At 68.3% G+C, this 55,876-nt stretch carries 52 protein-coding genes and 1 pseudogene (1 of these 53 cut by a window edge); 41 read left to right on the forward strand and 12 right to left on the reverse strand.

Annotated features, from left to right (window positions below):
• The 3 genes and pseudogenes from AC1RL8_RS17005 to AC1RL8_RS17015 all read right to left on the reverse strand — a co-directional run.
• Window positions 1-149 (reverse strand): annotated as a pseudogene (locus tag AC1RL8_RS17005) (phosphonoacetaldehyde dehydrogenase); the annotation flags it as partial.
• 17 nt (window positions 150-166) lie between these two features.
• A complete protein-coding gene (gene phnA / locus AC1RL8_RS17010; RefSeq protein WP_492686117.1) occupies window positions 167-1,393 on the reverse strand; it encodes a phosphonoacetate hydrolase in 1,227 nt (408 codons plus the stop codon).
• Window position 1,394: 1 nt separating this feature from the next.
• The gene (locus tag AC1RL8_RS17015) at window positions 1,395-2,141 is read right to left on the reverse strand and encodes a phosphonate utilization associated transcriptional regulator (protein ID WP_070061830.1); all 747 of its coding nucleotides are present in this window, start codon (window positions 2,139-2,141) and stop codon (window positions 1,395-1,397) included.
• 160 nt (window positions 2,142-2,301) lie between these two features.
• Here AC1RL8_RS17015 and AC1RL8_RS17020 point away from each other — a divergent pair, with 160 nt between their 5' ends.
• The 5 genes from AC1RL8_RS17020 (at window position 2,302) to AC1RL8_RS17040 (ending at window position 8,982) form a co-directional block, all read left to right on the forward strand.
• Window positions 2,302-3,339, forward strand: coding sequence for a putative 2-aminoethylphosphonate ABC transporter substrate-binding protein (locus tag AC1RL8_RS17020; protein WP_139701869.1), 1,038 nt, complete (start codon window positions 2,302-2,304; stop codon window positions 3,337-3,339).
• 77 nt (window positions 3,340-3,416) lie between these two features.
• Window positions 3,417-4,559: a putative 2-aminoethylphosphonate ABC transporter ATP-binding protein gene (locus tag AC1RL8_RS17025; RefSeq protein ID WP_095744307.1), complete on the forward strand. Its 1,143-nt coding sequence runs from the start codon at window positions 3,417-3,419 to the stop codon at window positions 4,557-4,559.
• Window positions 4,556-6,280, forward strand: coding sequence for a putative 2-aminoethylphosphonate ABC transporter permease subunit (locus tag AC1RL8_RS17030; protein WP_492686116.1), 1,725 nt, complete (start codon window positions 4,556-4,558; stop codon window positions 6,278-6,280). The genes AC1RL8_RS17025 and AC1RL8_RS17030 overlap by 4 nt, the downstream gene beginning before the upstream one ends.
• Before the next feature lie 51 nt (window positions 6,281-6,331).
• Complete coding sequence (locus AC1RL8_RS17035; protein ID WP_070061826.1) at window positions 6,332-7,462, forward strand: 2-aminoethylphosphonate--pyruvate transaminase; 1,131 nt, start codon at window positions 6,332-6,334, stop codon at window positions 7,460-7,462.
• Window positions 7,463-7,539: 77 nt separating this feature from the next.
• Window positions 7,540-8,982: an MFS transporter gene (locus tag AC1RL8_RS17040; protein WP_492686115.1), complete on the forward strand. Its 1,443-nt coding sequence runs from the start codon at window positions 7,540-7,542 to the stop codon at window positions 8,980-8,982.
• 6 nt (window positions 8,983-8,988) lie between these two features.
• Here the strand turns inward: AC1RL8_RS17040 and AC1RL8_RS17045 are convergent, their stop codons facing one another.
• Window positions 8,989-10,281 (reverse strand): SUMF1/EgtB/PvdO family nonheme iron enzyme, encoded by a 1,293-nt coding sequence (locus AC1RL8_RS17045; RefSeq protein WP_487850172.1) that lies wholly within the window; start codon window positions 10,279-10,281, stop codon window positions 8,989-8,991.
• Between the two features lie 167 nt (window positions 10,282-10,448).
• Between AC1RL8_RS17045 and AC1RL8_RS17050 the strand changes: the two genes are divergently transcribed.
• The 3 genes from AC1RL8_RS17050 to AC1RL8_RS17060 all read left to right on the forward strand — a co-directional run bounded on the left by AC1RL8_RS17050 (window position 10,449) and on the right by AC1RL8_RS17060 (window position 13,109).
• Complete coding sequence (locus AC1RL8_RS17050; protein WP_070061823.1) at window positions 10,449-10,988, forward strand: TRAP transporter small permease subunit; 540 nt, start codon at window positions 10,449-10,451, stop codon at window positions 10,986-10,988.
• A 64-nt stretch (window positions 10,989-11,052) separates the two neighbouring features.
• Entirely contained in the window at window positions 11,053-12,591 is a 1,539-nt protein-coding gene (locus tag AC1RL8_RS17055) for a TRAP transporter large permease (protein WP_070061822.1), read from the forward strand.
• Window positions 12,588-13,109, forward strand: a complete 522-nt coding sequence (locus tag AC1RL8_RS17060) for a hypothetical protein (RefSeq protein ID WP_369631961.1) — start codon at window positions 12,588-12,590, stop codon at window positions 13,107-13,109. The genes AC1RL8_RS17055 and AC1RL8_RS17060 overlap by 4 nt, the downstream gene beginning before the upstream one ends.
• A 73-nt stretch (window positions 13,110-13,182) precedes the next feature.
• Here the strand turns inward: AC1RL8_RS17060 and AC1RL8_RS17065 are convergent, their stop codons facing one another.
• From AC1RL8_RS17065 to xseB, 4 genes are all read right to left on the reverse strand, one after another.
• Window positions 13,183-14,262, reverse strand: a complete 1,080-nt coding sequence (locus AC1RL8_RS17065) for a TRAP transporter substrate-binding protein (protein WP_354347505.1) — start codon at window positions 14,260-14,262, stop codon at window positions 13,183-13,185.
• A 130-nt stretch (window positions 14,263-14,392) separates the two neighbouring features.
• Window positions 14,393-16,237, reverse strand: a complete 1,845-nt coding sequence (gene dxs / locus AC1RL8_RS17070) for a 1-deoxy-D-xylulose-5-phosphate synthase (RefSeq protein ID WP_159277877.1) — start codon at window positions 16,235-16,237, stop codon at window positions 14,393-14,395.
• Between the two features lie 22 nt (window positions 16,238-16,259).
• Complete coding sequence (locus AC1RL8_RS17075) at window positions 16,260-17,174, reverse strand: polyprenyl synthetase family protein (protein WP_492686113.1); 915 nt, start codon at window positions 17,172-17,174, stop codon at window positions 16,260-16,262.
• An 11-nt stretch (window positions 17,175-17,185) separates the two neighbouring features.
• Entirely contained in the window at window positions 17,186-17,452 is a 267-nt protein-coding gene (gene xseB, locus AC1RL8_RS17080; RefSeq protein ID WP_062468817.1) for an exodeoxyribonuclease VII small subunit, read from the reverse strand.
• A gap of 271 nt (window positions 17,453-17,723) precedes the next feature.
• Here xseB and AC1RL8_RS17085 point away from each other — a divergent pair, with 271 nt between their 5' ends.
• The 8 genes from AC1RL8_RS17085 (at window position 17,724) to AC1RL8_RS17120 (ending at window position 26,375) form a co-directional block, all read left to right on the forward strand.
• Window positions 17,724-18,869, forward strand: coding sequence for an aromatic ring-hydroxylating oxygenase subunit alpha (locus tag AC1RL8_RS17085; RefSeq protein ID WP_070061819.1), 1,146 nt, complete (start codon window positions 17,724-17,726; stop codon window positions 18,867-18,869).
• 58 nt (window positions 18,870-18,927) lie between these two features.
• Entirely contained in the window at window positions 18,928-19,860 is a 933-nt protein-coding gene (locus tag AC1RL8_RS17090) for a DMT family transporter (protein ID WP_062468822.1), read from the forward strand.
• A 53-nt stretch (window positions 19,861-19,913) separates the two neighbouring features.
• Window positions 19,914-20,822 carry a sulfurtransferase gene (locus AC1RL8_RS17095; RefSeq protein WP_062468825.1) on the forward strand — a complete coding sequence of 303 codons (909 nt, stop codon included), beginning with the start codon at window positions 19,914-19,916 and terminating at the stop codon, window positions 20,820-20,822.
• The gene (locus AC1RL8_RS17100; RefSeq protein ID WP_260684992.1) at window positions 20,819-21,409 is read left to right on the forward strand and encodes a DUF2796 domain-containing protein; all 591 of its coding nucleotides are present in this window, start codon (window positions 20,819-20,821) and stop codon (window positions 21,407-21,409) included. Before AC1RL8_RS17095 ends, AC1RL8_RS17100 begins: the two co-directional genes overlap by 4 nt.
• 4 nt (window positions 21,410-21,413) lie before the next feature.
• On the forward strand, window positions 21,414-22,160 hold the full coding sequence (locus AC1RL8_RS17105; protein ID WP_144004452.1) for an ABC transporter ATP-binding protein: 747 nt from the start codon (window positions 21,414-21,416) through the stop codon (window positions 22,158-22,160).
• Window positions 22,157-23,419, forward strand: coding sequence for an ABC transporter permease (locus AC1RL8_RS17110; RefSeq protein ID WP_492686111.1), 1,263 nt, complete (start codon window positions 22,157-22,159; stop codon window positions 23,417-23,419). The genes AC1RL8_RS17105 and AC1RL8_RS17110 overlap by 4 nt, the downstream gene beginning before the upstream one ends.
• 2 nt (window positions 23,420-23,421) lie before the next feature.
• Window positions 23,422-24,048, forward strand: coding sequence for a DUF3299 domain-containing protein (locus tag AC1RL8_RS17115; RefSeq protein ID WP_070061814.1), 627 nt, complete (start codon window positions 23,422-23,424; stop codon window positions 24,046-24,048).
• A 230-nt stretch (window positions 24,049-24,278) separates the two neighbouring features.
• Window positions 24,279-26,375: a DUF3300 domain-containing protein gene (locus AC1RL8_RS17120; RefSeq protein ID WP_493196576.1), complete on the forward strand. Its 2,097-nt coding sequence runs from the start codon at window positions 24,279-24,281 to the stop codon at window positions 26,373-26,375.
• Between the two features lie 40 nt (window positions 26,376-26,415).
• On the opposite strand, the gene AC1RL8_RS17125 is transcribed toward AC1RL8_RS17120, so the two are convergent.
• Complete coding sequence (locus tag AC1RL8_RS17125; RefSeq protein ID WP_492686109.1) at window positions 26,416-27,687, reverse strand: M20/M25/M40 family metallo-hydrolase; 1,272 nt, start codon at window positions 27,685-27,687, stop codon at window positions 26,416-26,418.
• A gap of 136 nt (window positions 27,688-27,823) precedes the next feature.
• On the opposite strand from AC1RL8_RS17125, the gene AC1RL8_RS17130 reads away from it, so the two are divergent.
• From AC1RL8_RS17130 to AC1RL8_RS17145, 4 genes are all read left to right on the forward strand, one after another.
• A complete protein-coding gene (locus tag AC1RL8_RS17130) occupies window positions 27,824-28,462 on the forward strand; it encodes a class I SAM-dependent methyltransferase (RefSeq protein WP_492686108.1) in 639 nt (212 codons plus the stop codon).
• 176 nt (window positions 28,463-28,638) lie between these two features.
• Window positions 28,639-30,297, forward strand: a complete 1,659-nt coding sequence (locus AC1RL8_RS17135) for an ankyrin repeat domain-containing protein (RefSeq protein WP_492686106.1) — start codon at window positions 28,639-28,641, stop codon at window positions 30,295-30,297.
• 11 nt (window positions 30,298-30,308) lie between these two features.
• A complete protein-coding gene (locus tag AC1RL8_RS17140; RefSeq protein WP_492686105.1) occupies window positions 30,309-30,836 on the forward strand; it encodes a CC0125/CC1285 family lipoprotein in 528 nt (175 codons plus the stop codon).
• Between the two features lie 23 nt (window positions 30,837-30,859).
• On the forward strand, window positions 30,860-31,288 hold the full coding sequence (locus tag AC1RL8_RS17145; protein WP_492686104.1) for a hypothetical protein: 429 nt from the start codon (window positions 30,860-30,862) through the stop codon (window positions 31,286-31,288).
• Window positions 31,289-31,381: 93 nt separating this feature from the next.
• On the opposite strand, the gene AC1RL8_RS17150 is transcribed toward AC1RL8_RS17145, so the two are convergent.
• Window positions 31,382-32,998 carry an ankyrin repeat domain-containing protein gene (locus AC1RL8_RS17150; protein ID WP_492686102.1) on the reverse strand — a complete coding sequence of 539 codons (1,617 nt, stop codon included), beginning with the start codon at window positions 32,996-32,998 and terminating at the stop codon, window positions 31,382-31,384.
• Between the two features lie 338 nt (window positions 32,999-33,336).
• On the opposite strand from AC1RL8_RS17150, the gene AC1RL8_RS17155 reads away from it, so the two are divergent.
• From AC1RL8_RS17155 to AC1RL8_RS17185, 7 genes are all read left to right on the forward strand, one after another.
• Window positions 33,337-33,777, forward strand: a complete 441-nt coding sequence (locus tag AC1RL8_RS17155; RefSeq protein ID WP_492686101.1) for a surface-adhesin E family protein — start codon at window positions 33,337-33,339, stop codon at window positions 33,775-33,777.
• A 170-nt stretch (window positions 33,778-33,947) separates the two neighbouring features.
• On the forward strand, window positions 33,948-35,321 hold the full coding sequence (gene chrA, locus AC1RL8_RS17160; protein ID WP_492686100.1) for a chromate efflux transporter: 1,374 nt from the start codon (window positions 33,948-33,950) through the stop codon (window positions 35,319-35,321).
• A gap of 10 nt (window positions 35,322-35,331) precedes the next feature.
• The gene (locus AC1RL8_RS17165; protein ID WP_492686099.1) at window positions 35,332-36,255 is read left to right on the forward strand and encodes a Fe-Mn family superoxide dismutase; all 924 of its coding nucleotides are present in this window, start codon (window positions 35,332-35,334) and stop codon (window positions 36,253-36,255) included.
• The gene (locus AC1RL8_RS17170; protein WP_492686098.1) at window positions 36,252-36,710 is read left to right on the forward strand and encodes a chromate resistance protein ChrB domain-containing protein; all 459 of its coding nucleotides are present in this window, start codon (window positions 36,252-36,254) and stop codon (window positions 36,708-36,710) included. The genes AC1RL8_RS17165 and AC1RL8_RS17170 overlap by 4 nt, the downstream gene beginning before the upstream one ends.
• Window positions 36,711-36,842: 132 nt before the next feature.
• Window positions 36,843-37,139, forward strand: coding sequence for a hypothetical protein (locus AC1RL8_RS17175; protein ID WP_354347518.1), 297 nt, complete (start codon window positions 36,843-36,845; stop codon window positions 37,137-37,139).
• A gap of 35 nt (window positions 37,140-37,174) precedes the next feature.
• The gene (locus tag AC1RL8_RS17180; protein WP_492686096.1) at window positions 37,175-37,549 is read left to right on the forward strand and encodes a DUF2845 domain-containing protein; all 375 of its coding nucleotides are present in this window, start codon (window positions 37,175-37,177) and stop codon (window positions 37,547-37,549) included.
• A gap of 208 nt (window positions 37,550-37,757) precedes the next feature.
• A complete protein-coding gene (locus AC1RL8_RS17185; RefSeq protein WP_492686094.1) occupies window positions 37,758-38,573 on the forward strand; it encodes a class I SAM-dependent methyltransferase in 816 nt (271 codons plus the stop codon).
• A 16-nt stretch (window positions 38,574-38,589) separates the two neighbouring features.
• Here AC1RL8_RS17185 and AC1RL8_RS17190 read toward each other — a convergent pair whose 3' ends face one another.
• A complete protein-coding gene (locus AC1RL8_RS17190) occupies window positions 38,590-38,940 on the reverse strand; it encodes a DUF2200 domain-containing protein (RefSeq protein WP_492686093.1) in 351 nt (116 codons plus the stop codon).
• 43 nt (window positions 38,941-38,983) lie between these two features.
• Window positions 38,984-39,697 (reverse strand): helix-turn-helix domain-containing protein, encoded by a 714-nt coding sequence (locus AC1RL8_RS17195; protein WP_095946835.1) that lies wholly within the window; start codon window positions 39,695-39,697, stop codon window positions 38,984-38,986.
• Between the two features lie 204 nt (window positions 39,698-39,901).
• Here AC1RL8_RS17195 and AC1RL8_RS17200 point away from each other — a divergent pair, with 204 nt between their 5' ends.
• The 14 genes from AC1RL8_RS17200 to AC1RL8_RS17265 form a co-directional block, all read left to right on the forward strand.
• Window positions 39,902-41,056: an NAD(P)/FAD-dependent oxidoreductase gene (locus tag AC1RL8_RS17200; RefSeq protein WP_492686092.1), complete on the forward strand. Its 1,155-nt coding sequence runs from the start codon at window positions 39,902-39,904 to the stop codon at window positions 41,054-41,056.
• A gap of 41 nt (window positions 41,057-41,097) precedes the next feature.
• Window positions 41,098-42,549, forward strand: a complete 1,452-nt coding sequence (locus AC1RL8_RS17205) for a M81 family metallopeptidase (RefSeq protein ID WP_492686091.1) — start codon at window positions 41,098-41,100, stop codon at window positions 42,547-42,549.
• Window positions 42,550-42,598: 49 nt separating this feature from the next.
• A complete protein-coding gene (locus AC1RL8_RS17210) occupies window positions 42,599-44,176 on the forward strand; it encodes an ABC transporter substrate-binding protein (protein WP_492686089.1) in 1,578 nt (525 codons plus the stop codon).
• A gap of 15 nt (window positions 44,177-44,191) precedes the next feature.
• Window positions 44,192-45,127, forward strand: coding sequence for an ABC transporter permease (locus tag AC1RL8_RS17215; protein WP_492686088.1), 936 nt, complete (start codon window positions 44,192-44,194; stop codon window positions 45,125-45,127).
• A gap of 25 nt (window positions 45,128-45,152) precedes the next feature.
• Window positions 45,153-46,070 carry an ABC transporter permease gene (locus tag AC1RL8_RS17220; RefSeq protein ID WP_235944270.1) on the forward strand — a complete coding sequence of 306 codons (918 nt, stop codon included), beginning with the start codon at window positions 45,153-45,155 and terminating at the stop codon, window positions 46,068-46,070.
• 13 nt (window positions 46,071-46,083) lie between these two features.
• Complete coding sequence (locus tag AC1RL8_RS17225) at window positions 46,084-47,118, forward strand: ABC transporter ATP-binding protein (protein WP_492686086.1); 1,035 nt, start codon at window positions 46,084-46,086, stop codon at window positions 47,116-47,118.
• A complete protein-coding gene (locus AC1RL8_RS17230; RefSeq protein WP_492686084.1) occupies window positions 47,115-48,116 on the forward strand; it encodes an ABC transporter ATP-binding protein in 1,002 nt (333 codons plus the stop codon). The genes AC1RL8_RS17225 and AC1RL8_RS17230 overlap by 4 nt, the downstream gene beginning before the upstream one ends.
• 13 nt (window positions 48,117-48,129) lie before the next feature.
• A complete protein-coding gene (locus AC1RL8_RS17235; RefSeq protein ID WP_492686083.1) occupies window positions 48,130-49,587 on the forward strand; it encodes an N-acyl-D-amino-acid deacylase family protein in 1,458 nt (485 codons plus the stop codon).
• Window positions 49,588-49,821: 234 nt separating this feature from the next.
• Window positions 49,822-50,358: a MarR family winged helix-turn-helix transcriptional regulator gene (locus AC1RL8_RS17240; RefSeq protein WP_095946830.1), complete on the forward strand. Its 537-nt coding sequence runs from the start codon at window positions 49,822-49,824 to the stop codon at window positions 50,356-50,358.
• A gap of 6 nt (window positions 50,359-50,364) precedes the next feature.
• The gene (locus AC1RL8_RS17245; RefSeq protein ID WP_492686082.1) at window positions 50,365-51,963 is read left to right on the forward strand and encodes an ABC transporter substrate-binding protein; all 1,599 of its coding nucleotides are present in this window, start codon (window positions 50,365-50,367) and stop codon (window positions 51,961-51,963) included.
• A gap of 141 nt (window positions 51,964-52,104) precedes the next feature.
• A complete protein-coding gene (locus AC1RL8_RS17250; RefSeq protein WP_307694464.1) occupies window positions 52,105-53,046 on the forward strand; it encodes an ABC transporter permease in 942 nt (313 codons plus the stop codon).
• Between the two features lie 21 nt (window positions 53,047-53,067).
• The gene (locus tag AC1RL8_RS17255; RefSeq protein WP_492686080.1) at window positions 53,068-54,018 is read left to right on the forward strand and encodes an ABC transporter permease; all 951 of its coding nucleotides are present in this window, start codon (window positions 53,068-53,070) and stop codon (window positions 54,016-54,018) included.
• A 2-nt stretch (window positions 54,019-54,020) separates the two neighbouring features.
• Window positions 54,021-55,652 (forward strand): dipeptide ABC transporter ATP-binding protein, encoded by a 1,632-nt coding sequence (locus tag AC1RL8_RS17260; RefSeq protein WP_095744274.1) that lies wholly within the window; start codon window positions 54,021-54,023, stop codon window positions 55,650-55,652.
• A gap of 63 nt (window positions 55,653-55,715) precedes the next feature.
• Window positions 55,716-55,876: the beginning of an amidase gene (locus AC1RL8_RS17265; protein WP_492686078.1), read on the forward strand. 1,225 nt of this gene lie beyond the right edge of the window; 161 of the gene's 1,386 nt are visible here — the first part of the coding sequence; it begins with the start codon at window positions 55,716-55,718; its stop codon lies off the right edge, out of view.

The following is a 55,876-nucleotide window of genomic DNA, read 5'->3' on the forward strand; positions in this document are numbered from 1 at the left end:
TCGTCCAGCGTGGCCTTGGGCACGGTGGCGATCACCTCGCCGGTGTACGGGTAGGTGACCTCGATGGTGCGGTCGCGGTGGACTTTCTCGCCGGCGATGCGCAGCGCTTCGCGGTGGACGGTGCCTGGCTTCAGGATGGCTTGGCTCATGGGTGCTCCGTGCGGTGTCAGCGTGCGTGGTTCAGGGCGAGGTCGAGCGCATCGAAGTTGCGCAGCCGGCGGCCGGGGGCAATGCCTTCGACCGGGCGGTTGCAGATCAAGGGCACCTTCTGCTCCGAGACACCGCCGTGCGAGCGCAGCGGCACTTCGAGCGCCGACAGGTCATGGCGGCTGGCGGCGGTGCCGATGACGGTGCTCTGCTCGCTCACCACCACGATGTCGCCGATGCGGTCTGGCGGCAGCTCGAAGCGCTTGGCGGCTTCGGTGCGCGAGAGCACGAGTTCCATGCCCGGGATGCCCTTGATGCGTTCGATCCAGCCCGGCACGCTGGCTTCATCGGGCGCGTACACGGTGGCGAAGGAACCGAGCGCGCCGTGGTGCACGACGTAAGGGTCGGTGATCGGTAGGATCACGCGGGCCTTTTCGGCGCCGTACCAGCCGTCGAGCACGTCCTGCAGGTAGATGACGTTCGGCGAACCGTCGGCACCGTGCTTGTCGTTCATGCCGTGGTCGGCCGTGAGCACGATGGTGGCGCCCAGTGCATCGAGTTGCGCGAGGTAGCCGTCCATCATTTGGTAGAAGGCATTCGCCGCGGGGCTGCCCGGCGCGGCCTTGTGCTGCACGTAGTCGGTGGTCGACAGGTACATCAGGTCGGGACGCTGCGATTCCATCAGCTTCACGCCGGCGGCGAACACGAACTCCGAGAGTTCGGCGCTGTAGACCGAAGGCACCGGCATGCCGACCATGTCGAGCACGTTGTCGATGCCGTTCTCTTCCATCGTCACCTGGTCCGACTTCTCCGATGAGAAGCAGATGCCTTTCATCTTGTGGCCCAGCAGCTTGCGCAGCTTGTCCTTGGCCGTGACCACCGCAAGCTTGGCGCCCGCGTCGGCGAAGGCCGCGAGCACAGTGCCGGCGCGCAGGTACTTGGGGTCGTTCATCATCACTTCCTGGCCCAGCTCGCGGTCGAAGAAGTAGTTGCCGCAGATGCCATGCACCGCCGGCGGCGCGCCGGTCACGATCGACAGGTTGTTGGGGTTGGTGAACGAGGGCACGACGCAATTGGCGAGCAGGTCGGCACCATCCTTGCGCATGCGGGCGATGTAGGGCGCCACGCCGGCTTCGATGGCCGCGTCGAGGTACGCCGGCTCGCAGCCGTCCACGCACACGACCACGATCGGACGCGCCATCCAGCGATAGCTCCTGGCATTGACTTCAAGTGTCTCCGGTGTCATTTCAGACTTCCTTTTGGGGTGGGTGGTTCGGGGTAGCGGTGGTGTTGCTGGAAGTGGCCGCATCGGCGTCGATGCGGCCGAAGGCTTTGTGCATGCGTGCGCGGCTGCCGGCCACGTGTTCGCGCAATGCGCGCCCTGCCGTGTCGGGGTTGCCGCTGGCAATGGCGTCGACGATGTGGCTGTGCTCGTCGGCCGAGACCCGCAGGCCGCCGCCGCTGTCGAGCGCGCGCATTCTGAAAAGGTGCAGCTCCTTGACGAGCCGCTTGTAGGTCTCGGTGAGCTTCTTGCTGCCGGCGGTGTCGAGCAGGATCTCGTGGAACTGCAGGTTGAGCTGCGCGTACTGCTCCACGTCCTGCGCCTGGGCCGCCGAGCGCATGGCGTCGACCATGGCGCGCAGGCGCTCCACGGCGTCGGGCTGGATGGCCAGGGCCACGCGCCGGCCGATGATTTCTTCCAGCGCCTCGCGCAGCTCGTAGATCTCGTCGGCCTCCTCGAACGCGATCTCGCGCACGAAGACGCCGCGGTTCTTCTCGTTGCGCACGAGACCCGCCTCTTCCAGCGCGCGCAACGCCTCGCGGATCGGGCCGCGGCTGGTGTTGAAGCGCTGCGAGAGCTCGCTCTCGTTGATGCGGCTGCCCACGGGGAGCTCGCCCGTCATGATCAAACGCTCGATTTCTTCCTGCATCAGCATCGGCAGCGAGCTGGATTGGAGGAACGCGAGGGCGGCGGAGTGATTGCTGGTGACCATGGGGCGTATTTTCCCGAAGGATCGTCAACTGTCAACAATTTTTTATTGACAGTCATCAATCAGCAACCTACATTGCAAACACCGGATGGCGTTGCCCACCCTCGCGCCGGCGCCAGCCCTCACCCTTCTTCAGTGACAGCCAGCCTTTCAGGAGAAACAGATGACGATGAAACAAAGCACGCGCCGTCTCACGGCCGCCCTGTGTGTTGCGGCCCTCGGCCTCGTGTCCGGCAGTGCGTGGGCGCAAAAGACGCCGCTCCTGGTCTACACGGCGCTCGAGACCGACGCCATGAAGCTCTACAAGGACGCGTTCGAGAAGGCCAACCCCGACATCGAGGTGAAGTGGGTGCGCGACTCCACCGGCATCGTCACCGCCAAGCTGCTGGCCGAAAAGGCCAACCCGCAGGCCGACGTGGTGGCCGGCCTGGCCGCCAGCAGCCTGGCGCTGCTGCAGCAGGAAGGCATGCTGCTTCCTTATGAGCCCAAGGGCTTCAAGGAGCTGAACCCCGCGTACTCCGACGCCGCCCGCCCGCCCGCCTGGGTCGGCATGGACGTGTGGGCCGCCACCATCTGCTTCAACACGGTCGAGGCCAAGAAGCTCGGCCTGCCCAAGCCCGAGAGCTGGAAGGACCTGACCAAGCCCATCTACAAGGGCACGATCTCGATGCCGCACCCCGCCTCCAGCGGCACCGGCTACCTCGACGTGTCGTACTGGCTGCAGAACATGGGCGACGCCGAAGGCTGGAAGTACATGGACGCGCTGCACCAGAACATCGCGCAGTACGTGCACTCGGGCTCCAAGCCCTGCAAGCAGGCGGGCGCGGGCGAGTTCCCCATCGGCATCTCGTTCGAGTTCCGCGCGCACCAGGTGAAGAAGTCGGGCGCGCCGGTCGACCTGATCTTTCCGAAGGAAGGCCTGGGCTGGGACATCGAGGCCACCAGCCTCATGAAGACCAGCACGAAGCTGGCGCAAGGCAAGCGCTTTGCCGACTGGATGGCGAGCAAGGAAGCCAACCAGATCAGCGCGCGCTGGTGGGCCGTGGTCGCCTACCCCGGCGTGGTCTCCAAGCTGGAAGGCATTCCGGACAACTACGAGAAGCTGCTGGCCAAGAACGACCTGAACTGGGCCGCCAAGAACCGCGAACGCATCCTCGCTGAATGGAGCAAGCGCTACGAAGGCAAGGCCGAACCCAAGTAAGCCCGACGGCATCCCCCGGTTTTCAATTCAAGGGTGCCGCCACAGCTGGTGACGCCCTCCAACGACGAGTGCGAAAAATGGACATGACCGACACCCGCTTCATCGCCAGCCAGTTGACTCCCACCTCGGCCCCGCCCGCGGCCCTCGAGATCGTCGGCGTTCGCAAGGACTTCGAGACCTTCAGCGCGCTGCGCGACGTGCACCTGCGCGTGAACCCGGGCGAGATGCTGTGCTTTCTCGGCCCCTCGGGCTGCGGCAAGACCACGCTGCTGCGCATCATCGCGGGCCTGGAGACGCAGACCGCCGGGCAGATCCTGCAGAACGGCAAGGACGTCTCGTGGCTCTCGCCGGACAAGCGCGACTACGGCATCGTGTTCCAGTCGTACGCGCTCTTTCCCAACCTGTCGATCGCCGAGAACGTGGGCTACGGCCTCGTCAACAGCCGTGCGAAGCGGGGCGAGATCAAGGCGCGCGTCGACGAGCTGCTGAAGCTGGTCGGCCTGCCGACCTCGGGCGCCAAGTACCCGAGCCAGCTCTCGGGCGGCCAGCAACAGCGCGTGGCCCTGGCCCGCGCGCTGGCCACGCGGCCCGGCCTGCTGCTGCTGGACGAGCCGCTGTCGGCGCTCGACGCGCTGGAGCGCATCCGCCTGCGCGGCGAGATCCGCCGGCTGCAGAAGCAGGTCGGCATCACGACCATCATGGTCACGCACGACCAGGAAGAAGCGCTCTCGATGGCCGACCGCATCGTGGTGATGAACCACGGCGTGATCGAGCAGGTCGGCACGCCGATGGAAATCTACGAACAGCCGGCCACGCCCTTCGTGGCCGACTTCGTGGGCAAGGTCAACGTGCTGCGCGCGATGGCGCTGGGCAACCAGCGCTTCCAGGTCGGCGACATGGAGCTGCAGTGCGACGCCTGCGACGGCGCCTTCGAGCCCGGCGACGCGGTCAACCTGTACCTGCGGCCCGAAGACCGCGCGGTGGAGCACCTGCGCGAGGACACGCCGAACCGCCTGCAGGCCAAGGTCACGAAGGTCGAGTTCCTGGGCGGCCTGTGCATTGCCGAAGTGACGGCCGACGCGCTGCACGGCCAGACGCTGGGCCTGCACTTCTCGCTGAACCAGCTGCACGACCTGGACATCCGCGAAGGCAACACGATCGACATCGCGCTGCGCGCCAACCGCATCCGCGCCTTTGCCGCGCGCACATCGAAGCCATGAACACGCTGGCACATCCCCGGCTCGCGCCCGCTGCACGCCCCGCCCTGCGCTGGAGCCGCGACGAGACCATCGCGCGCGCCATCCTGTTCGTGGTGATGGCGATGCTGTTCGTGTTCCTCATCGCGCCGCTCTTGACCATCCTGGCCCACGCGGTGCAGGACAAGAACGGCCGCTTCGTCGGCCTGGCCCACTTCATCACCTACTTCCAGACGCCGAGCCTGCTGCGCGCGGCCTGGAACTCGGTGTGGGTGTCGGCCGCGGTGGTGATGATCTCGGTGCCCACGGCCTTCGTGTTCGCCTACGCGCTCACACGCAGCCGCATGCCGGCGCCGCTGAAGGCGGTGTTCCGGCTCATCGCGCTCATTCCACTGCTCGCGCCCTCGCTGCTGTCGGCCATTTCGTTCGTGCAGTGGTTCGGCAACCAGGGCGCACTCAAGTTCCTGCTGGGCGGCGCCTCGATCTACGGCGCGCCCGGCATCATCCTGGCCGAGGTCTACAACACCTTCCCGCACGCGCTGATGATCCTGGTCACCGCGCTGTCGCTGGCCGACGGCCGGCTGTACGAGGCGGCCACGGCCCTGCGCACGCGGCCCCTGCGCCAGTTCATGACGATCACCCTGCCCTCGTGCAAGTACGGCCTGATCAGCGCGGCCACCGTGGTCTTCACTTACGTGGTGAGCGACTTCGGCGCGCCCAAGGTCATCGGCGGCAACTTCAACGTGCTGTCGGTCGACGTGTTCAAGCAGGTGGTCGGCCAGCACAACTTCTCCATCGGCGCGGTGGTGGGCATGCTGCTGCTCATTCCGTCGATCATTTCCTTCGTGATCGACTACGTGGTGCGGCGCAAGCTGAAGGCGCAGCTCACGGCGCGCTCGGTGCCCTACACCCCCAAGCCCCGCAAGGTGGCCGATGCGCTGCTCACGCTGTTCTGCACCGTGGTCTGCAGCCTGCTGCTGGCCACCATCGGCATGGCGATCTACACCTCGGCGATCTCGCTGTGGCCGTACGACCTGTCGTTCACGCTCAAGCACTACCATTTCGTGCTGGTGGAAAGCGACATGGCGGCCGCCTACGGCAACAGCCTGCTGGTGGCCATGGTCACCGCGGTGGCGGGCTCGCTCATCGTGTTCGTGGGCGCCTACCTGATCGAGAAGACGCGCAACCTGGGCCTCATGCGCAAGGGCATGCACCTGATGGCGGTGCTGTCGATGGCGGTGCCGGGCCTGGTGCTCGGCCTGGGCTACGTGATGTTCTTCAACCATCCGGCCAACCCGCTGAACTTCCTGTACCAGACGATGGCGATCCTGGTCATCTCGATGGTGGTGCACTACTACACCTCGAGCCACCTCACGGCGGTGACGGCGCTCAAGCAGATCGACAACGAGTTCGAGGCCGTGTCGGCGTCGCTCAAGGTGCCGTTCTTCAAGACCTTCCTGCGCGTGACGGTGCCGGTGTGCCTGCCGGCCATCCTGGACATCGGGCGCTACTTCTTCGTGGTGTCGATGGCCAGCCTGTCGTGCGCCATCTTCCTGTACACGCCGGAGACCATCCTCGCGTCGGTCGCGATCATGCACCTGGACGACGCCGGCGACATCGGCCCGGCCGCCGCGCTGGCCAGCCTGATCGTCGTCACCTCGACGCTGGTGTGCATCGCCTACGCACTGCTCACCCGCGTGCTGCTCGCACGCACGCAGGCCTGGCGCAACCTCGCCCGTGGCTGAACGAACACCCCACCTCTCGCCCCTCATTCCCTTTCCCTGCCTGGAGACACCATGAGTCAAGCCGCCCACCCCATCCTGCTCACGCCCGGCCCCCTGACCACCTCGGACCGCACCCGCCAAGCGATGCTGCGCGACTGGGGCTCATGGGACGCCGACTTCAACCAGATCACGGCGCGCATCCGCAAGGAGGTGCTCAACATCGTGCACGGCACGGGCACGCACGAATGCGTGCCCCTGCAAGGCAGCGGCACCTTCTCGGTCGAAGCGGCCATCGGCACGATCGTGCCGCGCAACGGCCATGTGCTGGTGCCGAGCAACGGCGCCTACTGCCAGCGCCTGGCCAAGATCTGCAAGGTGCTCGGCCGCAAGCTCACCACCATCGACTACACCGAAGAAAAGCAGGTCTCGCCCGCCGACGTCGACCGTGCGCTCGCAGCCGACCCCAGCATCACCCACGTCGCGGTGGTGCACTGCGAAACCGGCGCCGGCGTGCTCAACCCGCTGCATGAGATCGCGCTGGTGGTCGCCAAGCACGGGCGCGGCCTGATCATCGATGCGATGAGCTCCTTCGGCGCGCTGGAGATCGACGCGCGCAAGACGCCCTTCGACGCCGTGGTCGCTGCCTCGGGCAAGTGCCTCGAAGGCGTGCCGGGCATGGGCTTCGTGGTCATCAAGCGCAGCACGCTCGAAAAGTGCGAAGGCAACTGCCACTCGCTGAGCATGGACCTGTACGACCAATGGGTCTACATGGAGAAGACCACGCAGTGGCGCTTCACGCCGCCCACGCACGTGGTGGCCGCGCTCGACACCGCCATTGCGCAGTACATCGAGGAAGGCGGCCTGCCCGCGCGTGGCGGGCGCTACACGCGCAACTGCAAGGCGCTGGTCGACGGCCTCGCCACGCTGGGCTTCCGGCCCTTTCTCGACCCGGCCATCCAGGCGCCGATCATCGTCACCTTCCATGCGCCGGACGATGCCAACTACGACTTCAAGACCTTCTACCAGGAGGTGAAGAAGCGCGGCTACATCCTCTACCCCGGCAAGCTGACGCAGGTCGAGACCTTCCGCGTGGGCTGCATGGGGCACTTCGGCGACGCGGGCATCCCGGGCGCGGTGGCGGCCATTGCCGACACGCTGAAAGCCATGGGCATCCGGCAGGTGACCGCGGCCGTCGCGGCCTGAAGCACCTGTGAGCAGACCGGCGCATTGCAGCGCCGGTCCTACAACGCGGGGGTGATGCGCTTCGCATAATGCCCCGCATGACGGTTCTGCGCAGCGACATCCCTGCCCGCCTGGACCGCCTGCCGTGGTCGCGCTGGCACTGGCGCGTGGTGATCGCGCTGGGCGTGGCCTGGATCCTCGACGGCCTCGAGGTCACGCTGGTGGGCTCCATCGGCGCGGTGCTGGAGCGGCCCGACACGCTCGGACTCACGGCCGCAGAGATCGGCTGGTCGGGCTCGATCTACATCGCAGGCGCGGTGATCGGCGCGCTGGTGTTCGGGCGGCTCACCGACCGGCTGGGGCGCAAGAAGCTCTTCCTGCTCACGCTGGTGGTCTACACGCTGGGCACGCTGGCCACGGCCTTCTCCCCCAACTTCGCCTTCTTTGCGCTGTGCCGCTTCGTCACCGGGCTGGGCATCGGCGGCGAGTACGCGGCCATCAACTCGGCCATCGACGAACTCATTCCGGCGCGCGTGCGCGGGCGCGTCAACCTCGCGATCAACGGCAGCTTCTGGATCGGTGCGGCGCTCGGCGCGGCGCTGAGCCTGGTGCTGCTCGACGCGCGCGTGATCGGCCCGGTGTGGGGCTGGCGCGCGGGCTTTGCGCTGGGCGCGGTGCTGGCGGTGGCCATCCTGCTGGTGCGGCGCCATGTGCCCGAGAGCCCGCGCTGGCTCATCGCGCACGGACGCGCGGATGAGGCCGAGCGCATCGTCGCGGACATTGAGCGCGAAGTCGAAGTGCAGCACGGCCCGCTGCCCACCGCGCAAGGCCACGTCGTGTACACCGCCGCGCGCCAGAACAGCCCGCCGATGCGCGAGGTGGCGCGCGTGCTGCTGCGGCGCTACCCGGCGCGCAGCGTGGTGGCGACGGCGCTGATGGTGTCGCAGGCCTTTTTCTACAACGCGATCTTCTTCACCTACGCGCTGGTGCTCACGCGCTTCTACGGCGTGGCCGAAGGCCGCGTGGCGCTGTACATCTTTCCGTTCGCGCTGGGCAACGTGCTCGGGCCGCTGCTGCTGGGTCCGCTGTTCGACAGCGTGGGCCGACGCAAGATGATCGCGCTGACCTATGTGCTGGCCGGCGTGGGCCTGGCGCTCACGGGCTGGGCCTTCATGCAGGGCTGGCTCGACGCGCGCAGCCAGGCGCTGTGCTGGTCGGCAGTTTTCTTTCTTGCGTCGGCCGCGGCCAGCTCGGCCTACCTGACGGTGAGCGAGGTGTTCCCGCTGGAGATGCGCGCCATGGCCATCGCGATCTTCTACGCCATCGGCATGGGCGCGGGCGGCTTCGCGGCGCCGGTGCTGTTCGGGATGCTGATCGAGACCGGCAGCCGCGGCGCGGTGATGGTGGGCTACCTGATCGGCGCCGTGCTGGTCATCGTCGCGGGGCTGCTGGCGTTGCGCCATGCGGCCGATGCGGAGCGCAAGCCGCTGGAGGAAGTGGCGCCGCCGCTGTCGTCGGAAGCCGGCGGCGAGCGGCCCTGAAGGCGGCTACAGCGCGCAGGTGCGGAAGCCGAAGAAGCCGTCGTCGCTGTCGGGCAGCGCAAAGCCGCGGCGGCGCGGCGAACGCAGGCGCGCACGGGTCGCGAACGAGGCGCCGCGCAGCACGCGCGCGCGGCCGAAGGCGGCCACCGGATCGAACTCGCCACCGGCGCTCCACGGATCGGCCCGGAAGCCCGGCCAGGGCTGCAGCGTGCCTGCCGTCCACTCGTGCACGTCGGCCCAGCGAAAGCCCCGCCGCGCGGCCGTGTGGGCGGCGATTTCCCATTCGATCTCGGTCGCGATGCGCCGGCCGGCCCAGCGCGCCCAGGCGTCGGCCTCCCACCAGCTCAGGTGCACGGCGCTGTGGTGCCCGGCCGCGCGCACGGTGACGCCGAAGCGCTGCTGCAGCACCGAGCCACCCGTGCCGTTGCGCGACACGCCGATCTGCTCCACATGGCGCGGCCCGCGCCGGCCTTCGGTCTGCGCGGCGAGCCAGCGCCAGCCGTCGCTGTGCCACAGTTCCTCGCGGTCGTAGCCGCCGTCGTCGACGAACTCGATGTACTGGTCCCAGGTGACGGGCTGGGCGTCGATCTCGAACTCGGGCACGTCGACCCGGTGCGCTGCGCCCTCTTGCGCGAACAGGAAGCCGCTGTGCTCGGGCAGGCCGAGCTCCCAGCGCGTGGCCGGCAGCAGCAGCGGCTCGCGCGTGACGGCGGTGGGCGGCTGCTCGATGTTCAGCGGCAGGCCCAGCGTCTGCGCCAGCACCACGAGCTGTTCGCCGCGCAGGTCTTCATGGAAGAGCGCGAGCCGGTAGAAGTACAGGCCGGCATCGGTCTCGGCGGCGTTCTCGAGCAGCTCGAGCGTGCTCTCGAGGGTTTCGAGCAGGTAGGCCTTGGTCTGGCCCAGGCCCGGCAGGTCGGGCGACCAGCAGCGATCGGCCGCGCCCTGGGCAGGGTTCCACCAGTCGTCGGCGTCGGGGTCGATGGCGGCCAGCCGCGTGGGCCGCACGGGGCAGTCGATGCCGAAGGCGCGCTGGGTGTTGCGCCCGATCCACCATTCGGCGAACCAGCCGATGTGGCCCGCCAGCCAGACCGGCGGCACCACGCCCGGCTGCGGCGGCACGCGCATGGCTTCGCCCAGCGCCTGTTCGAACAGGGACAGCAGGTGCAGCGTGTGGTTGCGGGCGTCGATGAGGGCCAGCGAGAGCAGGTCGCGGCCGGCGCGGCGCATGTCGGGGGAGTCGATCGACAGGGGCGGGCTCGCCGCACCAAAGGGCGTCGAAGGCGGCGGGCTCGAAGACATGGGCCATTATGGCGACCGCCCGACAGGCCCTCTGACGACGCGGATTCCGGGTAAACCCGAGTTTGTGTCAAGGCAATACTAAGGTTCACCGAGATACCATTGCGGGCTTTGCGCGCAGCCCCCACCAGGGGCCGGCGCTTCACCTTGGGCTTCGCGGGAGACACCCCTTGTCTGTATTCCTCAAATTCGCGGCCGTCATGGACTGGGTCAGCGAAAAACTCGGCAAATTTGCCGGCTATGCCGTTCTGGCCGCGTCGCTCATCTCGGCCGCCAATGCCTTCGTCCGGTACGGCTTCGACTTCAGCAACAACGCCTTCCTCGAGATTCAGTGGTATCTGTTCGCCGCCACCGTGATGCTCGGTGCGCCGGTGGTGCTGCGCTTCAACGAGCACGTGCGCGTGGACATCATCTACGGCAAGCTCAAGGGCCACGGACCGGTGTATGTCGACCTGTTCGGCCTGACCTTCTTCCTGCTGCCGGTGATGGGCCTGCTGACCTATCTCACCTGGCCGTTCTTCTGGAACACCTGGGTGTCGGGCGAGATGTCGGGCAACATCGGCGGGCTGATCCGCTGGCCCGCCGCGCTGCTGATGCCCGTGGGTTTCTGCACGATGTTCCTGCAAGGTGTCGCCGAGATCATCAAGCGCATCGCCTACCTGCGCGGACTGATCGAGATGAACACGCACTACGAGAAGCCGGTGCAGTGATGGCGTTCGTCGCGCTTCGCCAGACCGCCCCGACACCGCCCGCACCGCAGGACAAGTAGACATCATGCACATGGAAAATTTCGCCCCGATCATGTTCGCGGGGCTCGTGGTGATCATGCTGATCGGGTTTCCGGTCGCGTTTTCGCTCTCGGCCCTCGGCCTGATCTGCGGCTTCTTCGCCATCGAGATGGGCTGGTTCCCGGCCGGCTTCATGGCCAACCTGCCGCTCAACGTGTTCGGCATCCTGTCGAACGAGACGCTGCTGGCCATTCCGTTCTTCACGCTCATGGGAGCGGTGTTAGAAAAATGCGGGCTCGCCGAGGACATGCTCGACTCGATGGGCCAGCTCTTCGGCCCGATCCGCGGCGGCCTGGGCTACTCGGTGATCATCGTGGGCTTCATCCTCGGCGCCATCACCGGCACGGTGGCCGGCCAGGTGATCGCGATGGCGATGATCTCGCTGCCAGTCATGATGCGCTACGGCTACAACATGCGCTACTCGACCGGCGTGCTCGCCGCCTCGGGAACCATCACGCAGCTGGTGCCGCCCTCGCTGGTGCTGATCGTCATGGCCGACCAGCTCGGCACCGACGTCGGCCAGATGTACAAGGGCGCCTGGGGTCCGTCGATCCTGCAGGTGGTGATCTTCGCGATCTACACCTTCCTGGTCTCGCGCATCCGCCCGCACTACGTGCCCGGCCTGCCCGCCACGGCGCGCACGCTGCACGGCTGGGCGCTGTGGGGCAAGTGCCTGCGCGGCATCATTCCCTCGGCCATCCTGATCTTCGCGGTGCTCGGCTCGATGGGCGGCCTGCCCTTCATGGACAAGGCCATCGCCACGCCGACCGAGGCCGGCGCCATGGGCGCGGTGGGAGCGCTGGTGCTGGCGCTCATTCACCGCCGACTGAACTGGGCGCTGATGAAGGACGCGATGGAAGGCACCATGCGCCTCACGGCGATGGTGGTGTTCATCCTGATCGGCTCGCGCGTGTTCTCGCTGGTGTTCCAGGGCGTGGACGGCGCCAAGTGGATCGAGCACATGCTCTCGGGCCTGCCGGGCGGCCAGATCGGCTTCCTGATCGCGGTCAACATCTTCGTGTTCTTCCTGGCGTTCTTCCTCGACTTCTTCGAGATCGCCTTCATCATCCTGCCGCTGCTGGGCCCCGTGGCCCACAAGCTGGGCATCGACATGGTCTGGTTCGGCGTGCTGCTGTGCGTGAACATGCAGACCTCGTTCATGCACCCGCCCTTCGGCTTCGCGCTGTTCTATTTACGGGGCATCGCCGACACCCTGTTCAAGAACGGGGCGCTGCCCAAGAAGGTGGAGTCGCGCGACATCTACCTGGGCGCCGTGCCCTGGGTGGTGATGCAGCTGCTGCTGGTGGCCATCGTGATCTTCTTCCCGCAGACGGTGACCGTGTTCCTCGAGAAGGAAAAGGTCGTCGACATCGAGAAGGTCAACCTCGACATGCCGGTCGACCCGAACGCGCCGCCCGCCACCGACAACGGCGTGAACATGGAAGACCCGTTCGGCAACCAGAAGACGCCCGAGGAAACGCCGGCGCCGGCAGCCCCGGCGGCGGGCGAAGCCTCCAAGCCGTGAGCGACGCCCGCCCCGGCGACGCCCCGAACGACCACCCCGCAACGACAGAAGGCGGCCCGCTCGAAAGCGCCGCCTTCCCGCCGCTGCTGCGCACGCTGGCGGTGGTGCTGGTGGTCGATCTCTTCGCCTTCGCGCTGTGGAGCCTGCCGTCGCTGCGCACCACCAGCTGGTCGGCCACCAGCCTGTTCGTCTTCGGCGTGGCGGGCCTGTGCGTGATCTGGGTCGGCTACTGGATCGTCTACAGCCGCACCCGCCTCGAAGGCGACGTGCTGACGCAGACCTGGCTGTGGAACAAGCGCGTGAGCGCGCAGGACGTGGCGCAGCTCAAGCTGGTGCACATCCGCATGCTCGAGCGCGTGATCGCGCCGCGCCTGCTGGTGCGCCGGCGCTTCGGCGGCATCACCTGGTTCCATGCCTACGATCCGCAGGTGCTGATCGCGTTCGGCGAACAGGTGGCGATGCGCACGCTGCCCTCCGCGCCACCGCCCTCCCCCGAGCCCGACCCCGCGTCCAAATGAAAAAAGCCCCGCCGAAACCGGCGGGGCTTTTTTCTTGTGAGGTGCGAGGCGCCGGGTTGCGGCGCCGCGTGCCTTACAGCTTCTGCTGTTGCATGAAGCGGTCGAAGGTGCCTTCGGTGTAGCGGAACCAGGCGTTCTGGTCGGCCAGGAACTTGGACCAGTCGCTGTAGATCTTCTTCCACTCGGGGTTGCTGTTGTTCAGGTCCGAGTAGATCTGCTGGGCCGACTTGAAGGCGGCGTTCATCACGTCCTGCGAGAACGGACGCAGCTTGGTGCCCGAGCCCACGAGCTGCTTGAGCGCGATCGGGTTCTTGGCGTCGTACTTGGCCGTCATCGTGATGTTGGCGTGCGCGGCAGCCGCTTCGACCACGGCCTTGAAATCGGCCGACAGGCCTTCCCATGCCTTGGTGTTGATGTAGAAGTCGAGCTCGGGGCCGCCTTCCCACCAGCCGGGGTAGTAGTAGAACGGGGCGATCTTGTTGAAGCCCAGCTTCTGGTCGTCGTACGGGCCGACCCATTCGAGACCGTCGAGCGTGCCCTTTTCGAGCGCGGGGTACAGGTCGGCGCCGGGGATCGATTGCGGGATCACGCCGAAGGGCTCGAGCACCTTGCCGGCGAACGGGTTGGTGCGGAACTTCAGGCCCTTCAGGTCGGCGACCGACTTGATTTCCTTGCGGAACCAGCCGCCCATCTGCGCGCCCGTGTTGCCGCCCGGCAGGTTGATGATGTTGTACTTGGCGTAGAAGGCGCGCATCAGCTTCAGGCCGTTGCCTTCGTACATCCAGGCGTTCTGCTGGCGGGTGTTCATGCCGAAGGGCACGGCGCAACCCAGGCAGAAGGTCGGGTCCTTGCCGTAGAAGTAGTAAGGCGCCGTGTGCGCCATTTCGACCGCGCCGCTCTGGATGCCGTCGACCACGCCGAAGGCGGGCATCAGCTCGCCGCCCGCATGCACGGAGATCTGGAACTTGCCGCCCGTCATGTCGCTCACGCTCTTCGAGAACACCTCGGCGGTGCCGAAGATGGTGTCCAGCGACTTGGGAAAGCTCGATGCGAGACGCCAGCGAACGGTGGCTTGCGCGTGAACCGCGGGCGCGATGCCGGCAGCCAGAACGCCCGCGATGCCGGCGTTTTTGATGAGGGAACGACGATCCATTGAATTCACTCCGAGTGCTTTGGAAAAAACAAAACGCGGCTTGTGACCGCGTCAGGGACTTTTGTGAGTCCTTTTGATTGTAAAAACGCGCTTACAGGTGGCCGGCGGGGGTTTACCCTGCGACCTCTTGTCAAACGAAGCGTTTCTTGATCGCGGCGGCGATGCCGTCGGCATCGAGGCCGATCGATGCGAGCAGCTTGGCCGGATCGCCGTGCTCGATGAAGCGGTCGGGCAGGCCCAGCTGCAGCACCGGCTTCTGGACGCCCGCGGCCTGCAGGGCCTCGACCACCGCACTGCCCGCGCCGCCCATGATGGCGCCCTCTTCGAGCGTGACGAGCGCGTCGTGCGTGCCCGCCACCTGCAGCAGCAACTCGACGTCCAGCGGCTTGGCCCAGCGCATGTTGACCACGGTGGCATCGAGCGACTCGGCCGCGGTGAGCGCCGGGTACAGCAAGGTGCCGAACGCGAGGATGGCGATGCGCTGGCCTTCGCGGCGGACTTCGCCCTTGCCGAAGGGCAGCGCGTCGAGCGTGAGGTGCGGCGTGGTGCCGGCGCCCGCGCCGCGCGGGTAGCGCACGGCCACGGGGTGGTTCTGCTCGTAGGCGCTCGTCAGCAGCTGGCGGCACTCGCGCTCGTCGGCCGGGCAGGCGATGCTCATGTTGGGAATGCAGCGCAGGAACGGGATGTCGTACGCGCCTGCATGCGTCGCGCCGTCGGCGCCCACGAGGCCCGCGCGGTCGAGCGCGAACACCACGGGCAGGTTCTGGATCGCCACATCGTGGATCAGCTGGTCGTAGGCGCGCTGCAGGAAGGTCGAGTAGATCGCCACCACGGGCTTCAGGCCCTCGCAGGCCAGGCCGGCCGCGAACGTGACCGCGTGCTGCTCGGCGATGCCGACGTCGTAGTAGCGGTCGGGAAAACGCTTTTCGAACTCCACGAGCCCCGAGCCTTCGCGCATCGCGGGCGTGATGCCCACGAGGCGGCCGTCGTGCGCGGCCGTGTCGCACAGCCACTGGCCGAAAACCTGCGTGAAGGTCTGCTTGGCCGCCGTGGTCGACTTGACCAGCCCCACCTGCGGATCGAACTTGCCCGGGCCGTGGTAGGCCACCGGGTCGGCCTCAGCGAGCTTGTAGCCCTGCCCCTTCTTCGTGACCACGTGCAGGAACTGCGGGCCGTCCAGGTGCTTGAGGTTCTCGAGCGTGGGCACCAGCGAGTCGATGTCGTGGCCGTCGATGGGGCCGACGTAGTTGAAGCCGAACTGCTCGAACAGCGTGGCCGGCACGACCATGCCCTTGGCATGCTGCTCCAGCCGCTTGGCCAGCTCGAACAGCGGCGGCGCATTGCGCAGCACGCTCTTGCCGACGCTCTTGGCGGCGGCGTAGAAGTTGCCGCTCATGAGCTGCGCGAGGTAGCGGTTGAGCGCGCCCACCGGCGGGCTGATCGACATGTCGTTGTCGTTCAGGATGACCAGCAGCTTGCAGTCGCACACGCCCGCGTTGTTGAGCGCCTCGAAGGCCATGCCGGCCGTGAGCGCGCCGTCGCCGATGATGGCCACTGCATGGCGCTTCTCGCCCTTCTGCTTGGCGGCCATGGCCATGCCGAGCGCGGCCGAGATGCTGGTCGACGAGTGGGCGGTGCCGAAGGTGTCGTACTCGCTCTCGGTGCGCTGCGGAAAGCCCGAGATGCCGCCGAGCTGGCGCAGCGTGGGCATGCGCTCGCGCCGGCCCGTGAGGATCTTGTGCGGGTAGGTCTGGTGGCCCACGTCCCACACCAGCCGGTCGTGCGGCGTGTTGAACACATGGTGCAGCGCCACCGTCAGCTCGACCGTGCCGAGGTTGGAGCTCAGGTGGCCGCCGGTGCGCGAGACGTTGTCGAGCACGCAGGCGCGCACCTCGTCGGACAGCTGCTTGAGCTGGGCCCGGTCGTACTGGCGGATCGGCGAAGGGTCGTGGAGAGTGGGAAGCAGCGGAGCCATGGAGGTGGGTTCTTTTTTCTTCTCAGCGGTCGCGGTCGACCACCATATGGGCCAGGGCGCGCAGTGCCGAGGTGTCGGCCAGGCCGCTCTTGTTCAGTGCGGCGATGGCGTCGGCAAGAAGCTGGCTCGCCTGCGCGCGCGCACCGTCCAGGCCGAGCAGCGACACGTAGGTGGGCTTGTCGGCCGCGGCGTCCTTGCCGGCGGTCTTGCCCAGGGTTTGCGAGTCGGCGGTGACGTCGAGGATGTCGTCGACCACCTGGAACGCCAGGCCGATGGCGGCGCCGTAGTCGCGCAGCGCCGCCAGCGCGGCCGGCGACACGGTGCCGCAGGCGGCGCCCATCTCGACGCTGCCCTGCAGCAGCGCGCCGGTCTTCAGGCGGTGCATTTCGCGCAGCTGGGTTTCGTTCAGTGCGATGCCGACGCTGGCCAGGTCGATGGCCTGGCCGCCGGCCATGCCCTGGCTGCCGGCGGCGCGCGCCAGCAGGCGGCACAGCAGGGCCTGCATGGCCGCGGGCACCTCGTCGCCCTCGGGCGCGAGCAGCTCGAAGGCCAGCGCCTGCAGCGCGTCGCCCGCGAGCAATGCGTCGGCTTCGCCGAACTTCACGTGCACGGTGGGCTTGCCGCGGCGCAGCACGTCGTTGTCCATGCACGGCAGGTCGTCGTGCACCAGCGAATAGGCGTGGATGAGTTCGGTGGCGCAGGCCGCTCGCAGCGCGGCGTGGGCGTTGCCGCCGACCGCTTCATTGGCCGCGAGCACCAGCAACGGCCGCAGCCGCTTGCCGCCGTCGAGCACGGCATAGCGCATGGCGTCGCCCAGCAGCACCGGCGCATCGACGCCGACCCAGCGCGACAGCGCCGCTTCGACCGTGGCCAGATGGGGCTCGGCCCAGCCGGCCAGCGTCTTCGCGTCCCAGGGGGTGGTGGCGGTGGAAGTCATCGGGACGGCGCTCATTCGGCCGTCCAGGGCTTGAGGCTGCCTGCGTCGAGCACCTTGATCTGGTCCTCGACCGCCTGCAGCTTGTCGCGGCAGAAGCCGAGCAGTGCGGCGCCGCGCTGGTAGCTGCCCAGCAGCTGGTCCAGCGGCAGCTGGCCCGATTCGAGTTCTGCAACCAGTTGTTCCAGTTCCTGGAGCCCGGCTTCGTAGCTGGCGGGCAACGGCCCGGTGTCGGGCGTGGCCGCCGGGCTGGTCGTGGAAGGAGAAGGCACCTTGGGCATGCAACGAATCGTGGATGAAACGGAACATTTTAGGGCGGGGCGCAACGAACCGCCGGGCAGCCCGCGCACGTGCGCGCAGCCCTTTGCAACACCCTGTATGACGCCCGGGGATGCGAGGCAAAAACCCGGCGGGCGCAAAAATGCCCCCCGGGTACAATCCCCGCTTCCCCCGCCGGTCGCACCGGCACACCTCTTCGGGCCGTCACCCTTGCAGACGGCGCCTTCCGTTTTTTCTTTTTTTCTCCCTGTGGGGAGCTTGGTCAGGTCCTCCATGTCTGATTTAAGTCTTCAACTGCAGCAGGCCGCGAGCCAACTTCCAGTTACCGCGTATTTCGACGAGGCCCTGTACGCCCGCGAAATGCAGAACCTTTTCGCGCGAGGGCCCCGCTACGTCGGGCACCGACTGGCCGTGCCCGAGCCGGGTGACTTCCACACCCTGCCGCAGGAACACCAGGGCCGCGCGCTGGTCCACACGCCCAAGGGCGTGGAGCTCATCTCGAACGTCTGCCGCCACCGCCAGGCCCTGATCCTGCAGGGCCGGGGCCAGCTCGACGCCCAGACCGGCGGCAACATCGTCTGCCCGCTGCACCGCTGGACCTACGCAGCGAAAGACGCCCGCACCACCGGCACGCTGATCGGCGCCCCGCATTTCGACCAGGACCCGTGCCTCAACCTGCACAACTACCCGCTCACCGAATGGAACGGTCTTCTGTTCGAGAAGAACGCCGACGGCAGCGGCCGTGACGTGGCGGCCGACATGGCGGGCCTGGGCCCGCAGGCCGACCTCGACTTCTCGGGCTACGCGCTCGACCGCGTCGAGCTGCACGAGTGCAACTACAACTGGAAGACCTTCATCGAGGTCTACCTCGAGGACTACCACGTCGGCCCGTTCCATCCCGGCCTGGGCAGCTTCGTCACCTGCGACGACCTGCGCTGGGAGTTCAAGCCCGAGTTCTCGGTGCAGACGGTGGGCGTGGCCAACCGCCTGGGCCGCGCGGGCAGCCCGGTCTACCAGAAGTGGCAGGAGCAGCTGCTCAAGTACCGCGACGGCAAGCCGCCGAAGTACGGCGCGATCTGGCTCACCTACTACCCGCACGTGATGATCGAGTGGTACCCGCACGTGCTCACCGTGTCGACGCTGCACCCGGTGAGCCCGACCAGGACGCTCAACATGGTCGAGTTCTTCTACCCCGAGGAAATCGTCGCCTTCGAGCGCGAGTTCGTCGAGGCCCAGCAGGCCGCCTACATGGAAACCTGCGTGGAAGACGACGAGATCGCCGAGCGCATGGATGCCGGGCGCCGCGCGCTCATGCTGCGCGGCGACAACGAGACCGGCCCCTACCAGAGCCCCATGGAAGACGGCATGCAGCAGTTCCACGAGTGGTACCGCAACGCGATGCAACAACCACGCGCCTGAACGCCGCCCCGCCCCGCACCCGCCGGGGCTTTCTTTTTTCTGATCTGGATGTCAATCGATGCAAGCGCTGTGGATGGTGCTCGGGGCCTTTCTGTTCGCCACCATGAGCGTGGTCGTGAAGGTGGCCTCCGAATGGTTCAACAGCGGTGAGATGGTCCTGGGGCGCGGCCTCATCGGCATCGTGTTTCTCTGGCTGCTGGCGCGCAACCGCGGCACCTCGCTCGCCACCAAGTACCCCGGCATGCACGCCTGGCGCAGCACCATCGGCGTGGTGTCGCTGGGCGCATGGTTCTACGCCATCGCCCACATGCCGCTGGCCACGGCCGTCACGCTCAACTACATGAGCAGCGTGTGGGTCGCGGCCTTCCTGGTCGGCGGCGCGCTGCTGGCCTGGGTGCCGGTGCCCGGGCGCGACGGCCGCATCGAGCGCCCGCCGCTGCAGGGCCCGCTGGTGATGACGGTGCTCGCGGGCTTTGCCGGCGTGGTGCTCATGCTCAAGCCCACGGTGGGCGGTGGCGACGGTTTCGCGGGCATGCTGGGCCTGCTGTCGGGCGTCACGGCCGCCTTTGCCTACATGCAGGTGGTGGCGCTGTCGCGCATCGGCGAGCCCGAGCTGCGCACGGTCTTCTATTTCGCGGTCGGCTCGGCCGTGGCCGGCGCCTTCGCCACGGCCGCGACCGGGTTTTCGGGCGGCAGCTCGTGGACGTGGCAGCATGCGCTGTGGCTGCTGCCGATCGGCCTGCTGGCCGCCCTCGGACAGCTGTGCATGACCCGCGCCTACGCCACCGCCAAGACCCAGGCCGGCACACTGGTGGTGGCGAATCTGCAATATTCGGGCATCGTGTTCGCGGCCTTCTACAGCGTGGTGCTGTTCGACGACCGCATCGACGCCGCCGGCTGGGCCGGCATGGCGCTGATCATCGCCAGCGGCATCGCGGCCACCGTGCTGCGCCAGCGGGCCGTGCCGAAGGCGCCGGCCGAGGAACACTGAACGCAGCAGCCACGGCACCCATCGCCGAACCATTTTTCGAAGGAGCTCCCGCCATGTACACCACCCTCATCTCCGTCGAACAACTCAGGCAGCTGCGCGAGGGCGACTCGCCCCTCATGGTGTTCGACTGCAGCTTCGACCTCATGAAGCCCGAGGCCGGCGCACAGCTGTACGCCGCCGCGCACATCCCGGGCGCGCAGTACGCCAACCTGGACACCGACCTCAGCGCCAAGCACGGCCTGCCCGGCGCGCGCGGCGACGTGGTGGTGGCGCAGGACGACGGCGTGCCCGCCTCGGGCGGGCGCCATCCGCTGCCCAGCCGCGAGAAGTTCGCGGCCTGGCTCTCGTCCGTGGGCTTCTCCAACACGATGCAGGCCGTGGTGTACGACCGCAACGGCGCCAACTACTGCGGGCGCCTGTGGTGGATGCTCAAGTGGATGGGCCACGACGCCGTGGCCGTGCTCGACGGCGGCCTGCAGGCCTGGCAGGCCGCGGGCGGCGAAGTGACCGACCGCGAAGAGCCCGCGCGCTTCCAGTCGAATTTCGTACAGGGCGAGCCGATCGCCAGGCTCGTGACCACCGACACCGTGGTGCGCCGGCTCGGCCAGCCTGACCAGAACCTGATCGACGCGCGTGCCGGTGCACGTTACCGCGGCGAGGTGGAACCTCTGGACCCGATCGCGGGTCACATCCCCGGGGCCCTGAACCGGCCCTTCGCCGACAACATCGGTCCCGACGGCAAGTTCAAGCCCGCCGCGCAACTGCGCGCCGAGTTCGAAGCGCTGCTCGCGGGGCGCGACGCGGCGACCGTCGTCCACCAGTGCGGCAGCGGCGTGAGCGCCGTGCCCAACCTGCTCGCGATGCAGATCGCGGGGTTCGGGACGACCGCGCTCTATGCCGGCAGCTGGAGCGAATGGAGCAACACGCCGGGGCTGCCGACCCGGCAAGGCGCAGAACCATGATGCACACCCTGCACACCCGACTTCGACGCACGTCCTCCGGCTTCGCACTGACCGCCGCCGCGCTGTTCGCGGCCGCAGCCCTTCCCGCACAGGCCCAGCAACAGCACGCGCATGTGCACGGCCAGCTCAAGCTCGACGTGGCCATCGACGGGCCCACCATCGTGATCGCCATGGAATCGCCGCTGGACAACATCGTCGGCTTCGAACGCGCGCCCAAGACCGACGCCGAGAAGAAGACCGTCGAAGCCGCCATCGCCCAGCTGCGCGCGGCCGACAAGCTCTTCACCATCGACCCCGCCGCCAACTGCAAGCTCGGCCCCGTCGACCTGCGCTCCGGCGCGCTCGGCCTGGGCAACCCCGACCCCGCCGAATCGAGCGGGCACGCCGACCTCGACGCCTCTTTCTCCTTCAACTGCACCCAGGCCGCCGCCGCGAAGTTCATCGACCTGAACCTGTTCTCGGCCTTCAAGGGCGCACGCCAGATCGACGTGCAGATCGCCACTGCGCAAGGCCAGTTCAAGCGCCAGCTGAAGCGCCCGAGCGGCGCGCAGGCGGCGCAGCCTTCCCGCCTGACGCTGGGCAAGTGACAGCGTGAGCACCCTCCCGCAGGCCGAGACCACGCACTTGCGCGTCGTGCTCGCCGCCGACGCCCTGCGCTTCACCTGGCCCGGCGTGAAGACACCCTGCATCGACATCGAGGCCCTGCGCATCACGGCGGGTGAATCCGTGTTCCTGCACGGCCCGAGCGGCTGCGGCAAGAGCACGCTGCTGTCGCTGCTGGCCGGCGTGCTGGTGGCCGACGAAGGCCGCGTCACGCTGCTGGGCCACGACTGGGCCAAGCTCTCGGGCACGCAGCGCGACCGCGCCCGCGTGGCGCACGTGGGCTACATCTTTCAGCAGTTCAACCTGCTGCCCTACCTGAGCGTGCTCGACAACGTGCTGCTGCCCTGCCGTTTCTCGGCTCGGCGCGAGGCTCAGGCTGCGCGCAACGGCAGCTCGCGCGACGAGGCCGAGCACCTGCTCGACCAGATGGGCCTGGACCGCGCGCTGTGGAAGCGCCAGGCGCTGCAGCTCTCGGTGGGCCAGCAGCAGCGCGTGGCCGCGGCGCGCGCGCTCATCGGCCAGCCCGAGGTCGTCATCGCCGACGAGCCCACCTCCGCGCTCGACGAAGACCGGCGCGAAGCCTTCCTCGACGTGCTGCTCACGGCCTGCGCCGTGAACCACAGCGCGCTCGTGTTCGTGAGCCACGACCAGCGCATCGCGCAGCGCTTTGCGCGGCACGTGCTGCTGCCGGAGATCAACCGTGCGGCATCGAGCGCGATGGCGGTGGACGCATGAAAGCGTTGTTCTCCATTGCCTGGCGCAGCGCCTGGAACCGCCGCTTCACGCTCGCGCTCACCGTGTTCTCGATCGCGCTGTCGACCTTCCTGCTGCTCGGCGTCGAGCGCATCCGCACCGAGCTGCGCGAGAACTTCGCGTCGTCGGTCTCGGGCACCGACCTCATCGTGGGCGCGCGCACCGGCTCCACGCAGCTCTTGCTGTACTCGGTGTTCCGCATCGGCGCGGCCACCAACAACATCTCGTGGAAGAGCGTGCAGGCCTTGCAGGCGCACCCCGGTGTCGACTGGGTGGTGCCGCTGTCGCTCGGCGATTCGCACCGCGGCTTCTCGGTGCTCGCGACCACGCCCGAGTACTTCACGCACTTCCGCTACGGCGACCGCCAGACCTTGAAGCTGCGCGAAGGCCAGCCCTTCGACGCGCTGTTCGATGCCGTGGTCGGCGCCGAGGTGGCCGACAAGCTGGGCTACCACGTGGGCCAGAAGATCACGCTGGCGCACGGCAGCGGCGAGCTCAACGTGGCCGAGCATGCCGACAAGCCTTTCACCGTGGTGGGCGTGCTCGCGCGCACCGGCACGCCGGTCGACCGCACGGTGCACATCGGCCTGGCGGCCATGGAAGCCATCCACCTCGAATGGGTGGGCGGCGCGCCGATGCCGGGCGTGAAGATTCCCGCCGAGCAGGTGCGCAAGTTCGACCTCACGCCCAAGAACGTGACGGCCGCGCTCGTGGGCCTGAAGAACCGCGCCGCCGTGTTCGGCGTGCAGCGCTGGATTTCCACCTACACCGGCGAACCGCTGATGGCCATCCTGCCCGGCGTGGCGCTCGACGAGCTGTGGAGCGTGATCGGCATCGGCGAGAACGCGCTGCTGCTGATGTCGGCCCTGGTCGCGCTCGTGAGCCTCGCGGGGCTGGTGTCGGTGGTGATGGCGGGCCTGAACGAACGCCGCCGCGAGCTCGCCGTGCTGCGCGCCGTGGGCGCGGGCCTGCGCCACGTGCTGGCGCTGCTGGCGCTCGAAGGCGCACTGGTCACCGTGCTAGGCGTGCTGCTGGGCGTGACGATGGCGGTGCTCGGCATCGCCCTGCTCTCGCCATGGCTGCAGGCGCAGTTCGGGCTGACGCTGAGCCTGTCCGAACCTACACTGAACGAATGGCTGCTGACGGCGAGCCTGCTGGTCGCCGGCTGGCTCGCGAGCCTGCTGCCCGGCATCCGGGCCTACCGCCTGTCGCTGGCCGACGGCCTTTCTCCGAGAATCTGACCATGACGAAGACCTCCACACCCCGCGTGCTCACCGCCCTGTCCATGCTGCTGGCCGGCGCCGGCCTCGCAGCCGCCGCCTGGGCCGCCGAGCCCGCACCGAAGGACACCACCGCGACCAACCCGCTGGGCGGCAAGCCGGCCGCCACCGCGCCCCAGGCCGCGGCGGGCCAGCCGCGCCAGATCAGCTGGGAAGAGCTGGTGCCCAAGGACTGGGACCCGGCCAAGGCCTTCAAGGGCATCGACCTGAGCACGCTCGACGACGGCGACCCGCGCGCCAACGAGCTGCTGATGAAGATGCAGGAGGTGTCGAACAACGCGCCCACCAACCCCGCGCTCAACGGCGTGGAGGTGAAGATCCCCGGCTTCATCGTGCCGCTCGAAGAGGCCAAGGGCGAGGTCACCGAGTTCCTGCTCGTGCCCTACTTCGGCGCCTGCATCCACACGCCGCCGCCGCCGGCCAACCAGATCCTGCACGTCATTCCGCAAAAGGGCGCCAAGTTCCGCGCCATGGACACCGTGTGGGTCACCGGCAAGCTGCAGACGCTGCGCAACGACTCGATGATGGGCGTGAGCGGCTACCACGTGAAGGCCAGCAGCGTCACCAAGTACTCGGGCGGCGCCAAGTAACGACAAAGAGGTCTTTCCCCGGGTGATCGCCACGTCGCCCGGTGGTCTCGTGGTCCTGCGCCGACAGCACAGGCGGCGCACCGCCGACACAGACCGTTGCATCCGGGGCGCAGGCTGTGTCATCGCCTGCTCTGGCCCGCCGTTGAAGGAGTTCCGGGCACCCTGCCGGCGTCTTCAGGACATGCCAGATGACACCCTCTCCCCACCGCCCCCTCCTTCAGCGGCGCCTCATGGCTTCGCTGTGCGTCGCAGCGTTGTTCGTTGCAGGCTGCGACAAGCCCGCACCGCCGCCTCCCGCCGCTGAAGCACCGGCCACCCAGGCCCCCGCGCCCGTCGCCGCACCGGTGCCGGCCGCCTACACGCCGCCCTCGGCCGAGCAGCTCTACCAGTTGGTCGCGCCGATTGCGCTGTACCCCGACAAGCTCGTCGCACAGATCCTGGCCGGTGCCACCTACCCCGATCAGATCACCGCGGCCCACGGCTGGCTGCAGCAGAACCCCACGCTCAAGGCCGGCCCGCTCGCCGATGCGGCCAACCAGCAGCCGTGGGACCCGAGCGTGAAGTCGCTCACCGCGTTCCGGCCCGTGATGGACCAGATGGCCGGCAACATCGCGTGGACCACCTCGCTGGGCAAGGCCTACTACAACGACCCGGCCGACGTGATGAACGCGATCCAGGTGATGCGCCAGCGCGCAGCGAAGGCCGGCCGCCTCAAGAACAACGACAAGCTGCGCGTGGCGCGCGCCGCAACGCCGCCCAACTACACGCCCGCGCCCGACATGCAGCCGATGTACGCGGGCCCCCTGGTGATCGAGCCGCCCGAGGAACTCATCACCATCGAGCCCGTGCAGCCCGACGTGGTGTACGTGCCGCGCTACGACCCGCAGGTGGTGTACGACACGCCCGTGGCCGTCTACCCCGGCTATGCCTATGCACCGCCGCCGGTGGTGGTCGAGCCCGGCTACAGCCGCGGCCAGGTGGCCGCAGTGGGCGCACTGGCCTTCGGCAGCGGCGTGATCGTCGGCTCGGCACTGGAGCGCCACGGCTGGGGCTGGAACGCCTGGAACATGAACTGGGGCGCACCGCGCTGGCGCGACCGCGCGGCACCGCCGCCCCCGGCCTACCGGCCCGCGGTGGTCTACAACAACAGCACGTATGTGTCGCGCTCGACCACGGTGGTCAACAACGTGCGCAACGTCTACAACAACAACTACGCAGGCGATCGCAACGGCGCGCCGACCGGTGCGGCGGCATGGCAGGCGGCGCAGCAGCAAGAGCAGCTGCAACAACAGGCGCGTGCCCAGCAGCAGCAGCAACAACAAGCGCTGATGCAGCAGCAGGCAGCCCAGAACCAGGTGCGCGAGCAACAGCAGGCGCAACAGGAACAAGCTCGGCGCCAGCAACAGGTGCAGCAGGAACAGGCCTTGCGCCAGCGCCAGGACCAGCAGGAGCAGGCACGGCGTCAGCAGCAGATGCAGCAGGACCAGGCCCTGCGCCAACGCCAGGATCAGCAGGAACAGGCCCGTCGCCAGCAGATGCAGCAACAGCAGGCCACGCAGGCCCCGCAGCGTCAACAACAGGCGCAGCAGGAACAGGCACGGCGTCAGCAGCAAGCGCAACAGGAGCAGGCACTGCGTCAACGCCAGGACCCGCAGGACCAAGCCCGTCGCCAGCAGATGCAGCAGCAACAACAGCAGCAGGCCCAGCAAGAGCAGGCGCGTCGCCAGCAGCAAGCGCAGCAACAGGAACAGGCATTGCGCCAACAACGCCAGGACCAGCAGGAGCAGGGCCGCCGCCAACAGATGCAGCAGCAACAGGCGCAACAGGAACAGCTACGTCGCCAGCAGGAACAGCAGCAGGCCCAGGCCGCCCAGCAACAGCAACGGCAGGCGCAGCAGGAACAGGCCCGGCGCGCGCAACAGATGCAGCAGCAGGCTCAACAGGAACAGGCCCAGCGAGCGCAGCAGATGCAGCAACAGGTTCAACAGGAGCAGGCCCGTCGCCAGCAGCAGTTGCAACAGCAACAACAGGCGCAAGCCCAGGCCGCGCAACAGCAACGCCAGGCCCAGATGGAACAGGCGCGCCAGATGCAGATGCAACAGCAGCAAGCCGCCCAGGCCCAGCAACGCCAGCAACAGGAGCAGATGCAGCGCCAGCAGATGCAGCAACAACAGCAGGCCGCGCAGAACCAGGCCCGCCAGCAGCAGCACCAGCAGGAACAGATGCAACGCCAGCAGGCGCAACAGCAGCAAGCCCAGGCTCAGGCCGCAGCGGCGGCGGCTGCCGCCCATCGCCGCCGTCCGGGCGATCCCAACGCACCGCAGTGAACCCGCGGCCCCTGCCGCGGGCGCACTGCGCGCTACAAACTCAGTTCTTGCCGATTTCGGTCAGCAGCCGCGTCACGAGGTACAGGCGCGGCACGATCGAGTCGACCTCGATGTACTCGTCGCGCGCGTGGTAGCCGAAGCCCGCGAGGCCGAAGCTCTCGACCACCGTGGCCTTGCCCGAGCGGCCCGCGAAGCCCGCGTCGGTGCCGCCGCCGGTCATCGGCGTCAGCGCCAGTTCGCGGTCGAGCTCCTTGTAGATCGCCTGCGCCTTCTCGGCCAGCGCGCGGCCCTTGGCGCCCGCGACGAAGGCCGGGCGGCCCACCTCGACCTTCACCGTGGTCTCGGTGTCGGGAATCAGCTTGCCGCTGGCGATCTTGGCCTGCAGCGCCTCGGTGAGTTTCTTCTCGGCGCCGGGCTGCGTGATGCGGATGTCGCCCAGCGCCTGCGCCTTCTCGGTGATCTGGTTGATCGGGCCGGTGGCGCGCGCCACGGTCCAGTTCAGCGTCACGCCGGGGATGTCCTTGGCGAGGTCCTTGGTCTGCAGCATCTGGTACGACAGCTCGTACAGCGCATTGCGGCCCAGCTCGGGCGCGGCGCCGGCGTGCGCCGCACGGCCCTTCACCTCGAGCGTGGCCTGCGCGATGCCGGCCGCGCCGAGCAGCAGCGACTCGCCCTTGGCCACCGCCTTGGCGGCCGTCGGCTCGAAGGACAGCACGGTGTCGTGCAGGTCGGCCGTGGTGGCGATGAGTTCGCCCGAGCCCACCGAGCCCACCTCTTCGTCGGGGTTCACGAGCACGGTGAGCGTGTCGTAGTCGCGCCAGCCTGCGTCGGCCAGGATCTTGAGCGACGCCATCATCACCGCGAGGCCGCCCTTGTCGTCGGCGATGCCGGGGCCGTAGATGCGGTTGCCGTCCACCTTGTAGGGCTGGCTGTTCAGGATGCCCGCCGCGTACACCGTGTCCATGTGGCCCTGCAGCATGATCTTGCGCTTGCCCGTGCCCTTGATCGTGCCGATGACGATGTCGGCGCCCGCGCCGGCCGAGGCCTTGCGGCGCTCCGTCTTGAAGCCGGCCGCCTTCAGGCGCCCTTCGATCACGTCGGCCATCTTCATCAGGCCCTCGACGTTCAGGCTGCCCGATTCGATGGACACCATCTCCTTCAGGTTGTCGATGACGGCGGGCTGTGCCTTCTCGGCAGCGGCGAGCAGCTTCGCATCGGGCGCCGCCTGCGCGGTGGCCACGGCGCCGAGCGCCAGGCCGCAGGCTAGGGCGACGGAACGCAGGGAGAAGAAAGACGAGGTACGCATGGTCATGAGAGTCTCTTTTCCTGGAGTGATTGGCGGGCGCCAGCATAGCGACATGGCGGGCGAAGCGGTGCAAATCGGCGACAGCGCCCGGGCGGCGGTTTACAGTGCGCCGCATCCTTCCACACGCCGCCTGTCCAAGACCATGAGCCTCGCGAACGACGCCAGATTCTGGGACCGCAGCTCGCGCCGCTACGCGAAGAGCGCCATCGCGGACGAGGCCGGCTACGCGCGCACGCTCGAGCGGACCCGCGCGCTCTTCAAGCCCGACGCGCGCGTGCTCGAGCTGGGCTGCGGCACCGGCACGACGGCCCTGCGCCTGGCGGGCCACGTTCGCGTGTACCTGGCGACGGACATCGCCGAAGGCATGATCGCCATCGCCGAAGAGAAGCACGCCGCCGCCCCGGTCCCCGGCCTGGCGTTCCGCGTGGCGACCGCCGAGACGCTGGCTCCGGGCGAAGGCCCCTTCGACGCCGTGCTGGGCTTCAACTACCTCCACCTGGTGCGCGACCTGCCCGGCACGCTGCACCACATCCACGCCCTGCTCGCACCGCAGGGCCTGTTCGTCTCCAAGACGCCCTGCCTCGGCGACATGACCCCGCTGCTGCGGCTGGCCTTGCTGCCCGCGATGCGCGCGATCGGGCTGGCGCCGCATGCCGGGGTGTTCCGGGCGGCAGAACTCGGGGCGCATCTGCAGGCTGCCGGCTTCGAGGTGCTTGCGAGCGAGAACCACGCGACGAAGGGTGGCGAGAACCGCCCCTTCATCGTGGCGCGCAAGCGGTGATGCGGGCTTCGGCGCGCGGCGTCGCCCTGCCCCGATCCGCTACCATCCGAGCCGCGGTGCAAGCCGCGCCCGGGCCCGCGGGAAGGGTTGAACCCACTTGCCTTCTTCATGACGATCCACAGCCTTTTGTGCAGCCGGATTTGCGGGTCATCGGCGCCTGATGCACGGAGGTTTCCATGAAGCGCATTCCCGCCCGGCCCGACATCGGCCACCTGAAGAAGCAAGCCAAGGAACTGCTGGCGCTCTACCGCGGCAACGACCCCACGGCCTTTCACCGATTTCGCAGTGCCTTGCCGGCCGCATCGGGCAAGACCGATGGCGCCCTGGCCGCCCAGGCGTTGCGCCTGCACGATGCCCAGTCGTGCGTGGCGCGCGAGTACGGCTTCGCCTCGTGGGCCGACCTGCAGGGCTTTGTCCTGGCCCGCAGGGCACAGGCCGATGACCCGGCCAAAGCGGTGCTCCATTGGCTGCGCCTCGTGTACGCGGGCGACATCGCCGGCGGCACGAACCGCGCACGGCCTGCGGCGGCCTTGCGCATGCGCGACGAGAACCCCGCCCTGGTGGCGGGTGGCGACCCTTGGGTGGCCTGCGCCATCGGCGATGAAGCCGCGCTGCGCCACGCCACCGCGCAAGACCCGGCATGGGTCCATCGCGCGGGCGGCCCGCTGCAACTGCCGCCGCTGGTCGCCGTCACGCATTCCGGCCTGATGCGACTGCCGGGCCATCGCGAACGCCTGCACGCCTGCGCGAAGTTCCTGCTCGACGCCGGCGCGTCCCCCGATCAATCGGCCGGCAACCGCTGGCCTCCCGCATCGCTCGAAGCGCCTGCCGACACCGAGCGGCTTTCCGCGCTGTACGGCGCGGCCGGCCAGAACCACGACCCTGAGCTGACGAAGCTGCTGCTCGACGCCGGGGCCGACCCGAACGACGGCGAATCGCTGTACCACTCGCTGGACCAGCCCGCCTGCACGAAGCTGCTGCTGGAAGCGGGCGCGCACGTGACGGGCTCGAACGCGCTGTACCGGGTACTCGACCTGGACGACGTCGGGACGTTGCGCCTCCTGCTCGCACACGGCGGCGACGCGAACGAGCCGCCGCAGGGCCCGCCGATCTCGGACTGGGGTTCGCCGCTGCTGTGGGCCCTTCGCCGCCGCCGCTCGCCCGCACACATCGAGGCCTTGCTGGCCGCCGGCGCGCACCCCAACGTGTTCACGCAAGACGGCACGCCCGCGCACACCGTCGCCCTGCGCTTCGGGCTGACCGAGGTCGCGCAGCTGCTGCAGGCCGCGAGCGGCGACCCGGCACCGCTCCCCACCAGCGAAGCCTTCATCGCCGCATGCGCGCGCGGCGACGAAGTCACGGCGCGAGCGCTGCAGGCGCGGCACCCTGGCCTCATCGGCTCGCTCGACCCCACGCAGCTTCGCCTGCTGCCCGAACTCGCCGCCCAGGGCTGCAGCGACGCGGTGAAGGCGATGGTGACGCTCGGCTGGCCGCTCGAAGTCCGTGGCGGCGACTGGGACGCCTCGGCGCTCAACCACGCGGTGTTCTGCGGCGATGCGGCGCTCACCCGGTTCCTGCTCGCACACGGTGCCGACTGGCAGGCGCTGCACGGTTTCGGCGACAACGCTTGCGGCTCCTTGTCGTGGGCCTCGCTCAACGAGCCCGTCGAAGGCGGCGACTGGGTCGGCTGCGCGCAGGCCCTGGTGGCCCACGGCATGCCTCCTGCGCGGCCCGACCCGCAGGACGCGGACGGCGTGCTCCTCGGTGCGCGGCGCAGCGTGTTCTCGGACGAAGTCACGGAATTTCTGCTCGCGGCATCGATCGCCGGAGGCTAGTCGATACACGCATGGCGGCGGTCGAGGTCGTCATTGACGGCCCGTACCGCATTGCTGGAAACTTCTGCCCAAAGAAAATTCTGCGAGGTTGGAGAAGAATGAAAAAAGGCAAACGATTCGGCCGCGCAGCGCTCGCTGCGGGCGTGCTACTCGCGCTCGGAGGGTGCGGAACACCCTACAAGAGCCTTGGCCTTGGCGGCGGCTACCAGGACAGCAACGGACCCGGTCATCTCGAGCGCGTGGATTTCGCTGGCAACGGCTACTCCGAGCCCGAAAAGATGAAAGTCTTTGCGCTCTACCGCGCCGCCGAGACAGCACAGGCAAAGAAGAAAGAGTTCTTCGTGATGTACGACAGCCTCCTCAATGCGGCACGCAACCGACCCTCGGAGATGCCCCGGGTCGGCACCATTGGTGGATTCCCATGGGCATTCGCCTTCGTCCGATTCAGCGATCAAAACATCGCCGGCGCAAACAGCGCGGCCGAGATACTGAAGCGCTACGCCGAGGCTGTGAAGAGCCCGGTCCCGAGCCAGAAGTAAAGCGCTCAGAGATGAAACCGACGATGAAACTCAAACTCTTTGCGCTGCTTCCACTCCTGGCCATGACCGGGTGTACGGTCTTTCCGATCTATCAGCCAGCCGCCAACGAAGTCACAACGCCGCTAAAGGTGTCTGGCTGGGGGATCATCACCTTCCGCCTGTGCACCCAGCTCGACAAGGACCGCCGTCAACTCGACATCGACCCGAAGACGTTGACAACCCGCATCCCGGCGGGCCAATGCCTGATGGTGAATGCCTACCGTTCTGCGAGCGGGTACCAGGTGGTGCACTACTGCAATGCCAGGCTGGCGTTCGACCCGCTACCCGGCACCACTTACGTCCTGAACTCCGGGATGGTGGACCAGGGCAAGTGCTTCATCGAACTCGTGAAGGAAGACCTGTCGACCGACACCGGCTTGGTGCTGGAGCCTTCCGTCAGGCGGGCCTGGTAGTCAACGGCATCAGGAGTCGATGCGGGGACAGGGGCGGCGCCCCTGTACGCGCCGCCCGCACTGTCGCGCGTCGTTAGACCCGATGTTTCGGCGTCACCGGAACGTCAGCGTGAATCTTGCCGCCTTGTAGAAATCGGCCGCCGTCCCCAGCGGCGGCACGATACCGGCCACCACCGTCAGGGAACTCCCCTCGAACTTGCTGATGGCGCTCCTTGTCTTCTCTCCGATCAGCTCCTTCACGTCATAGACGTCCAGCTGTCCCTTTCCACCCGCTTGCACCCGCTTGACGCCCACGTTCATCTTCGGATCGGTCGTGAACGAGAGGTCGTGGGTTGAACCATCGAAATTCCACTCGCCCTCCCTCAGAGTCATCGTTCCAATGCTCAGGAAGCTGCCGTCCGGGCCAGATGCACCGACCTTGCCAGGACCGAGCAGGCTTCGCCGGAACACCGACGACCGCGCTTTCTCGGTGAGGCTTTCGTCCTCGGACGCAGCCATCCGAAACGAAACGTCGTCCGGCATGCGCAAGACGATCTTGAAGGGCTGTCGCTTCAAGGCGATCGATGCACCATCGGTCACGGGCCGTCGCGTGCCACCTTGCTCGATCCACGCGCTCCATTCATATTTGCCGGTTCTTTCCAATGCGGTCTGGGTGATATCCAACAGCCAATCCAGGTAGGACGGATCAGACGAGGGTGCGTAGAAGGCCACCGAGCGCTTGAGCTCGAATGAACCCACCTTTTCGGTGTACGTCGCCAAAGGGCTGGCGCCGGCTTGCAAGAGGAGTTCGGCCGCTTCGCGATCGGCCATGGAAGATGCTGCCATCAATGGCGTGACGTTGTCACCGCTGCCTTCGGGGTTGGCACCATTCGAAAGCAACCAGCGCATGCCGGCACGATCATTCAGATAGATGGTTTGCGTCAACGGACAACTGTCGACGCCGCATTTGTCGACACTCGCTCCCTCGGAGCGCAGCGCCTCGAGGAGCTCCAGGTTCTTGAGGTGGATCGCCTTGAGCAGCAACGTACTGCCGTTGGACAGGTAGGCATCGAGGTGGGCCTTGTCCATCTGCTGCGTGGCCAGTGCATCGCGCAGTTCGTTCGCGTTCTTGATGCGGTTCATCACGCGACGCATCTTCAACTCGGGGTCGTTGCGCAGCGCTTGCGCCGAAGGCAGCGAGAGCGCCGCATGCAACGCAACCCACTCCTTCGGATTGACTTCACCCGCGAAGGTCGATGGCTTCGCATCGATGATGCGGATCACCGTCCACTTGCCAGTGGTCAGATCGGGCATCGGCCTGCTGAATTCGTGCCGCGAAGTTCTGAGGATCACCTCGCGAAGCCGCACCGGCAGTTCATTGCTGCGCTCGGCCCGATGTTGAATGGGCCTGAAGCTCGTTCTTCTGCATCTGGCGTTGAAGTTCCCCGCGCAATCGTCTGCTTCGATTTTTGTATCGAACACATATTCGTTGTAGTCATAAGCCAAGCCGTTGAATGTGGCAATGGCTTCATCCCACAGCAACGCGCCATCCAGGTCCGAATAGTTCGTACGCACAAGGGGCGGCGGCTTCGGCATCGGAGGTGGTGCGACGGACATGCCGAATCCGCCGGCCGGTGCGCGCAAGCCATCGCTCAATGGCGACAGGGTGGACTGGGCCATGACCTGTGCGGTTGCCGCCACAGCCACCGTCGCCATCAGACGGCGAGCCATCGTTGCAATTCTTCTGTTCAAGACTTCTCCTCATTTTTTTGAAAGCCGTTCGCCTCACAGGCCCGAGACCCTTTGGGCCGAAGCACGTCGACATGCCCCACTGCACTGGGAAATGAAGTCTTTTCGACTCAGACGTCTGGCGCTCGATTCGTGGCTGGCCCCGCCCCGGCGGAATTCTGCCGCAGTGCCCGGCCTCCACGGCGCCTTCGTCGCAGGCCTGTGGCATTCTTTGCCTGGCTGCCTGTAGCCAAACGTCACCTGAACCCGCTGTGCCCGGCGCATCACCACAGAAGATGGACGCGCCAGGGATGCCCACCAACCCACAGGGAGTGAACAGAATGAAGCCTCATCCACTCAAGCACCGCGCAGTGCGGGCCTTCCACCTCGTCGCATCCGCCTGCACAGCAGCGACCTTGCTGGCTGCAGTCCCCACACACGCCGCCGACACCTGGACCGAGATCGCCACCACCCCGCGCAAGCAGGTCCTGCTGCAGCGCGATTCGATCAAGCCGCATGGCGATGCCGTGGAAGCATGGACGCTCTACCGCTACGACGAGCTGCAGACCGACGTGGGCAAGACCCCGTTTCGCACCTCGCGCTATCTCTACGACTACGACTGCAAGGGCCGGCGCGAAAAGATGCGCCGCGTCGTCAGCCACAACGGGCCGCTGGAAGTGCACGACATCGACCTCGCCCGTCGCAGCGAATGGAAGGCCGTGGGCGGCCCGACCACGGTGAGCGGCATCGTGTTCAAGCGCGTGTGCGCGCAGGTGCGCTGACCAAAAAAACGCACAGGTGCTTTCCAGCAATGTGAAGAGGGCCTGAGGGCCCTGCGTTGCCAGCAGGAACGGCCACTGCTACGATGCCCTTCCGCGGGAAAACAGCCTCCCGCGCTGCAAAGCAAGACGGTGTCCCGTCCAAGCGCTGGTGACCCTCAACGGAGTTTTCCGTGGACACCGCCTTGCCTGACGCCCCCTCTGCGCTTCCTGCGCCCCCCACGCCCATTTCCTTTGCCGAAGCGCTTCGCTTCTGGCTCAAGCTCGGCTTCATCAGTTTCGGCGGGCCCGCCGGGCAAATCGCGATCATGCATGCGGAGCTGGTCGAGCGACGGCGCTGGATCAGCGAGAAGCGCTTCCTGCATGCGCTGAACTTCTGCATGCTGCTGCCCGGCCCCGAGGCGCAGCAGCTGGCCACCTACATCGGCTGGCTCATGCACCGCACGCGCGGCGGCCTCGTGGCCGGCGCCCTGTTCGTGCTGCCCTCGCTGTTCATCCTCATCGCGCTGTCGTGGGTCTACCTGCGCTTCGGCAACGTGCCGGTGGTGGCCGGCGTCTTCTACGGCATCAAGCCGGCGGTCACCGCGCTGGTGCTGCATGCGGCGCACCGCATCGGCAGCCGCGCGCTGAAGAACCGGTGGATGTGGGGCATCGCCGCCGCGGCCTTCGTCGCCATCTTCGCGTTCGACGCGCCGTTTCCGGCGATCGTGCTGGCCGCCGGCCTCATCGGGCACTTCGGCGCGCGACGTGCGCCCGAGGTGTTCGCGCTCGGCGGCGGCCATGGCAGCGCGCAGCAGCACTACGGCCCGGCGCTGATCGACGATGACACGCCCACGCCGGCGCACGCGCGCTTTTCCCGCGCGCACCTGCTGAAGATCCTGGGCATCGGCCTGGGCCTGTGGCTGCTGGCCATGGGCGTGCTCATCGCGACCCAGGGCCTGCACGGCACGCTCACGCAGATGGGCGGGTTCTTCACCAAGGCCGCGCTGTTGACCTTCGGTGGCGCCTATGCCGTGCTGCCCTACGTCTACCAGGGGGCCGTCGAGCAGTACCACTGGCTCTCCGGCGCGCAGATGATCGACGGGCTGGCGCTGGGAGAAACCACGCCGGGGCCGCTCATCATGGTGGTGGCCTTCGTCGGCTTTGTCGGCGGCTGGCTGACGCAGGTGCTGGGGCCCGACTCGCTGTTCCTCGGCGGCGCGCTGGCCGCGACGGTCGTCACCTTCTTCACCTTCCTGCCCTCGTTCATCTTCATCCTGGCCGGCGGGCCCGCCATCGAGGCCACGCACGGCCGGCTGGGCTTCACGGCACCGCTGTCGGCGATCACCGCGGCGGTGGTGGGCGTGATCCTGAACCTGGCGCTGTTCTTCGCGTACCACGTACTCTGGCCTCACGGTTTCGCGGGCCGCTTCGACGCGATCTCGGCGGTGATGGCCGTGGCCGCGGCCATCGCCCTGTTCCGCTTCAAGGTCGGCGTGATGACGTTGCTCGGTGCCTGCGCGGCCATCGGGCTGGCGCTCACGTGGCTGCCTGCCCTGCCGCGCTGAAGGAGTTCCCATGGACGCCCGACCCCACCCGCTGCCCTTCGACCCCGCCACGCTGCGCGGGCTGTCGCAGAAGCTTCTGAACAGCCATCACCAGAACAACTATGGCGGCGCCGTCAAGCGCCTCAACGCCATCCGCGCGCAGCTCGCTGCGGCATCGTTCACCGCCATGCCCGGCTTCGCGCTCAACGGCCTCAAGCGCGAAGAGCTCATCGCCACCAACTCGATGCTGCTGCACGAGCTGTACTTCGCCTCGCTCGGCGGCGACGGTCGGACGATGGAGCCCGCCATGGCGCTCGCCCTGGCGGCCAGCTTCGGTAGCGTCGACCGATGGCGCGAAGAGTTCGCCGCCATGGGCAAGGCGCTTGGCGGCGGTTCGGGCTGGGTGCTGCTCAGCTTCCAGCCGCGCGAGGGCACGCTGGTCAACCAATGGGCTGCTGACCACACCCATGCGCTGGCAGGCGGCACACCGCTGCTGGCGCTGGACATGTACGAGCACGCCTACCACCTGGACCACGGCGCCGCCGGCGCGTATGTCGATGCCTTCATGGCCAACATCGACTGGGCCCCGGTGTACGCGCGCTACCAGCAGGCGGTGCACGCCGCCAGCGAACCTTTCGGAGCGACAGCAGACGACGTGGCCGACTCGGTGCTGCTCGACGTGCGCCGCGCCGGCGTGTTCGCGCAGGCCGCGTCGATGCTCCCCGGTGCCCGCTGGCGCGACCCGGCGGCGGTCGATCGCTGGGCCGCCGAACTGCCGGCCGACCGCGCGCTCGTCGTCTACTGCGTGTACGGCCACGAGGTGGGGCGCAGCACGGCCCTGCGGCTGCGCGCCGCGGGCCTGGATGCACGTTATCTGCGCGGTGGCATCGACGGCTGGCAGGCCGCCGGCCGTCCGCTCGAACCCAAGCCTGCCGACCCAGGAGCCACGCCATGAAATGGATCACCCGCGAACGCCCGAAGATCGACCGCATCGCCTGCCCGTGGCTGATCCTGCGCTTCATCGACCGCGAGGCCGAGTTTCTCTACGTGCCGCCGGCCGACGTGCTGGGCATGGCGCAAAGCACCGGCGCCACGCCCTACGACATTCCGGGCGTGGAGATGAGCCACGTCGGCGAGCGCTGCAGCTTCGACGCCTTCCTCGCGAAGTACCGGCTCGCCGAGCCTGCGCTGCACCAGCTGGCCGACATCGTGCGCGGTGCGGACACCGCGCGGCTCGACCTCACGCCGCAGTCGGCAGGGCTCTACGCGATCTCGCTGGGCCTGTCGCGCGTGTTCGCCGACGACCACGCCATGCTGCAGCACGGGCTGGTGATGTACGACGCGCTGTATGCGTGGTGCAGCGAGGGCCGCGGCGAGACGCACAACTGGCCGCCGAAGATGCCGGGTTGAAGCGGGTCGGAGGAGGATGGCCTGCCTTGCCGGAAGCACGCTAACATTTCGCCCGGCTCCGCCGCACCACCCGGGTCGGACCCTCAAGCGCACAGCGACAACCCAGGGTGTCACCGCAAATGGAGCGTCCCGATGTGGAGCATCCTGGCCGACCTTGTCGTCGGCATCTTCGATTTCGTTCTCGATGTCCTGCTGTTCCGCGGCCTGCGCCGCAAGCACGGCCAGCGCAACCGCAGCGTGGCGGAAGACACCGTCGAGGTCGCGCGCTTCGATTTCGTCACGTTGACTTTCATCGCGCTGGTCAGCGTCGGCTTGATGCTGATCCTGGCGATCGGATTCGATGTGCCGGCGGGCTGGAGCGTGGGCATCGGCATCACCGTCGGCGCGATCTGGGGCCTCTGGCGGTACGCCCAGCTGGTTCGTGAGTGAGTGATGCCCACATGAAGCATTCAAGAGGGTCAACGATGCCGCGCGCGGCTCGTTTTGCACGCCTGGCCACCGGGGCTTCGATCGCAGCGGCCGCCTTGCTGATCGCCAGTTCCGCGGCCGCGCAGTCCCTGGCCTGCAACGGCTACCTCGTCGGAAAAGGCGCATCGCCCGCGACCTTGCTCCAGACCTGCGGCGAGCCGGTCTACCGGCAGATGGTCTGCGTGCCGATGGTGCAACTGGGCTGGATCCTCACGCCCTATCGGCCGGGCAGCCCCGAGGCGGTGCTGGCCAATCAATGCGTGCCGATGGAAGAGTGGACCTACGACCGCGGGCCGGGCACCTTCTTCGGCATCGTGCGCATCTACAACGGCACGATCGAATCGGTGCGCGATGGGGACCGCGGCCGTTAGGGAGGGATCGACCGATCAGCGCGCCCGAAACGCCCGGCAACATCTCCGGTACCCACTACAGGGGAGGACGCCCGCGCAACGGCGTTGACGACGATGCCTGGCAGGGCCACCATGGCCCATCGTCCCCGTCACGCATGCCCAAACAGGCAACGGACTCGTTGGAGCAAGGGAGCAGGCCCGCTCTGTTCAGAGCTTTCAAGGAGTTCCCATGGCCGACGAAAGCGACAAGGTGTTCGCGGGCTCGATCCCGACGTTCTACGACACGCTGATGGTCCCCCTGATCTTCGAGGGCTACGCCGTCGACGCGGCCGCCCTGGTCGCTGCGTTCTCGCCCGGCGCGGTGCTGGAAACGGCGGCCGGCAGCGGCGCGGTCACGCGGATGCTGGCACCCCAGCTCGGTGCCGGTGCACGCTACGTGGTGACCGACCTCAACCCCGCGATGCTCGACTACGCCGTCACCCGGCAGGCGAGGGACAACCTCATCGAATGGCGGCAGGCCGACGCGCTCGCTTTGCCGTTCGAGAATGCGTCGTTCGATGTGGTCCTGTGCCAGTTCGGCGCCATGTTCTTCCCTGACAGAGTTGCCGGCTACAGCGAGGCGCGTCGCGTGCTGAAACCCGGCGGGCGCTTCGTGTTCAGCGTCTGGGACCGCATCGAAGACAACGCCTTCGCCGACGACGTCACCCGCGCCGTCGCCACCGTGTTCCCGGACGACCCGCCGCGCTTTCTCGCGCGCACGCCGCACGGCTACCACGACGTCGCACAGATCCGCGACGACCTGCGCCGCGCGGGGTTCACCGACATCGAGGTCCAGACGCACGAGAAGCTGAGCCGCTCACCCTCGGCACGCGAGGTGGCGGTGGCCTACTGCCAGGGCACGCCGCTGCGCAACGAAATCGAGGCGCGCGACGCGAGCCTGCTCCAGCTCGCGACCGACCGCGCGGAGGAGGCGATTGCCAGCCGCCATGGCACCGGCCCGGTGGCGGGCAAGATCCAGGCGCACGTCATCGTGGCGACGGGCTAGGCAGGCCCCATTCGCACTACGTCCGCAGGATCTTCTCGATCGCCTTGCCCTTGGCCAGCTCATCGACCAGCTTGTCCATGTAGCGGATCTTCTGCATCAGCGGGTCTTCGACTTCCTCGACGCGCACGCCGCACACCACGCCCTTGATCAGCGCGCGGTTCGGGTGCAGCGCCGGGGCCTGCGCGAAGAAGGTCCTGAAATCGTTCTGCTGTTCGATCTGCTGCAGTAGCCCCGCCGCGTCGTAGCCGGTGAGCCAGCAGATGACCTCGTCGACCTCGTCCTTCGTGCGCTGCTTGCGTTCCGCTTTCTGGACGTACATGGGGTACACCTTGGCGAACGGCATCGCGAAAATCCGGTGCTCTGACATCGTCATGTCTCCTTCATGTCGGGCCGCAGGCTGACGCGGGCGCTCAGCCCTTGCGGCCACCCGCAGCTTTCTTCGCCACCACAGTCTTGCGCGCCGGCTTCATCGCAGGCGCCTCGCGCGCCGACTTCATGTGCCCGCTCTCCCCCGAGGTCATGCCCACGATCTTCGCGAGCTGGCGGCTCACGCTCACGTAGGCGTGGCCGAGGCGGCTGTCGAAGTACAGCGAGTCGCCGCGCGCCAGGCGCACCACCTCGCCGTTGTCGAAGTACACGTCGATCTCGCCCGACAGCACGTAGGCGAACTCTTCGCCCGTGTGCCGCACGAAGTCCTCGGGGCCGTTGATGCGGCGCGCGTGCACGGTGCCGACGATGGGGCTCATCTGCTTGCCGGCGGCGGTGGTGCCCAGGAACTCGTAGGCGATGGCCAGCCCCTTGTAGACCACGCCCTTGCCCGCGCGCGTGACGACCGGGCCGTCGAGCTGCTCGGGCTTGACGCCGGCGCCCGCGAACATGGCGTTCATGTCCATCTCGAGCGCGCGGCCCAGCGCGGTGAAGTTCTCGTAGCCGAGCGCGAGCTGGCCGCGCTCGGCGCGCGAGATGGTGGTGATCGACACGCCGGAGCGCTCGGCCAGTTGCGCCAGCGTCCAGCCGAAACGCTTGCGCGCGGTGCGCAGGCGATGGCCGAAAGTGGTGCGGTCCAGCGTGGGCGGCTCTTCCTTCGGCTTCGCCCCGCCCCGGTTCCCTGTGTGTGGAGTCACGCTTGGCTTTCTCTAGGTGTGCCGGGTGATTCTGCCAGCCCCGCGCCCGGCCGGCCACGCACGGCGCGACAGCCCCGGCATGCGTTTTGCGTATGCGCAAATTGCGTGTACGCAAATTTCACCTCGGTGGTGCACCCATGGTTTCCCCTTGGTTGGCGCAAATCAATTTGCGTATCCGCAAATTTCTACCTACACTTTTCGGCGATGACAACAAGCACAACCACTCCCGTCGTGGCCGACTACCTCGTGATCGGCGGCGGCATCGCCGGGGCCTCGGTGGCCCACTGGCTCGCCCCGCATGCCCGCGTGATCCTGCTCGAACGCGAAGCCCAGCCGGGCTACCACTCCACCGGCCGTTCGGCCGCGCTCTTCATGGAGAGCTACGGCACGCCGCAGGTGCGCGCCCTCACCATGGCCAGCCGCGCCTTCCTCGAACACCCGCCCGAAGGCTTCGCCGAGCACCCGCTGCTCACGCCGCGCGGCGCGATGATGGTCGCGGGCACCGAGCACCTGCGCGAGCTCGAAGCGCACTGGGAACTGCTGCGCGCCATGGACGTCGGCGCCCAGCGCCTCGATGGCGAGCAGGCGCGCGAGATGGTGCCGGCGCTGCGCCCCGAGCAGGTGGCCGGCGCGGTGTACGAACCCGACGCCTCCGACATGGACGTGCACGCCATCCACCAGGGCTACCTGCGCGGCATGCGCCAGGCCGGTGGCAAGCTGGTGTGCGACGCCGAGGTCACGGCCATGGAACGTGTGGGCGACCACTGGCGCGTGACGGCCGGCGACGCGGTGTACGAAGCGCCCGTGGTGCTCAACGCAGCCGGCGCCTGGGTCGACACCATCGCGCAACTGGCCGGTGTGCGCCCGCTGGGCATCGAGCCGCGCCGCCGCTCGGCCTTCATCTTCGCGCCGCCCGAGGGCCAGAGCGTGGCGCACTGGCCGATGGTGTTCGCCGCCGACGAGGGCTGGTACATCAAGCCCGACGCCGGCATGTTGCTGGGCTCGCCGGCCAACGCCGACCCGGTCGAGCCGCAGGACGTGCAGCCCGAAGAGATGGACATCGCCATCGCCATGCACCGCATCGAGGAGGCGACCACGCTCGCCATCCGCCGCCCCACGCGCACCTGGGCGGGCCTGCGCTCCTTCGTGGCCGACGGCGACCTGGTGGGCGGTTTCGAGCCCGACGCGCCCGGCTTCTTCTGGGTCGCGGCGCAAGGCGGCTACGGCATCCAGACCTCGGCCGCCATGGGCGAGGCCTGCGCCGCGCTGGCACGCGGCCTGCCGCTGCCCGAGCGTATCGCGGGCTTCGGGCTCACGGTCGAGATGCTCGGCCCGCAACGGCTGCACGCGGCCGGCTGATCCGTCTTCTCCCCAACAACTCCTCCCCACGAGAAATCACCATGCGTGTCTTCAGTGCCTCCCTTGCGACCGAAACCAACACCTTCGGCCCGATGCCGACCGGCATCGCCTCCTTCAAGGACCGCGGCTACTTCCCCGCCGGCCAGCATCCCGATGCGCTGACGATCTACTCGGGCCCGCTGTGGGCCGCGCGCATCCGCGGCAAGGAAAAGGGCTGGACGCTGCTCGAAGGCATGGTGGCGGGCGCGCAGCCCAGCGGCATCACCACGCGCCATGCCTACGAAACGTTGCGCGACGAGATGCTGAACGACCTGCGCGCCGCGCTGCCGGTCGACATGGTGCTGCTCGGTCTGCACGGCGCGATGGTGGCCGACGGCTACGACGACTGCGAAGGCGACATGCTGGCGCGCGTGCGCCAGATCGTCGGCCCTGACGTGGTGATCGGCGCGGAGCTCGACCCGCACAACCACCTCACGCCCGCCATGGTGGACAACGCCAACGTGATGGTTTCCTTCAAGGAGTACCCGCACACCGACGTGCTCGAACGCGGGCTGGAGCTGGTCGACATCTGCGCCGCGGCCGTGGAAGGCAAGGTCAAGCCGGTGGTCGCGATGGTCGACTGCGACATCATCGTCACCGTCCACACCTCGCGCGAACCGGCGCGCAGCTTCGTGCAGCGCATGCAGGCGCTCGAAGGCAAGGACGGCGTGCTCTCGGTCTCGCTCACGCACGGCTTCTCGTGGGGCGACGTGCCCGAGATGGGCACCAAGGTGCTGGTCTACACCGACGGCGATCAGGCCAAGGCCAATGCGCTGGCACGCCAGCTGGCCGACGAAGTCATCGCCATGCGCGACGGCCTCACGGTCAACTACCCGAGCATCGACGACTCGCTCGACGAGGCCCTGGCCTTCGACGGCGGCCCCGTGGTGCTGGCCGACGGCGCCGACAACCCCGGCGGCGGCGCGGCGAGCGACTCCACTTTCATCCTGCGCCGCATGCTGGAGCGCGGCATCACCAACGCCGCGCTGGGCCCGATGTGGGACCCGATCGCCGTGCGCATCGCCTTCGACGCCGGCGTGGGCGCGAAGCTTCAGATGCGCATCGGCGGCAAGATCAGCCCGCTGTCGGGCGACCCGCTGGACCTCGAATGCACCGTGAAGGCGCTGCAGGAAGACCTGGTGATGACGGGCCTGTCGAACACGCCCACCGCCATGGGCGACTGCGCGCTGGTCGAGGTGAACGGCATCGACATCGTGCTGATCACGCGGCGCAACCAGGCGATGGGCACCGACATGTTCACGCAGCTGGGCTGCGACCTGGCGGCCAAGAAGATCGTCGTGGTCAAGTCGTCGCAGCACTTCTACGCGTCGTACTCGCAGGTGGCCAAGCACGTGATCTACGCCGGCGCACCGGGCGCCGTGACGCTCGACCTCACCACCCTGCCGTACCGCAAGGCTCGCCTGCCGAAGTGGCCCATCGGCGTCGCCGCCTGAACTCCCTCTTCTTCTTTTTTGTTTCGCCCCACCGACCGGAGAACCGACGATGACCCGACGAACGCTTGCTGCCCTCGCTGCCCTGGCCCTTTCGGCCGCCAGCCTTCCCGCGCTCGCCCAGACGCCGCCCAAGACACTCAAGGTGGTGGCGCATGCCGACCTGAAGATCCTCGACCCGACCTTCACCACGGCCTACATCTCGCGCAACTTCGGCCACATGGTGTACGACACGCTGTTCGCGCAGGACGCCACCGGCAAGCCGCAGCCGCAGATGGTCGAGAAGTACACGACCTCCAAGGACGGCAAGCAGTGGAGCTTCACGCTGCGCCCCGGCCTGAAGTTCTCCGACGGCGCCGCCGTGACCTCGGCCGACGCCGTGGCCTCGCTGCAGCGCTGGGCGGCGCGCGACAGTCTGGGCCGCGCCATGACGGCCGTCGGCGCCGAATGGAAGGCCACCGACGCACGCAACTTCACGCTTACGCTCAACGAGCCCTTCGGCATGGTGCTCGACGCGCTCGCCAAGCCCTCGGGCTTTCCGCCGGTGATCCTGCCCGAGCGCATCGCCAAGCTGCCGGCCACCGCGCCCCTGACCGAGGTCGTCGGCTCGGGGCCCTTCATCTTCAAGCGTGACGAATGGGTGCCGGGCAACAAGACGGTGTTCGTGCGCAACCCGAACTACGTGGCGCGCAGCGAGCCGCCCAGCGGCCTGGCCGGCAGCAAGAAGACCAGCCTCGACCGCGTCGAATGGCTCTACCTGCCCGACGCCAACAGCGCGATCTCGGCGCTCAAGCGCGGCGAGGTCGACTACATCGAGCAGCTGGCGCCCGACTACATCGCGCCGCTGCGCACCGACAGCAACATCAAGATCGGCTCCGGCGGCGCCTACCAGGGCTTCCTGGTGATGAACCAGCTGCACCCGCCCTTCGACAACCCGAAGGTGCGCCAGGCGCTGCTGCAGGCCGTGAACCAGGAACGCTTCGTCGCGGCCATGGGCTTCCCGCTGGACATGCGCATGGCCTACTGCGCCACCTGGTTCATCTGCGGCAGCCCCAACGACACCTCGGCCGGCGCGGAGCCCTTCCGCAAGGCCGACGTCGCCAAGGCGAAGAAGATGCTCGCCGACGCCGGCTACAAGGGCGAGAAGGTGGTGCTGATGGTGCCCAGCGACGTGCCCTACCTCAACGCCGAGGCGCTGATGGCCGCGCAGACCATGAAGAGCATCGGCCTGAACGTCGATGCGCAGACCATGGACTGGGCCTCGATCGGTGCGCGCCGCGCCAAGCGCGATGCGTCCGACGCCGGCGGCTGGAACATGTACGTCACGGTGGCCGGCGAGTTCGACGTGAACTCGCCCATCAGCAACGCCTACCTGGGCGCGGCCTGCGGCAACACGCTGCCCGGCTGGCCCTGCGACAAGAAGCTCGACGAGCTGCGCACCGCTTGGCTGAAGGAAACCGTGCCGGCCAAGCGCAAGGAACTGCTCGACGCCTTCCAGTCGCGCGCCTACGAGGCCGTGCCGTACATCAACGCGGGCCAGTACTCGGCCGCGTTCGCGGCGCGCGCCAGCATCAAGGGGCTGGACAAGATGTGGGCCGGCATGCCCACCGTCTGGGTGCTCGACAAGTAAGCCACGCGCACCACCATGGGCTACATCGTTCGACGCTTTCTTTCCACGCTGCCGGTGATGGCGGTGGTGGCCGTGGTGGTGTTCCTGCTGATCCACCTGTCGCCCGGCGACCCGGCCGCGCTCATCGCGGGCGACCTCGCCACCACCGAGGACATCGACAAGCTGCGCGCCGCGCTCGGCCTGAACCTGCCGCTGTGGCAGCAGTTCGGGCTGTGGATCGGCAAGATCTTCACCGGCGACCTGGGCACCTCGATCTTCACGCAGGTGCCGGTGACGCAGCTGCTCGGCCAGCGGCTGGAGCCGACGGTGTCGATCGCGGCGCTGACCATGCTCATCACGCTGGTGACGGCCGTGCCGCTGGGCACGCTCGCGGCCTACTGCGCGGGCACCTGGATCGACCGCCTCGTGATGCTGTTCGCGGTGCTGGCCTTCTCTGTGCCGGTGTTCCTCGTGGGCTACCTGCTGGTCTACACCTTCGCGGTGCAGCTGCCGTGGTTTCCGGTGCAGGGCTACGTGAACTTCTCCGAAGGCCCCAGCGCCTGGCTGCGTGCGCTGGTGCTGCCCTGTGTGAACCTGGCGCTGGTGTACATCGCGCTGGTGACGCGCATGACGCGCGCCACCGTGCTCGAGGTGCTGCACGAGGACTACATCCGCACCGCGCGCGCCAAGGGCCTGGGCGTGCTGCCGGTGCTGGGCCATGCGCTGCGCAACGCGGCCATTCCCATCGCCACCACCATCGGCGCGGGCATCGCGCTGCTCATCGGCGGCGTGGTGGTCACCGAGACGGTGTTCGCCATTCCGGGCGTGGGCCGGCTGGTCATCGATTCGGTGCAGCGCCACGACTACCCGGTGATCCAGAGCGTGCTGCTGCTGTCGGCGGGCGTGTACGTGCTGATCAACCTCCTGATCGATTTGAGCTACCGCCTGTTCGATCCGCGCATCCAGTACTAGAACAAAGAACGAGCCCCACGACGCCATGTCCACTGCCCTGCCCTTGCGCGAGGTCGATGCGCCGGTGCCCTCCACCGCCGTTGCCGACGCTGCCGAAGACCCTCCTTTCGTACCGCCGCGCTGGCGCTGGGTGCGCAAGCACCCGACGCTGATCGTCGGCGCGCTGCTGCTCCTCGCGGTGGCCGCGCTGTCCATCGCCGCGCCCTGGATCGCCACCCACGACCCGCAGGACATCGACCCGCTGGCGCGCATGCAACCGGCCTCGGCCGAGCACTGGTTCGGCACCGACGCGCTGGGCCGCGACGTGTTCAGCCGCGCCGTGTGGGGCGGTCGGGTGTCGATGATCGTCGGCGCCTCGGTGGCCGTGCTCGCCACCTTCTTCGGCATCGCGCTGGGCCTGGTGTCGGGCTTCGTGCGCTGGGCCGACGGCCCGATCATGCGGGTGATGGACGGCCTCATGGCCATCCCCGGCATCCTGCTGGCCATTGCACTCATGGCCGTGACGCGCGCCAGCCTCACCACCGTGATCATCGCCATCACCGTGCCCGAGATTCCGCGCGTGGTGCGGCTGGTGCGCTCGCTGGCGCTCACGCTGCGCGAGCAGCTGTTCGTGGAGGCCGCGCATGCGGTCGGCACGCGGCTGCCGGTGATCCTCGTGCGGCACGTGCTGCCGAACATCGTGGCGCCGCTGGTGGTGCAGGCCACCTTCGTGGCCGCCGCCGCCGTGCTCACGGAGGCCGCGCTGTCCTTCCTCGGCGTGGGCGTGCCTTCGCAGACGCCGAGCTGGGGCAACATGATGGCCGAGGGCCGCAACTTCGTGACCGTGGCGTTCCACATCATCCTGTACCCGGGCCTGCTGCTGGCGGCCACGGTGCTGGCCATCAACCTGCTCGGCGACGGCCTGCGCGATGCGCTCGACCCGCGCCTGGCGCGGCAGCTGTGAAGAGGAACGCCCCATGACGATCCCCATGTCCCAGGCCACCCTCGCCCCCGGCGAGCCCTTGCTCGAGGTCGACAACCTGCGCACCTACTTCAGCACACTCGCGGGCACCGTGCGCTCGGTCGACGGCGTGTCGTACACCGTGCGCGCGGGCCGCACGCTCGGCGTGGTCGGCGAATCGGGCTGCGGCAAGAGCGTGACGGCGCTCTCGATCCTGCGGCTGGTGCCCACGCCGCCCGGTCGCCACATGGGTTCCGTGCGCCTGCGCGGCACCGACCTGATGCAGCTCAGCGAACGCGAGATGCGGCAGATCCGAGGCAACCGCATCTCGATGATCTTCCAGGAGCCCATGACCTCGCTGAACCCGGTACTCACCGTGGGCCGGCAGATCGCCGAGACCGTGCAGCTGCACCAGAAGGCCAGCCGCGCCGAGGCGCTGCAGCGTGCGGTCGAGATGCTGCGCCTGGTGCAGATTCCCGAGCCCGAGCGGCGCGTGAACGAGTACCCGCACCAGCTCTCGGGCGGCATGCGCCAGCGCGTGATGATCGCGCTGGCCCTGGCCTGCAACCCCGAGGTGCTGATCGCCGACGAGCCCACCACCGCGCTCGACGTGACCATCCAGGCGCAGATCCTCGACCTCATCAAGCGGCTGCAGAAGGAGCTGGGCATGGGCGTGGTGATGATCACGCACGACCTGGGCGTGGTGGCCGAGAGCTGCGACCGCGTGGTCGTCATGTACGCCGGCAAGAAGGTCGAAGAGGCCGACGTGGTCGACCTCTTCGATCGCCCGCTGCACCCCTACACCCGCGCGCTGATGGCCTCGATGCCCGCCATGAGCACCTCGAGCGCGCGGCTGCACGAGATTCCGGGCATGGTGCCCGCCGCGCACGAGCTGGGGCGCGGCTGCGCCTTTGCCGCGCGCTGCGCGCAGGCGCGTGAACGCTGCCGCCGCGAGACACCGCCGCTGTCCACGCAGGGCGACGGGCACGTGGTCGCCTGCTTCGCGGTGCAAGAACAATGGACCGACGAGGCTGCCGAGGTGAGCGCATGACGACAACGACGACCCCATCCACCAAGGCGCCGCTGCTGCAGGTGCGCGAGCTGCGCAAGCACTACACCTCGCCGCGGCGCTGGTTGCGACCGACCAAGCCGGCGATCCAGGCGGTCGACGGCGTGTCGTTCACCGTGGGGCAGGGCGAAACGCTGTCGCTGGTCGGCGAGTCGGGCTGCGGCAAGACCACCACGGCCAAGTCGGTGATGCGGCTGGTCGAGCCCACCTCGGGCTCGGTGCGGCTGAACGGCGAAGAGCTGCTGACCCTGCCCGCGAACGCGATGCGCCAGCGCCGGCGCGACCTGCAGATCATCTTCCAGGACCCCTACGCCTCGCTGAACCCGCGCCTCACGGCCGGCGACATCGTGGCCGAGCCGCTGCGCAACTTCGGCGACGTGTCGGTGGCCGAGCGGCGCGAGCGCGTGCAGTGGCTGTTCTCGCGCGTGGGCCTGCGGCCCGAGGCGGCGAAGAAGTTTCCGCACGAGTTCTCGGGCGGCCAGCGCCAGCGCCTGGGCATTGCGCGCGCGCTGGCGCTCAACCCCAAGCTGATCGTCTGCGACGAGCCCGTGTCGGCGCTCGACGTGTCGGTGCAGGCGCAGGTGGTCAACCTGCTGATGGACCTGCAGGCCGAGTTCGGCATCGCCTACCTGTTCGTGGCGCACGACCTCGCCGTGGTGCGCCACATCAGCCACCGCGTGGCCGTGATGTACCTCGGCCACATCGTGGAGATCGCCGACCGCGACACGCTGTTCTCGGCCCCGCGCCATCCGTACACCGAGATCCTGCTGTCGGCCGTGCCCGTGCCCAACCCGCGCACGCCGGCGCGCCGCCTGCTGCTGCAGGGCGATCCGCCGAGCCCGGCCAACCCGCCCTCGGGCTGCCGCTTTCACACGCGCTGCCCGATGGCGCAGGCCGTGTGCAAGGAGAAGACGCCCGAACTGAGCGAGCGCCCCTCGACTTCCCAGGGCGGCCACTGGGTCGCCTGCCACTTCCGTTGAAAGCACTGCCCCCATGACCGACAAGACACCCCACTACGACCTCTTGATCCACGGCGGCACCGTGATCGACGGCACCAAGGCCCCGCGCTTCGACGCCGACGTGGGCATCGTCGATGGCCGCATCGCCGCCATCGGCAAGCTCGCGGGCCACACGGCCGACCAGACGCTCGACGCCACCGGCCGCATCGTCGCGCCGGGCTTCATCGACTCGCACACGCACGACGACCAGGCCGTGCTGTCCCATGCGCAGATGCCGTTCAAGGTGTCGCAGGGCGTGACCACGGTGGTGGCGGGCAACTGCGGCATCAGCGCCGCGCCGCTGCGTGCCGACATGGACCTGCCCATGCCGCTGAGCCTGCTCGAGACGCCGCCGGAAGACCGCTTCACGACCTTCGCGGCCTACCTCGACGCGCTGCGCGCCACGCCCTCGTCCGTCAACGTGGCGGCGATGGTCGGCCACTCGACCCTGCGCGCCGTGACCATGTCCGACCTCGACCGCCCCGCCACCGCGCAGGAGATCGCCGCCATGCAGGCGCTGGTCGAGGAAGCCATGCAGGCCGGCGCCATCGGCCTGTCGACCGGCACCTTCTACCCGCCGGCCGTGAAAGCGACAACCGAGGAGATCATCGAAGTCGGCCGCCCGCTCACGGCGCGCAAGGCGCTGTACGTGACGCACATGCGCGACGAGAGCGACCGCGTGATGGAGTCGCTGGAAGAAACCTTCCACATCGGCCGCGCGCTCGACATCCCGGTGGTGGTGTCGCACCACAAGGTGCAGAACACGCAGAACTTCGGCAAGACCAAGGTCACGCTGCCCTTCATCCAGGAAGCGATGAAGCACCAGTGCATCGGGCTCGACTGCTACCCGTACACGGCCGGCTCCACCATGATCCGCACCGACCGCGGAATGATGGACGGGCGCGTGCTCATCGCCTCCAGCGTGCCGCACCCCGAATGCGCGGGCCGCGACCTGAAGGACATCGCCGCCGAATGGGGCGTGTCGGGCGAAGAGGCCGCGCTGCGCCTGTCGCCCGGCAGCGCCATCTATTTCATGATGGACGAGGACGACGTGCAACGCGTGCTCGCCTTCGACGAAACCATGATCGGCTCCGACGGCATCCCGCTGGGTGACAAGCCGCACCCGCGCCTGTGGGGCACCTTCCCGCGCGTGCTCGGCCACTACAGCCGCGACGTGGGGCTGTTCCCGCTGGAGACGGCCGTGTGGAAGATGACCGGGCTCACGGCGCGCAACTTCGGCCTGCACGAACGCGGCGCGCTCAAGGTCGGGCATCACGCCGACGTGGTGGTCTTCAATGCCGCCACCGTGCGCGACACCGCGAACTACGAAACGCCGACCGAACCGGCCGAAGGCATCGACGCGGTGATCGTGAACGGCGCCGTCACCTGGCGCCACGGCGTGCACAGCGGCGCGCGCAACGGGCAGGTGATCGTGCGCCAGGACGCGGCCTGACAGCGCGCACCCCGGCGGCGCCTGCAGGGCGCCCGCCTTCGCATCCTGGTGCATGCGCAGCACCGGATCGGTGAACACGCCGGGCCTCAGGGGCCCGGCTTTTCTTTCTCCCTTGCGCCCTTTCCCTCTGGCAGTGTGCCCCTAGGGGATTTCCCTCGACAGCTGGCCCGGAGCTTGCGTAGTTTGCCCACATAGTTGAACATTTCAACTATTGAAGACTTCTACCAACCCGCCATGCACGCCCCGCTTCGCCTGAAAGACGACTACCTCAACGTCCTGCTCGACCTGGCCTCGCAGCGCACGCGCGACCGCGGCTCGCGCATCTACGAGATCGAGCTCGGCCTGTCGATCCGCGACGTGCGCCTGCTGCGCATGATCGGCGCCGCGCCCGGCATCACCATGGGCCAGCTGGTGCAGACCTGCGCCATCGAGAAGACGCTGGTCTCCAAGCTGGTGAGTTCGCTGGTGCAGCGCGAGCTGGTCGAGCGCCAGATCGGCGCCGAGGACGCGCGGCAGATCCGCCTGTGCCTCAGCCCGGCCGGCATCGACATGGTGCTGCGCGCCGAGCCCATCGGGCATGAGATGGAAGCGCGCTTTCTCGACTGCCTGAGCGTCGCCGACATCGAGAACCTGCGCCGCATCATGCACAAGCTCATCGACGCCGAAGAAGGCTCGCGCGACATCTTCGAATTCCTGCTGGTGCAGCTGCGCGAAAGCAAGGAATCGCCCCCTTCCTCCCCCGGTTCTTCCGCTCCCTCCCGAAAGAAGTAAGGCTCCATGGCAATCCACCTTTCACCGCGCCGCGTCGCGGCGGCTTCCCTGTCGGCGCTCGCTTTGTGCTTCGCCGCCACCGCGTCCGCGCAGACCGTGCTTCGCACCGTGCCCTCGTCGGACCTGAAGATCGTCGACCCGATCTGGACCACCGCCAACATCACGCGCAACCACGGCCTGATGATCTACGACACCCTCTTCGCGATGGACGAGAAGGGCGTCATCAAGCCGCAGATGGTCGACAAGTACAGCGCGAGCGCCGACAACAAGGTGTGGAGCTTCACGCTGCGCCCGGGCCTGAAGTTCCACGACGGCGCCCCGGTCACCTCGCAGGACGTGATCGCCTCGCTGGCGCGCTGGGCCAAGCGCGACACGCTGGGCCAGAAGATGTACGAGACGATGGACAGCATCGCCGCCGACGGCCCCAACGGCTTTCGCATGACGTTCAAGCAGCCCTTCGGCGTGGTGCTCGACGCGCTCGGCAAGCCCAACCCGCTGGTGCCGTTCATCATGCCCAAGCGCGTGGCCGACACGCCCGCCGACAAGCAGATCGACGAGCTGGTGGGCTCCGGCCCCTTCACGCTCGCCAAGGAAGACTTCCGCCCGGGCGACCGCGTCATCTACCGCAAGAACACCGCCTACGTGCCGCGCAAGGAGCCCGCCTCGGGCCTGGCCGGCGGCAAGGTGGTGCACGTCGACCGCGTCGAGTGGGTGATGCTGCGCGACCCGCAGACGCAGGCCAATGCGCTGCTCAACGGCGAGGTCGACATGCTCGAGACCGTGCCCTCGTCCGGCTACACCGGCATGCGCACCAACGACAAGATCGAGCTGGTCGACGTGATGCCGGCGGGCCCCTTCACGGTGCTCTACAACCACAAGGTGCCGCCCTTCAACAACCCCAAGGCGCTGAAGGCCGCGATGCTGGCCATCAACCAGGAGGCGATGCTGCGCGCGCAGGTCACCTTCCGCGACTTCTACAAGCCCTGCGCCTCGATCTACCTGTGCGGCTCGCTCTACGCGAGCGACAAGACGGGCTTCTACACCGGCAAGCCGCAGTTCGAAGAGGCGCGCAAGCTGCTCAAGGAATCGGGCTACGACGGCAAGCCCGTGGTGATCCTGCTGCCGGGCGACGCACCCGCGCTGAACAAGTTGCCCGCGGTGTACGGCCAGCTGCTCAAGCAGGTGGGCTTCAACGTCGACGTGCAGACCACCGACTGGGCCACGCTCGTGACCCGGCGCGCCAAGAAGGACCTGCCCGAGAACGGCGGCTGGAACGCCTTCATCACCTTCTGGGGCGGCGTGGACGCGAGCAGCCCCATCGGCTACAGCCCGTTGACCGGCAACGGCGACCAGGGCTACTTCGGCTGGCCCGTGGTGCCCGAGCTCGAGGCGCTGAAGACCAAGTTCATTGCCACCGCCGACCTCGCGCAGCGCAAGGAGATCGCCACGCAGATCCAGCAGGTCGTGCTCGAGCACGGCGTGCTCGCACCGCTCGGCGAAGGCAAGGCGCCCACGGCCGTGCGCCGCGGCACCATCACCGGCCTGCTGCCGTCGCCGGCGGTGCTGTACTGGAACGTGCGCAAGACGTCCGCGCCATCGCCATGACCGCGACATAGGCCGGCCCGCGCGCCCGCCCCTCTCCCTTTCTGATCGCCACCCCTGACCGGCTGCGCCTCGCGCGGCAGCCGGGCGGGACTTCCTTTGCCCGCGCCACACGCCCGCCCCCTCGTCAAGGACCTGATTCACATGCTCCACTTCCTGTTGCGCCGCGGACTGGCCACCGCGCCCGTGCTCCTGATCGTGGCCGTCATCGTCTTCCTGCTGCTGCGCATGACGCCCGGCGACCCCGCGGCCGCCATTGCCGGCGACGCGGCCAGCGCGCAGGACATCGCGCGCATCCGTGCCCAGCTGGGCCTGGATGCATCGATCGTGACGCAGTTCGTGCACTGGCTCGGCCAGGTGCTGCGCGGCGACCTCGGCTACTCGTTTTTCTACCGGATGCGCGTGACCGACCTGATCGGCCAGCGCCTGGAGCCCACGCTCTCGGTGGCGGCGGTGACGGTGGTGCTCACGGTGCTGATCGCCGTGCCGCTGGGCGTGCTCGCGGCCTCGCGGCGCGGCGGCCGGCTCGACCGATTCATCATGGGCGCCTCGGTGCTCGGCTTCTCGGTGCCGGTGTTCGTGGCCGGCTACGTGATGATCTGGCTGTTCTCGATGCAGCTCGGCTGGCTGCCCTCGCAGGGCTACCAGCGCATCGGCGACGGCGTGGGCCCGTGGCTGCGCCATCTGGCGCTGCCCTGCATCACGCTGGCCGTGATGTACGCGGCGCTCATCGCGCGGGTCACGCGCGCGGCGGTGTCGGAGGCGCTCACCGAAGATTACGTGCGCACCGCGCGCGCCAAGGGCATCGCCGAGTGGCGCATGCTGCTGCGCCACGCGCTGGCCAACGCGGCCGTGCCGATCGCCACCGTCATCGGCCTGAGCGTGGCGGGCCTCATCGGCGGTGTGGTGGTCACCGAGACGATCTACGCGATCCCCGGCCTGGGCCAGCTCACGGTGGACGCCGTGCTCTCGCGCGACTACCCGCTGATCCAGGCCATCACCCTCTTCTTCTCGCTCGTGTACGTGGTGGTCAACCTGCTGGTGGACCTGAGCTACCTGCTGCTCGATCCGCGCATCCGGTACTGACCTCTTTTCGAAAGCCCCGCCATGACTTCGATCTCCCTGCGCGACGATACGCCTGCCTCTGCCGCGGTTCCGCCCGCCGCACCCCGGGCCCCGGCCCGCTCGCTGCTGCGCCGCCTGCTCGCCAACGGCGGCGTGCGCATCGGCGGCGTCCTGCTGGCCGCGATGCTGCTGCTGGCGGTGGCCGCGCCCTGGCTCGGCACCATCGACCCGAACGCGATGGACCCCGCGAACTCGCACCTGCCGCCCGGCGCACGCGCCGAGTTCACCACGCTGGCGGGCGACAGCTTCGATCGCTTCTTCCCGCTGGGCACCGACAGCATGGGCCGCGACCTGTGGAGTCGCACGGCCTACGGCGCGCGCATCTCGCTGTCAGTGGGCGTGGCGGTGGCGCTGGGCTCGGTCGCGTTCGGCCTCATGGTGGGCATGGTGGCGGGCTACTTCCGGCGCCTGGACGGCGTGATCATGCGGGTGATGGACGGGATGATGGCCATCCCCGGCATCCTGTTCGCGATCGTGCTGGTGGCCGTGTGGCGGCCCAGCCTGCTCACGGTGATCCTGGCCATCGTGGTGCCCGAGACGCCGCGCGTGGCGCGGCTGGTGCGCTCGGTGGTGCTGTCGGTGCGCGAGGAGCCGTACGTGGAGGCGGCCGTCGCGCTCGACACGCCGACCTGGAAGCTGATGCTGCGCCACATCCTGCCCAACACGGTGGCGCCGCTGATCGTGCAGGGCACCTTCATCTGCGCGGCGGCGATGCTGGTGGAGGCCGTGATGTCCTTCCTGGGCATCGGCCTGCCGTCCGAGGTGCCGACCTGGGGAAACATCATGTCCGAAGGCCGCACGCACTTCACCTCGCACCCCTCGACCGTGCTGCTGCCCGGCCTCTTCCTGGCGCTCACGGTGCTGGCCGTGAACATGCTCGGCGACGGCCTGCGCGATGCGCTCGATCCCAAGTTCAAGGCACGCGGAGGCTGAGCATGACATCCACCCCTTCCACAACGTCTGCCGCGCCCTGCCTCGTGGTGCGCGACCTCGCCATCGACCTGCCCGCCGGCGCCGACCGCGCACACGCGGTGCACGGCATCTCGTTCGACGTGATGCCCGGCCAGGTCGTGTGCCTGCTGGGCGAGTCGGGCTCCGGCAAGTCGGTCATCGCGCAGGCCGCGATGGGCCTGCTGCCCGCGTCGCTGCGGCCCTCGGCCGGGCGCATCGAGGTGCAGGGCGAGGACGTGCTCGCGGCCAGCCCGGCGCGGCTGCGCGCGCTGCGCGGCGCGCGCATGGCGATGGTGTTCCAGGAGCCGATGACCGCGCTCAACCCGGTGATGCGCTGCGGCGCGCAGGTCGACGAGATCCTGGCCGAGCACACGACGCTGGGCGCCGCCGCGCGCCGCGCGCGCGTGCTGGCCATCTTCGAGCGCGTGCGGCTGCCCGAGCCCCAGCGCATCTACGACGCCTACCCGCACCAGCTCTCGGGCGGGCAGCGCCAGCGCATCGTGATCGCCATCGCGCTGATCCTGCGCCCGGCCCTGCTGATCTGCGACGAGCCCACCACCGCGCTCGACGTGACCACGCAGGCCGAGATCCTCGCGCTCATCCGCGAGATGCAACAAGAGAACGGCACCGCGGTGCTGTTCATCACGCACGACTTCGGCGTGGTCGCCGACATCGCCGACCAGGTGGTGGTGCTGCAGCTGGGCCGCCAGGTCGAGAGCGGCCCGAAGGACGAGGTGCTGCGCCGACCGAAGGAGGCCTACACGCGCATGCTGCTCGACGCGGTGCCGCGGCTGGCCCCGGTGCTGCGCGCGCCCATCGACGCCCAGGCGCCGCTGCTCGATGCGCGCGGCGTGGGCAAGGTCTACCGCACGGGCAGCTGGCCCGGCAAGCGCCGCACGGTGCATGCGGCGGCCGACGTGTCGCTGAAGCTGCATGCGGGCGAAACGGTCGGCATCGTGGGCGAATCGGGCTCGGGCAAGTCGACCGTGGCGCGCTGCATCGCGCGGCTGATCGAGCCGACCGACGGCGACATCCGCGTGCCGGGCATCGAGGGCTCGCGCGGCGCGCAGCGCTCGGCGTTCCGGCGCATGGTGCAGGTCGTGTTCCAGGACCCGAACCGCTCGCTCAACCCGCGCCGCACGGTGGGCCAGTCGATCGTCGAGGGGCCGGTGAATTTCGGCGTGCCGCACGCCAAGGCCTGGCAGCGCGCCGAGGAGCTGATGGCGCTGGTGCGGCTGCAGCCCGAGGTGCTGCACCGCTATCCGAGCGAGTTCTCGGGCGGCCAGCGCCAGCGGCTGTGCATTGCGCGCGCGCTGGCCTGCGAGCCGCGCGTGCTGATCGCCGACGAGGCCGTGTCGGCGCTCGACGTGTCGGTGCAGGACCAGATATTGAAGCTGCTCGCGGAGATCCAGCAGCGGTTGTCGATCGGCATCCTGTTCATCACCCACGACCTGCGCGTGGCCAGCCAGATCTGCGACCGCCTGATCGTGATGCACAAGGGCCGCATCGTCGAGCAAGGCAGCGCGCACGACGTGCTGCTGTCGCCGCGCGAGGCCTACACGCGCACGCTGCTGGCCGCGGCGCCGGGCCAGGGCTATGCGTTCGGGGGCGGCTGAGCGCCGTCCTCTTCCTCTCTTTCAACCCACCTTCATCCCACCACCCCAAGAAGAAACGAAGACATGACCACACCCCTGTACGAACTCAGTGCCCTCCAGTTGCTCGAACGCTACCGTGACCGCGCCTTGTCGCCGGTCGAGGTCACACAGGCCGTGCTCACGCGCATCGAACGCTGGGAGCCGCACATCCACGCCACCTACGGGCTGGACGCCGAAGCCGCGCT

The sequence above is a fragment of the Variovorax sp. GW822-FHT04E09 genome (genome assembly GCF_058800845.1).

Bases quoted from the DNA above. Each gene is read 5' to 3' on its own strand.
- phnA (WP_492686117.1), bottom strand. From the start codon at position 1,393: ATGACACCGGAGACACTTGAAGTCAATGCCAGGAGCTATCGCTGGATG.
- AC1RL8_RS17015 (WP_070061830.1), bottom strand. From the start codon at position 2,141: ATGGTCACCAGCAATCACTCCGCCGCCCTCGCGTTCCTCCAATCCAGC.
- AC1RL8_RS17020 (WP_139701869.1), top strand. From the start codon at position 2,302: ATGACGATGAAACAAAGCACGCGCCGTCTCACGGCCGCCCTGTGTGTT.
- AC1RL8_RS17025 (WP_095744307.1), top strand. From the start codon at position 3,417: ATGGACATGACCGACACCCGCTTCATCGCCAGCCAGTTGACTCCCACC.
- AC1RL8_RS17030 (WP_492686116.1), top strand. From the start codon at position 4,556: ATGAACACGCTGGCACATCCCCGGCTCGCGCCCGCTGCACGCCCCGCC.
- AC1RL8_RS17035 (WP_070061826.1), top strand. From the start codon at position 6,332: ATGAGTCAAGCCGCCCACCCCATCCTGCTCACGCCCGGCCCCCTGACC.
- AC1RL8_RS17040 (WP_492686115.1), top strand. From the start codon at position 7,540: ATGACGGTTCTGCGCAGCGACATCCCTGCCCGCCTGGACCGCCTGCCG.
- AC1RL8_RS17045 (WP_487850172.1), bottom strand. From the start codon at position 10,281: ATGTCTTCGAGCCCGCCGCCTTCGACGCCCTTTGGTGCGGCGAGCCCG.
- AC1RL8_RS17055 (WP_070061822.1), top strand. From the start codon at position 11,053: ATGCACATGGAAAATTTCGCCCCGATCATGTTCGCGGGGCTCGTGGTG.
- AC1RL8_RS17065 (WP_354347505.1), bottom strand. From the start codon at position 14,262: ATGGATCGTCGTTCCCTCATCAAAAACGCCGGCATCGCGGGCGTTCTG.
- dxs (WP_159277877.1), bottom strand. From the start codon at position 16,237: ATGGCTCCGCTGCTTCCCACTCTCCACGACCCTTCGCCGATCCGCCAG.
- AC1RL8_RS17075 (WP_492686113.1), bottom strand. From the start codon at position 17,174: ATGACTTCCACCGCCACCACCCCCTGGGACGCGAAGACGCTGGCCGGC.
- xseB (WP_062468817.1), bottom strand. From the start codon at position 17,452: ATGCCCAAGGTGCCTTCTCCTTCCACGACCAGCCCGGCGGCCACGCCC.
- AC1RL8_RS17085 (WP_070061819.1), top strand. From the start codon at position 17,724: ATGTCTGATTTAAGTCTTCAACTGCAGCAGGCCGCGAGCCAACTTCCA.
- AC1RL8_RS17090 (WP_062468822.1), top strand. From the start codon at position 18,928: ATGCAAGCGCTGTGGATGGTGCTCGGGGCCTTTCTGTTCGCCACCATG.
- AC1RL8_RS17095 (WP_062468825.1), top strand. From the start codon at position 19,914: ATGTACACCACCCTCATCTCCGTCGAACAACTCAGGCAGCTGCGCGAG.
- AC1RL8_RS17100 (WP_260684992.1), top strand. From the start codon at position 20,819: ATGATGCACACCCTGCACACCCGACTTCGACGCACGTCCTCCGGCTTC.
- AC1RL8_RS17110 (WP_492686111.1), top strand. From the start codon at position 22,157: ATGAAAGCGTTGTTCTCCATTGCCTGGCGCAGCGCCTGGAACCGCCGC.
- AC1RL8_RS17115 (WP_070061814.1), top strand. From the start codon at position 23,422: ATGACGAAGACCTCCACACCCCGCGTGCTCACCGCCCTGTCCATGCTG.
- AC1RL8_RS17120 (WP_493196576.1), top strand. From the start codon at position 24,279: ATGGCTTCGCTGTGCGTCGCAGCGTTGTTCGTTGCAGGCTGCGACAAG.
- AC1RL8_RS17125 (WP_492686109.1), bottom strand. From the start codon at position 27,687: ATGACCATGCGTACCTCGTCTTTCTTCTCCCTGCGTTCCGTCGCCCTA.
- AC1RL8_RS17130 (WP_492686108.1), top strand. From the start codon at position 27,824: ATGAGCCTCGCGAACGACGCCAGATTCTGGGACCGCAGCTCGCGCCGC.
- AC1RL8_RS17135 (WP_492686106.1), top strand. From the start codon at position 28,639: ATGAAGCGCATTCCCGCCCGGCCCGACATCGGCCACCTGAAGAAGCAA.
- AC1RL8_RS17140 (WP_492686105.1), top strand. From the start codon at position 30,309: ATGGCGGCGGTCGAGGTCGTCATTGACGGCCCGTACCGCATTGCTGGA.
- AC1RL8_RS17145 (WP_492686104.1), top strand. From the start codon at position 30,860: ATGAAACTCAAACTCTTTGCGCTGCTTCCACTCCTGGCCATGACCGGG.
- AC1RL8_RS17150 (WP_492686102.1), bottom strand. From the start codon at position 32,998: ATGGCTCGCCGTCTGATGGCGACGGTGGCTGTGGCGGCAACCGCACAG.
- AC1RL8_RS17155 (WP_492686101.1), top strand. From the start codon at position 33,337: ATGAAGCCTCATCCACTCAAGCACCGCGCAGTGCGGGCCTTCCACCTC.
- AC1RL8_RS17165 (WP_492686099.1), top strand. From the start codon at position 35,332: ATGGACGCCCGACCCCACCCGCTGCCCTTCGACCCCGCCACGCTGCGC.
- AC1RL8_RS17170 (WP_492686098.1), top strand. From the start codon at position 36,252: ATGAAATGGATCACCCGCGAACGCCCGAAGATCGACCGCATCGCCTGC.
- AC1RL8_RS17175 (WP_354347518.1), top strand. From the start codon at position 36,843: ATGTGGAGCATCCTGGCCGACCTTGTCGTCGGCATCTTCGATTTCGTT.
- AC1RL8_RS17180 (WP_492686096.1), top strand. From the start codon at position 37,175: ATGCCGCGCGCGGCTCGTTTTGCACGCCTGGCCACCGGGGCTTCGATC.
- AC1RL8_RS17185 (WP_492686094.1), top strand. From the start codon at position 37,758: ATGGCCGACGAAAGCGACAAGGTGTTCGCGGGCTCGATCCCGACGTTC.
- AC1RL8_RS17190 (WP_492686093.1), bottom strand. From the start codon at position 38,940: ATGTCAGAGCACCGGATTTTCGCGATGCCGTTCGCCAAGGTGTACCCC.
- AC1RL8_RS17200 (WP_492686092.1), top strand. From the start codon at position 39,902: ATGACAACAAGCACAACCACTCCCGTCGTGGCCGACTACCTCGTGATC.
- AC1RL8_RS17205 (WP_492686091.1), top strand. From the start codon at position 41,098: ATGCGTGTCTTCAGTGCCTCCCTTGCGACCGAAACCAACACCTTCGGC.
- AC1RL8_RS17210 (WP_492686089.1), top strand. From the start codon at position 42,599: ATGACCCGACGAACGCTTGCTGCCCTCGCTGCCCTGGCCCTTTCGGCC.
- AC1RL8_RS17215 (WP_492686088.1), top strand. From the start codon at position 44,192: ATGGGCTACATCGTTCGACGCTTTCTTTCCACGCTGCCGGTGATGGCG.
- AC1RL8_RS17220 (WP_235944270.1), top strand. From the start codon at position 45,153: ATGTCCACTGCCCTGCCCTTGCGCGAGGTCGATGCGCCGGTGCCCTCC.
- AC1RL8_RS17225 (WP_492686086.1), top strand. From the start codon at position 46,084: ATGACGATCCCCATGTCCCAGGCCACCCTCGCCCCCGGCGAGCCCTTG.
- AC1RL8_RS17230 (WP_492686084.1), top strand. From the start codon at position 47,115: ATGACGACAACGACGACCCCATCCACCAAGGCGCCGCTGCTGCAGGTG.
- AC1RL8_RS17235 (WP_492686083.1), top strand. From the start codon at position 48,130: ATGACCGACAAGACACCCCACTACGACCTCTTGATCCACGGCGGCACC.
- AC1RL8_RS17240 (WP_095946830.1), top strand. From the start codon at position 49,822: ATGCACGCCCCGCTTCGCCTGAAAGACGACTACCTCAACGTCCTGCTC.
- AC1RL8_RS17245 (WP_492686082.1), top strand. From the start codon at position 50,365: ATGGCAATCCACCTTTCACCGCGCCGCGTCGCGGCGGCTTCCCTGTCG.
- AC1RL8_RS17250 (WP_307694464.1), top strand. From the start codon at position 52,105: ATGCTCCACTTCCTGTTGCGCCGCGGACTGGCCACCGCGCCCGTGCTC.
- AC1RL8_RS17255 (WP_492686080.1), top strand. From the start codon at position 53,068: ATGACTTCGATCTCCCTGCGCGACGATACGCCTGCCTCTGCCGCGGTT.
- AC1RL8_RS17260 (WP_095744274.1), top strand. From the start codon at position 54,021: ATGACATCCACCCCTTCCACAACGTCTGCCGCGCCCTGCCTCGTGGTG.